Annotated in this window: 39 protein-coding genes (1 of these 39 running past the window's edge); 5 read left to right on the forward strand and 34 right to left on the reverse strand. The window is 46.8% G+C overall.

The window, feature by feature from the left end; genetic code table 11:
- Nucleotides 1-299: 299 nt before the first annotated feature.
- Nucleotides 300-1,241 (reverse strand): DMT family transporter, encoded by a 942-nt coding sequence (locus tag A8708_RS02900; protein WP_068662016.1) that lies wholly within the window; start codon nt 1,239-1,241, stop codon nt 300-302.
- A gap of 156 nt (nt 1,242-1,397) precedes the next feature.
- Here A8708_RS02900 and A8708_RS02905 point away from each other — a divergent pair, with 156 nt between their 5' ends.
- Complete coding sequence (locus A8708_RS02905; RefSeq protein ID WP_068662017.1) at nt 1,398-2,756, forward strand: aminotransferase-like domain-containing protein; 1,359 nt, start codon at nt 1,398-1,400, stop codon at nt 2,754-2,756.
- Nucleotides 2,757-2,828: 72 nt separating this feature from the next.
- Here the strand turns inward: A8708_RS02905 and A8708_RS02910 are convergent, their stop codons facing one another.
- From A8708_RS02910 to A8708_RS02940, 7 genes are all read right to left on the reverse strand, one after another.
- The gene (locus tag A8708_RS02910; protein WP_068662018.1) at nt 2,829-4,880 is read right to left on the reverse strand and encodes a CBM96 family carbohydrate-binding protein; all 2,052 of its coding nucleotides are present in this window, start codon (nt 4,878-4,880) and stop codon (nt 2,829-2,831) included.
- Nucleotides 4,881-4,896: 16 nt separating this feature from the next.
- Nucleotides 4,897-5,568 (reverse strand): hypothetical protein, encoded by a 672-nt coding sequence (locus A8708_RS02915; protein WP_068662019.1) that lies wholly within the window; start codon nt 5,566-5,568, stop codon nt 4,897-4,899.
- Nucleotides 5,565-7,457, reverse strand: coding sequence for a heparinase II/III domain-containing protein (locus A8708_RS02920; RefSeq protein WP_068662020.1), 1,893 nt, complete (start codon nt 7,455-7,457; stop codon nt 5,565-5,567). Before A8708_RS02920 ends, A8708_RS02915 begins: the two co-directional genes overlap by 4 nt.
- A 93-nt stretch (nt 7,458-7,550) precedes the next feature.
- Entirely contained in the window at nt 7,551-9,182 is a 1,632-nt protein-coding gene (locus A8708_RS02925; protein ID WP_068662021.1) for a type 2 periplasmic-binding domain-containing protein, read from the reverse strand.
- Between the two features lie 55 nt (nt 9,183-9,237).
- On the reverse strand, nt 9,238-10,125 hold the full coding sequence (locus tag A8708_RS02930; RefSeq protein WP_068662022.1) for a carbohydrate ABC transporter permease: 888 nt from the start codon (nt 10,123-10,125) through the stop codon (nt 9,238-9,240).
- A gap of 12 nt (nt 10,126-10,137) precedes the next feature.
- Entirely contained in the window at nt 10,138-11,106 is a 969-nt protein-coding gene (locus tag A8708_RS02935) for an ABC transporter permease (RefSeq protein WP_068662023.1), read from the reverse strand.
- Nucleotides 11,107-11,352: 246 nt separating this feature from the next.
- The gene (locus A8708_RS02940) at nt 11,353-13,641 is read right to left on the reverse strand and encodes a helix-turn-helix domain-containing protein (RefSeq protein ID WP_068662024.1); all 2,289 of its coding nucleotides are present in this window, start codon (nt 13,639-13,641) and stop codon (nt 11,353-11,355) included.
- 301 nt (nt 13,642-13,942) lie between these two features.
- On the opposite strand from A8708_RS02940, the gene A8708_RS02945 reads away from it, so the two are divergent.
- Complete coding sequence (locus tag A8708_RS02945) at nt 13,943-15,457, forward strand: FAD-dependent oxidoreductase (protein ID WP_239696509.1); 1,515 nt, start codon at nt 13,943-13,945, stop codon at nt 15,455-15,457.
- Nucleotides 15,458-15,482: 25 nt separating this feature from the next.
- Here A8708_RS02945 and A8708_RS02950 read toward each other — a convergent pair whose 3' ends face one another.
- The 10 genes from A8708_RS02950 to A8708_RS02995 all read right to left on the reverse strand — a co-directional run bounded on the left by A8708_RS02950 (nt 15,483) and on the right by A8708_RS02995 (nt 29,875).
- On the reverse strand, nt 15,483-16,313 hold the full coding sequence (locus A8708_RS02950) for an AraC family transcriptional regulator (protein WP_068662026.1): 831 nt from the start codon (nt 16,311-16,313) through the stop codon (nt 15,483-15,485).
- A 130-nt stretch (nt 16,314-16,443) separates the two neighbouring features.
- Complete coding sequence (locus tag A8708_RS02955; RefSeq protein ID WP_068662027.1) at nt 16,444-19,098, reverse strand: family 16 glycoside hydrolase; 2,655 nt, start codon at nt 19,096-19,098, stop codon at nt 16,444-16,446.
- Nucleotides 19,099-19,270: 172 nt separating this feature from the next.
- Nucleotides 19,271-20,830, reverse strand: coding sequence for an extracellular solute-binding protein (locus A8708_RS02960; RefSeq protein ID WP_068662028.1), 1,560 nt, complete (start codon nt 20,828-20,830; stop codon nt 19,271-19,273).
- Nucleotides 20,831-20,906: 76 nt separating this feature from the next.
- Nucleotides 20,907-21,782: a carbohydrate ABC transporter permease gene (locus A8708_RS02965; protein WP_068662029.1), complete on the reverse strand. Its 876-nt coding sequence runs from the start codon at nt 21,780-21,782 to the stop codon at nt 20,907-20,909.
- Between the two features lie 11 nt (nt 21,783-21,793).
- A complete protein-coding gene (locus A8708_RS02970) occupies nt 21,794-22,750 on the reverse strand; it encodes an ABC transporter permease (RefSeq protein ID WP_068662030.1) in 957 nt (318 codons plus the stop codon).
- 159 nt (nt 22,751-22,909) lie between these two features.
- Nucleotides 22,910-24,187, reverse strand: a complete 1,278-nt coding sequence (locus A8708_RS02975; protein ID WP_068662031.1) for an FAD-dependent oxidoreductase — start codon at nt 24,185-24,187, stop codon at nt 22,910-22,912.
- Nucleotides 24,188-24,320: 133 nt separating this feature from the next.
- A complete protein-coding gene (locus A8708_RS02980; RefSeq protein WP_068662032.1) occupies nt 24,321-25,190 on the reverse strand; it encodes an AraC family transcriptional regulator in 870 nt (289 codons plus the stop codon).
- Nucleotides 25,191-25,255: 65 nt separating this feature from the next.
- Nucleotides 25,256-27,106 (reverse strand): sensor histidine kinase, encoded by a 1,851-nt coding sequence (locus tag A8708_RS02985; protein ID WP_068662033.1) that lies wholly within the window; start codon nt 27,104-27,106, stop codon nt 25,256-25,258.
- A gap of 17 nt (nt 27,107-27,123) precedes the next feature.
- Nucleotides 27,124-28,740 (reverse strand): response regulator, encoded by a 1,617-nt coding sequence (locus A8708_RS02990; RefSeq protein WP_068662034.1) that lies wholly within the window; start codon nt 28,738-28,740, stop codon nt 27,124-27,126.
- Between the two features lie 91 nt (nt 28,741-28,831).
- Nucleotides 28,832-29,875 (reverse strand): LacI family DNA-binding transcriptional regulator, encoded by a 1,044-nt coding sequence (locus A8708_RS02995; protein ID WP_068662035.1) that lies wholly within the window; start codon nt 29,873-29,875, stop codon nt 28,832-28,834.
- Between the two features lie 192 nt (nt 29,876-30,067).
- Here A8708_RS02995 and A8708_RS03000 point away from each other — a divergent pair, with 192 nt between their 5' ends.
- Nucleotides 30,068-31,483: an FAD-dependent oxidoreductase gene (locus tag A8708_RS03000; RefSeq protein ID WP_068662036.1), complete on the forward strand. Its 1,416-nt coding sequence runs from the start codon at nt 30,068-30,070 to the stop codon at nt 31,481-31,483.
- A 17-nt stretch (nt 31,484-31,500) separates the two neighbouring features.
- Entirely contained in the window at nt 31,501-32,112 is a 612-nt protein-coding gene (locus A8708_RS03005; RefSeq protein WP_068662037.1) for an SGNH/GDSL hydrolase family protein, read from the forward strand.
- Nucleotides 32,113-32,493: 381 nt separating this feature from the next.
- Here the strand turns inward: A8708_RS03005 and A8708_RS03010 are convergent, their stop codons facing one another.
- The 11 genes from A8708_RS03010 to A8708_RS03065 form a co-directional block, all read right to left on the reverse strand.
- Nucleotides 32,494-33,168, reverse strand: coding sequence for a PDDEXK family nuclease (locus A8708_RS03010; RefSeq protein ID WP_068662038.1), 675 nt, complete (start codon nt 33,166-33,168; stop codon nt 32,494-32,496).
- 147 nt (nt 33,169-33,315) lie between these two features.
- Nucleotides 33,316-34,197 carry a TolB family protein gene (locus A8708_RS03015; protein WP_068662039.1) on the reverse strand — a complete coding sequence of 294 codons (882 nt, stop codon included), beginning with the start codon at nt 34,195-34,197 and terminating at the stop codon, nt 33,316-33,318.
- Nucleotides 34,198-34,304: 107 nt separating this feature from the next.
- Nucleotides 34,305-36,119, reverse strand: a complete 1,815-nt coding sequence (locus A8708_RS03020; protein ID WP_239696511.1) for a heparinase II/III domain-containing protein — start codon at nt 36,117-36,119, stop codon at nt 34,305-34,307.
- A gap of 239 nt (nt 36,120-36,358) precedes the next feature.
- Nucleotides 36,359-37,129, reverse strand: coding sequence for an SDR family NAD(P)-dependent oxidoreductase (locus A8708_RS03025; protein WP_068662041.1), 771 nt, complete (start codon nt 37,127-37,129; stop codon nt 36,359-36,361).
- A gap of 38 nt (nt 37,130-37,167) precedes the next feature.
- Nucleotides 37,168-38,193 carry an SGNH/GDSL hydrolase family protein gene (locus A8708_RS03030; RefSeq protein ID WP_239696512.1) on the reverse strand — a complete coding sequence of 342 codons (1,026 nt, stop codon included), beginning with the start codon at nt 38,191-38,193 and terminating at the stop codon, nt 37,168-37,170.
- 45 nt (nt 38,194-38,238) lie between these two features.
- Complete coding sequence (locus A8708_RS03035) at nt 38,239-42,558, reverse strand: chondroitinase-B domain-containing protein (protein ID WP_204787457.1); 4,320 nt, start codon at nt 42,556-42,558, stop codon at nt 38,239-38,241.
- An 804-nt stretch (nt 42,559-43,362) separates the two neighbouring features.
- Nucleotides 43,363-45,168 (reverse strand): sensor histidine kinase, encoded by a 1,806-nt coding sequence (locus A8708_RS03045; RefSeq protein ID WP_068662045.1) that lies wholly within the window; start codon nt 45,166-45,168, stop codon nt 43,363-43,365.
- Nucleotides 45,168-46,181 carry a response regulator transcription factor gene (locus tag A8708_RS03050; RefSeq protein WP_068662046.1) on the reverse strand — a complete coding sequence of 338 codons (1,014 nt, stop codon included), beginning with the start codon at nt 46,179-46,181 and terminating at the stop codon, nt 45,168-45,170. The genes A8708_RS03045 and A8708_RS03050 overlap by 1 nt, the downstream gene beginning before the upstream one ends.
- Before the next feature lie 82 nt (nt 46,182-46,263).
- Nucleotides 46,264-47,862, reverse strand: a complete 1,599-nt coding sequence (locus A8708_RS03055) for an extracellular solute-binding protein (protein WP_068662047.1) — start codon at nt 47,860-47,862, stop codon at nt 46,264-46,266.
- Between the two features lie 108 nt (nt 47,863-47,970).
- Entirely contained in the window at nt 47,971-48,849 is an 879-nt protein-coding gene (locus A8708_RS03060; protein ID WP_068662048.1) for a carbohydrate ABC transporter permease, read from the reverse strand.
- 28 nt (nt 48,850-48,877) lie between these two features.
- Nucleotides 48,878-49,792 carry an ABC transporter permease gene (locus A8708_RS03065; RefSeq protein WP_239696514.1) on the reverse strand — a complete coding sequence of 305 codons (915 nt, stop codon included), beginning with the start codon at nt 49,790-49,792 and terminating at the stop codon, nt 48,878-48,880.
- A 591-nt stretch (nt 49,793-50,383) separates the two neighbouring features.
- Here A8708_RS03065 and A8708_RS03070 point away from each other — a divergent pair.
- A complete protein-coding gene (locus A8708_RS03070) occupies nt 50,384-51,358 on the forward strand; it encodes an aldo/keto reductase family protein (protein WP_068662050.1) in 975 nt (324 codons plus the stop codon).
- Nucleotides 51,359-51,445: 87 nt separating this feature from the next.
- On the opposite strand, the gene A8708_RS03075 is transcribed toward A8708_RS03070, so the two are convergent.
- The 5 genes from A8708_RS03075 to A8708_RS03095 all read right to left on the reverse strand — a co-directional run.
- Nucleotides 51,446-52,969 (reverse strand): sulfatase family protein, encoded by a 1,524-nt coding sequence (locus tag A8708_RS03075; protein WP_068662051.1) that lies wholly within the window; start codon nt 52,967-52,969, stop codon nt 51,446-51,448.
- A gap of 130 nt (nt 52,970-53,099) precedes the next feature.
- Nucleotides 53,100-53,996: a carbohydrate ABC transporter permease gene (locus tag A8708_RS03080; protein ID WP_068662052.1), complete on the reverse strand. Its 897-nt coding sequence runs from the start codon at nt 53,994-53,996 to the stop codon at nt 53,100-53,102.
- A gap of 13 nt (nt 53,997-54,009) precedes the next feature.
- Complete coding sequence (locus tag A8708_RS03085) at nt 54,010-54,969, reverse strand: ABC transporter permease (RefSeq protein ID WP_068662053.1); 960 nt, start codon at nt 54,967-54,969, stop codon at nt 54,010-54,012.
- 75 nt (nt 54,970-55,044) lie between these two features.
- Nucleotides 55,045-56,646 carry an extracellular solute-binding protein gene (locus tag A8708_RS03090; protein ID WP_068662054.1) on the reverse strand — a complete coding sequence of 534 codons (1,602 nt, stop codon included), beginning with the start codon at nt 56,644-56,646 and terminating at the stop codon, nt 55,045-55,047.
- A gap of 148 nt (nt 56,647-56,794) precedes the next feature.
- Nucleotides 56,795-57,671, reverse strand: partial view of a response regulator transcription factor gene (locus A8708_RS03095; RefSeq protein ID WP_068662055.1) — the 3' portion only. Its footprint extends 713 nt past the window's final position; only the last 877 of its 1,590 coding nucleotides appear in the window; its start codon lies beyond the right edge, outside the window — the gene reads right to left on this strand; the stop codon is at nt 56,795-56,797.

Below are 57,671 nucleotides of genomic sequence, written 5' to 3' on the forward strand. Positions count from 1 at the left end.
CAATCTCTTTTATAGTCGATTACTCGACTGTGCTTACTCACTCGTTGTTCAGTTTTCAAAGATCAATTTCTTTCGTTCACTGCCGTGTTACCGAAGCAGCGAAAAGTAATATACCATGCTGAATTTCTAATTGCAAGCTTTATTTTTAATTTCTTTTTTTCGTTACCAGCCTGTCTGTCTTGCGGCCGGAGTGATAATATAGCATGGATGGCAAATACATAGCAATGTTTTATTTTTCCAATTTCAAAACAATGTATTCGCCTCTCCCGCTTCTGGTTAAAGCCCTTACTATCTAACAATTAAACAGATCTGTTCAACTTGGGAACTTTCTTGGTTCGTCCACTATAATACTGGGTACCCAATACGCCAACAATGATTAATACGGACCCAATAATATGATATCGAGTTACTTCCTCACCTAGAAACAACGCACCTGCGGCAATTGTGATGAGTGTGGAAAGATTCGAGAAGACGCTCATTTGAGAAGCTTCAATTTTGGACAAAACATACGTTGACACCAGCGCTGTTACTAACGATGACATTATACCCATGAATATAATCGACATGAGAAAGAGTGGATGAGACAATGGCGCTATCAAGTTCTCGAAAGACCCCCACTTCCATTGCGTAAACAACGAGGAGATTGTAAACACCACAAATCCGGTGCCCAGCATCAAGTAACTCATTTCAAATGGACTAAATTGTTTGGATAGGGAACGCGCCATTACACTGTACCCCGCAAATGAAATGCTCGTAAGAACTAACAATGAAATACCGGTAATATTGGAGATGTCGAATGTACTCCCCTTCATTAGAAAGATAAATACAACACCGAACACAGAGCAAAATATAGCGAGCTTCTGAGCCCTATTCGTGGATTCTTTCAAAAAGAGCGATGCGCACAACATGGTAACGATAGGCGTAAATGCGTAGAGGATCCCCGCCTCAGCGGCGGTTGCGTGCTGTAAGCCATATGCTTGTAAGGTGAAGAAGCCCAAAGGATACATAGATGAGAGTAAAAGTGCTTTGCCAATAGGCTTGCCGCGATAACGCAATTTAACAAATCCCAAAGCAACTAGAAGTGATAATACAATAAACGATATGGCAAAACGATACATCAGTGTATCGAGGGGGGGCGCGTAGTCCAGTACGATTTTGGCAAATAAAAAAGAGACACCGATAATGACTGCATTAAGTACAGCAAGTAAATAAGCAAGTTTTCGATCATTGTGAGCTATCATTTCATCCACTCCTTACTAATATTGAATACGTTTAGTCATCCGGCTGACTGAAACATTCTCTGATATCAGCATAAGTCCATGCACCATGCACAACAATCCTTTTACACGACAACTGTACCGGTACAATTCTGAGATGAAGATTGGAGACTCCACGTCATGTATAAATATTTGCTGATTGTGAATGACATTGAACAGCAACTCGAACAGGGGACATTCAAAGCTGGACAGAAGCTTCCTTCTATTAGAGACCTCTCCCTTCGGTATGCATGCAACAAGAGCACTGTGATTCGTGCTTTTACCCTACTGGAAAGCCGCCATCTCATTTATTCAATTCCACAAAGCGGTTATTATGCCGTGCAACAAAGAGGAGCAAGTCATGAGCTACTTGAGAACAAGGTCTTTGACTTCTCTTCTGCGGCACCAGATCCCGAGCTGTTTCCTTATTTGGATTTTAAACATTGTGTGGATAAAGCCTTTGATATGTACAAAAATGAACTGTTCATGTACGGGACACCGCAAGGTTTGCCCTCGTTATTACGGCTGCTATCTAAGCATTTGGCTAACTACCAAGTATTCACGAAGCCCGATCACATTCATATCACGTCTGGTGTGCAGCAGGCCCTCGCTATCTTGGCTTTGATGCCTTTTCCGAACAAAAAGCGCGGAATTCTGATGGAGCAGCCTAGTTATCATTTGTTTGTTCGATTAGTCGAAAGCTACCAGTTGCCAGTACACGGTATTCGTCGTTCTCCCCAGGGTGATATCGACTTAGATGAGTTAGAACACCTCTTCCGTACCGAGGACATAAAGTTTTTCTATACGATGCCGCGTTTCCAAAATCCACTTGGGTGCTCCTACTCTGAGCCCACAAAGAAAGCCATTGCCAAGCTGGCCAAACGATACGATGTGTATATTGTTGAAGATGATTATTTGGCAGACCTCGAGCATGATTTGAAATCAGATCCGATCTATACCTATGATTCTTCTCACGTCATTTATTTAAAAAGCTACGCTAAAATCCTGTTCCCCGGGTTGAGAGTCGGCGTTGCCGTTCTTCCGCCAGTTCTAGATGACGTATTCCGCACATTTAAAAAGGTAGCCGACATCGACAGCCCTATGCTCTCACAAGCAGCTTTGGAAATTTATATTCAGAGCGGCATGTTTGAACGTCGTAAACATGCGATTAGAGATGCCTATTCGAAACGATTACAGCAGTTGCACGAATCTCTGCATGCCCATAAGGAGGATAGCTATCAAGTTACTCCCCTAGGTCAATCTGGCGTATACACACATATCGTGCTTCCTCCTCATTTGTCGATGCCACTATTGTTGGAAAGATTGCATAAGAAACAGGTATGGATTCAAAACCTAACGCTTAATTACCTGCCGAGTTTTGAACCGCTGCCGCTTATGAATCTGAGCATTACACGGGTATCTGAAGAACATATTGATAGGGGGATACGGATTATAGCGAATGAGATCAAGCATATGATCAAACAGGGAAGACGCAAATAAGATAAAAGCTGAGCACCGGACACCGCGTCACTTCTTGTCGACACGTTCCCACGCACTCAGCTCTTATGGCATTTATGGTGTTATCGTTAATTTAGGTCGATCCGTACTCGTGATGCTCTCGCTTGATGCAAAACCGACATTCCCATTGGAATTGACTGCTGACGTACTGTATACGCGGATGGAGAGATTTTTGCCCGTAGACATGGCTGCTTGCACCTGAGAAGTTACATTGATCGTAATCGGCGTGCCTGCAACGATCGTATACGTGCCAAGCACCGTACTCGAAGAAGGCTTCGTATTCCACGTAATCGCGCCTTCCGTCCATGTGTTGTCGCTAACAAGTGCAACCTCGTTTTGGATGCCGCTCATTGCAGCTACGGTTGGCTTCAGTGTAATCGTTGCTGAAGTAACGGACCCGCTATAGCTATTAAAATCAAACTTAAAATAACCGTCGCGTTTGTAGCTGGTTAAATCGTTTTTGGTATCTACGGTTGTGGCCGTTGTTCCTGCTTGGTTCGTTGCCGCGTAGGTGCCATCCCTTACGTTAGCATCGTCAACAGCTACAAAAGTATTTGGAGACAATAGCACGACACCCGCTCCATTATAAGCACCGCGATTCGGAGCTGCTGAAGACGAAACGGTGTTGCCCCAGTAATCTTTGCCCCCATTGTTGCTAATAAGAACTCCCGACGACAAAGCAGGAGAGCCTGTGCCAAGTTTATAGCCATCAACCGTATTCATGCCAATACCGCCGCTACCTGCCCCTGCAAGAAGGGGATCGCTCGTTAATTTATGCGCGTCACTCGGCTCACTTGCCGGATGATTACCGTAGAAGACATTATAATCATAGACATCATTTGCTTTGACCAGGTATCCACCGCTGCCCGCGTTGTAGATGATGTTGTTTTTAACAGAGAGCGGATTGCTTCCTCCAATCCCTGTGGTGAAATTCGTGCTCAAACCAGTACCTATATAGAACGTATTATTATAAATTTGGGCATTTAACGGGGTGTAGCTGCTATCGAATTGGAAAATACGTGCCCGGTCATTCTGACTGATATTATAACGGACAATCATATTGTCGTTTCGTTTGGCCCCACTTCCCATGACCAATAGGAAACCGCCCTCATTATCATGGCTGTAATTGTACTGAACTGTACAACCGGTCAAATTGAAATCGCAGTCGAAGCCTTGGCCGTCATTGGTTGTTTTCGTATTATACGCTTCGTTATATTGCATAACAGGACTCGTGCTGTTAATCGCCCAGATCGCTACATTATAATGCGTATCCCGTGCATGAGCTTTGTTCACAACATTATATTGGATCAATCCATTAATAGAAGCTCGCATAACAATACCGTCTCCACCGATATCATTCAGCGTGTTATTGCTAATCACGAGATTCGTGAAAGGCTCGAAATTGCCTGCCCCATCATTATTTCCCCATGAACTGCCGTTGCTAATCCCTGTGCGATCCGTTCGTTCGACGGTATTGCCATCAATCAGCACATCGTTCCATTTGGTTCTTACCGTGGTCCCCGACACGGTCACAAAGATACCACCGGTCACTTTCAACGCGTCGGTATTCGTTCCCGTGACATCATGGATGTACATATTGCGGATATAAAAATGGTTATACGTCCCCACATCTTGCGCCTCGACTTTGACCCCATATCGATCGCCAGCCGAAGCAGCTGTGTTCGTGACCTCCAAATTGTTTAATTCCCAATACTGCTGATTATAAAAATACACTGTAGCTCCGGTTAATCCATTGCCATTAATGATTGGTTTATTGCCTGTGCCGTATTTATCTATAATGATCGGCGAGCCCGAGGCTCCAGATCCTAGCGGGTGCAATTGCCCCGTCCAGACGGAGCCTGATTTGAATAAGATTTTATCCCCTGGCAAAAAGGTCGTGCTATTGACTTTAGCCAACGATTGCCAAGCTGCCCCTGTGCTTAAGCCGTTATTTCTATCACTGCCTGCTGCCGAATCCACATAGTAGGTCGTATTATTTGCATAAGTCGTCGTTGTTAGCCCTGGCATGGATACAGCGACGGTTAGCAGAAGTGTGAAAATTAGCCCAACTGACAGGCATAAACGGAATGCTTTTGAAACTCTCATCAATCATTCTCCTCTCTTACTGTACACTCATTTGTTGAAATACGTGGTCCACAATCCTCACTTGTGCAGTTTCCACCAATTGCTTGACTTGCTCTGCGTAACTAGCATCCAGCGCGCGTTGCTGTTGATCTTCCGTTAGACCGCCACTGGCGCTATCACCTCCCTTCGGTACAGTCTTTTCTTTAAAAACAGCTTTCACTTTCAGGACTAAGTTAGAAAAAAGATACGTGTAATAGCCGCGTTCCTCATATTGCTTGGGACCGTAGATGACTTGGTGATTTTTGACCGCTTGCTCCCTGCGTTCATTTTCCCTGAGCCAATTATCTCTGAAGGTTGAATAGCTATAATCCGTCAGAAGGCCATATTGCTGGGCTAAAATCTGTTGGACTTTGACCTCCTTCAATCGGTCTAGTGCCAATTGCTTGGCTTTCTCCATCGGCACTTCTCCCTGAAAGCTCGTTGTCCAGAAGGAGGCTGAGTCGTCCGCGTTATAGGTTTGTTTGAAATAACCCGCTGTCTGAGCCTTCACGTCGTTCAAGAAAAGTTGAAACTCACGCTCATCGACGGGTACATCATTGATATAGGCGACTGTGGCAACCTCGGAGCTTGCGGGCGTATGTTCATGCGGTGCTGAGCAGCCTGTGCATCCGAAGATCGACAGTAAGAAGATCATCATGAGATGCTTCATGATTTCCCCTCCGTCATCCGAAACACCCAGATTCCTTGCTGCACAGCATGGAGGAGCTTGAGATGAATACGGTAAAGGCTATCGCCCCACACGCGGGTCAAGCTTTCGTCTGTCACGGTGATATGTTCGGATTCAACCTTCCATTGCTCAGCGTCATAATGAATCAATAGTTTATTCCCTAAACCATCATGCAAATGTATGATCCCATTTGTTGTAAACTGTGGCATCTGACTAGATATCAGATGCAGCAGTACTTGATCGGTGGGTTCTGCAAGCGAGCAAGATTCCCGCAGCTCAATCGCAGCAGGGTGCCTGCCTCTGTGCAGCGTTAAGCTGCGATGCCAACTCCGCACACCCGCTTCAGCGGGGTAGGCGCCCGCCAGCTCAACGCCATAACGAACAGTGTCGGCGCTGTTCGCATAGGTGACGGCCTCCGCGCGGAAGGAACGGCCCTCCTTTTGCTCAAAACCGCTGATGACCGGAACACTGTGATAACCAGATTGCATCGTCCAAATCTCATATCGCTGGGGGCTGAATGTCTTCTGGGTATACGTCTCCACTCCGATATCTATTAAGAATGGCTTTCCATTCACATAAACCACGAAATGTCCGATGTCATTATGATTATGGCTTTCATCGTTGTGACCGCCTTTGATCGCTACAAATAGGCCATTCGTTGTGCCTTCCGACTCCCTTGCGGCCATCACTTGCAGATTCGGAAGCCATACGTCTTGGACACAAGGTGGCGCTATTTCAGCTACCATGTGAATACTTGCAAAGCTAAACAGGCTAATCATTTCTTGAAAAAACGAGATACCCGTCTTACTGCGATCAGGTACTTGATAGTCACGGAAGCCAATCTGCCCCAATGCGCGAAGCTGATCATCCTGTATGCGCAGACCATACAAGTGGATCATGCTGTAGTCTTGCGAGGCAAGAGCTGAACCATCTGCGAAATTCACAAAGTAATGTCCATCGATGTTCATGTTGTACACGAACTGCCCCAGCTTTTGAATCAACGGTTGATCGTACACCTGCAGCGCGCCATCCGATGCTCGGTACAATAGCTCCAGATTGACCAACAGCATCCCAGCCGCTCTGGCCCAATAGGTCGAACCTTCATCACAACCGCCATCTTCGAATTGCACCTCTAAGTACCGATCAAGGCTGCGCAGCACCTTATCGAGGAGCATTTCTTTCCGTTCTGGCTCCATCACCTGCAGCAGCAAGACGGTCAACAAATTGGCATTGCACCATGGGTTCCAGTTGTTTACTTCGCGTTCGCCAAAGCCCATCCACCAAAAATCATTCCGATCGGCATAGGGGGCAATAATGCGACGTTCCAGCTCCAATCGGATGCGGGCTCGGATCAACGGAGAGATCTCATCTAAAGGGACCTTGAGCAAATGAGACGTCCATGCTAGCAGCGCTGCGGTTTCCCCCGCCGACAGGTCAAACAACGGCTCCTCTATATTCGAAAGCAACTCCCCTGGTTGCAGGGATAAGTAATGATGGGCCGGAGCGCACCATGACGTCTGCTCACAGAGGAGCCAGATGACGTTCGTGATCTCCCGAAGGAATCGGCCCTTAGCTTCGATGCACTCTGCAATCAGGAGGGTGCACAGCGCACTGCGTCTTTCCGACTCAACGGAATCGTAAGGCTTACGGCTTCCCTCTTCGAAATAAGCCATGAATGCGGTGGCACGCAGCGATGGCCAATCGTAGTTCAGGTAGGACGCTGCTTGCGTCAGCCAAGATTGCTGCAATTCCTCGGGCACACTCGCCCAAGCTTCGCGATCATTGAAGGCAGGAAAGATACACCCCACCATGCTTTTGCCTAAAATATGTGCTTTCACATCGGATATGGTTATGAAATCTGTCAACTTCATAGCATTAGCTTCCCCCTTGTATGCAGAAAGAAAAGACTGCCTCATTTGCAGTTTGACTACGAATGTGACAGTCTTCGATTCAATGTTTACTCATTATTTAATGACTTCGGTATACTGCTTCTCAATCTCGTTAGCGCCAGCTGCTCTAGCTTTCTTCACATACTCATCGAAAGAATCAATGGATTGCTCACCTGTGATGATTTTGATGTAATTCTCCGTCGTCAGCTTCTGTAAATCAGCCGTGAATTTACCTGAAGCTTCTACGCTTGGCAAGTAGGATGGCGGTGTACCGGTTCCTTTAACTTTATCCGCAATAGCAAATTTGGCTTTGAACAGCTGCTTCACCACATCCGGATTGTTCGTAACCATCCCAAAGGTACCCACACCGCGTTGTGCTGTTTCAGTTGGATTTTTGAGTTTGGAAGCGACAGAGCCGTCTGCGTTAATGACATAATCCTTGTCTTTGACACCGTAGTTAGCCAACATGTAATAGTCCTTATCAGTGACCAGCGTATCCAGCATTTTTAAAATTGTGTCCAACTTTCTAGGATCCTTCACAGCATTCTTCGTAATCACAAGTGATTCATTGTTATAGCCCCAAATGTTCGCACCATACGCTTTGCCATCAGGCCCTTTGATGGCTTTGCCGAATGACCATGTTTCCTCATATTTGGCATCTGGCTTCACTTTCAAGAATTCTTGATATACCGGTCCACCTTTATCTCCTTCTGTAAGAGGGGGTGTCCAGTGGTAGTACATCACGTTACCCGTCACACCAACACGATTGTTAATAAAAGCATGAGAAGTCGCCCAGTACCCTCCCTTATTCTCACCAGTTACAAACTCAGGATCGATGACGCCGTCTTTGTACCATTTGGCCAGCAGCTTGAGGCCTTCTTTCATTTCTGGTTGAATGGCATCCATTGTCACTTTATTATCCTTCACGGTATACCAAAGGGCTGAGTAAGGTGTTGTGCCTTTGATGACATCCGTCGGGATCGGTCCGAAGGCACCAAGTACCGTTTGCATCGCCGTACTGGAGAGGCCGTACGTGTCTTTTTTGCCATTTTTATCCGGATCATTATTTGTAAACTTATAGATAGCATCCTCAAACTCAGCTAATGTTTCAGGCACTTTGGTAATGCCAACATTTTTGAGCCAATCCGTACGCCATACGAGGCTGGTCGGGTAGGTGCCATCTAAATTAAAAGCAGACAACCCATAGTTTTTGCCTTTATACGTGCTAGAACGGAAGGCAGATCCTGCGGTGTCATTGTCCATAATTAATTTGTAGTAGTTGGGTGCTTTCTGCTTGATCGTATCCACTGGAATTTCTGCTGCTACTCCGCTATCCACCAGTTTAGATAGTTCGAAGCCCTTCAGTCTCATAATGTCCGGAATTTCTCCCGACGCCATGCGGACGTTGAACACTTCAGCGTATTTCTGGGAGTCAGCGGTCCAGACGTTGATTTTGGCATTAAATCGCTTGAGCATCTCTTGCATCACTTCCGAGTTTGCATCTGGCGCTACATCGTTGATGTTGTAACCTGCCCATTCAATCGTAACCGGGGTGTCGTTCTTCGCTGTTGCTGTTGCACCTTGGGTTGCGGATGCTGGCGTATTGGTAGCCGTTGTACCTGTGGGGCTGCTGCAAGCTGCCAGCGATCCAACTAACAATGCTGCGCTCATTAAGCTGCCTACGTTACGAACCATTTGTCTCTTCATTGTTAAGACCCTCCTAGATTTATGTTTGTGAACCATCCCCGGGATGGGGCTGGGGCTAACCTTTTAACGAGCCAATCATAACGCCTTTAACGAAGTATTTTTGCAGGAACGGGTACACAACTAATAGGGGGATCAGAGATACCATGAGGGCCGCCATTTTCATCGTGTCCGTGTTGGCATAGATCGTATTGGCTGCCTCGATAGCCTGCGGCTCAGAGCCTTCGAACATGATTTTGCGTAAAACCAGCTGCAGAACCGCTTTTTTCGAATCCTTGAGATAGATCATCGCATTGAACCATTCATTCCAATGATAAACCAAGGTCCACAACCCTACTGTGGCTAAAATCGGGATCGAAATTGGCAATATGATGCGCATGAGAATGACGAATTCATTCGCCCCATCAATGCGGGCTGATTCTTGGATCTCCTCAGGAAGAGACATGAAGTAGTTGCGGATAATCAGCATCGTAAAAGTGTTGATTGCAACAGGCAGCACAAGCGCCCATACGCTGTTGTAGAGCCCGACGCCTTTGACGACGAGATACGTTGGAATCAAACCACCGCTGAAAAACATCGTAAATACCATGAAAATCGTCCAAAACTTGCGATGCACTAAATTCTTTTTGGACAAGGGATAAGCCGCTAGAATCATTAAAGTCATGGAGACCACAATACCAATAATGACGCGAACAATTGTATTCTGATAACCGATCCAAATTTGCTGATAATCCAAAATTTTGCGATAACCGTCCCAATTGAACTTGGTTGGAAATAGATGAATCCCATAACTGCTAACAACCTCTGGCGGACTCATCGACACCGTGACGACCTGCATGAAAGGGATAATGGTCAGCACACTGAGGAGGATTAGCGTCGTATAGACAATCGTGTCCACGAAGTTATCTTCAAAGGTTCGTTTCTTGTTCTTGCGTTGTGTTGTCATTGCGGCGTTCACCTACCATAGGGAATAGTCATTGGTTTTCTTAGCGACATAATTCGTTAATAAAATGAGGATAAAGGCAATGATATTTTTGAACAAACCGACTGTTGTTGCGAAGCTGTAATCGCCTTTCACAAGCCCAATCTGATACGTATAGGTTGAAATAACATCGCCTACCGAAAGAACAGAGGCATTCAGCAAGTTGTAGATTTGATCGAAATCATCGTTAATGATGCCGCCTACCGCGAAAATGAACATGATGGTTACGACTGGCATGATCGATGGCAACGTGATGTTCCATATTTTCCGAAGCCGCCCCGCTCCGTCCATATCGGCTGCATCGTACAACTCAGGATCCACACTTGTGATCGCCGCCAGGTAGATGATCGTGGACCAGCCGACTTCCTTCCATATGGAGGAAAGCACCAGGATTGATCGAAAGTATGTCTCACTCGTCACGAAAAGGATCGGCTTATGGCCAAATTCCATGATGGTCGCATTAATCAGCCCACGTGTTGGTGATAAAAATTCGATTACAATGCCGCCGAGAATTACCCAGGAAATGAAATGCGGTAAATAGGTAATCGTCTGCACCGCTTTTTTGAAGAATACCAGGCGCACTTCATTCAGGATGAGGCAGAGAATGATTGGCGCTGGGAAGCCGAAAATCAATTTGTACGTGGAGATGATCAGCGTATTCTTTAGTACAGGCAAGAAATAAAGTCCTGTGAACAGCTCCTTAAAATGATCCAGCCCTACCCATTCACTGCCTGCAACGCCTTTCAATGGATAGTAATTCTGAAAGGCAATCACAATGCCATATAAGGGGGCATAGTGGAAAATAAGGTAATACGCGATAACGGGTATTAACATGAAGAAATAGTATTTCTGCTTCCAATACAACTTGATTGCACGCTCTTTCGTTAGTTGCGGCTCTATATGCGCCTTGACTTCTCGTGCTGCGATAATGGCGTTACCTTCCATTCCTTGCCTCCTGTTCCGAAAACTTGTGTGCGATTTGATGCCCTTATCGTACGGCCTATTCGGGGAAATCGACAACGGCTAATCTCTTTACGGAGGTGCTGTTTTTTTTACGTCTTGTTGGGAAATCAGGATTTGTGGCGTGTTTCTGCTGTGGGATGACAGATATTTTTACCTGTGCTTTTTTTTTGCTTTTCCGGCGTACATGACAAAGCTGCCATGCATATGCGCATAGCAGCTTTAGTGGGGTTAGCTATCGAGGCTGTCTCGATAGCTTTTTGGGGTACAGCCGAAGTTCTCTTTGAACACATTCGCAAAATAACGAGGGCTCGAGTAACCAAGCTTCGCTGCTATTTCTTTGATCGATAAGTCTGTCTCTCGGAGAAGACTTTCAGCGTGTTTCATTTTGATGCCAGCCAAATGCTCGGAGAAATTCGACCCCATGACCGATTTGTAGATCCGGCTCACATAGCTGGAATTCATATGAATGCCCTCGCTTAAGGATGATAGGGAAATTTCGTTATAAATATTTTGCTCAATGTAGGCGAGGATTTGACGTTCCAGCGCGGTACCCGGATCATCGTCGGTGGCATCGGTGGTGTGGTACTCCATGATTTGCACAGCTACGCCGGTGAGCCAGTCCGTTAAATCAGCAACATTGTCCAATTTCCGGCCATAATCCCGAATATCGTAACCAAGGAACCGCTCCAAATCGATTTCCATCGAAATGGCGGTTGTACGGATAATTGAGATCGCGTCAAACACCGTATTACGGCAATAATCAATGTGGTACCTGCCTGAAACGAGTGCTTTGCGCAAGATATCCAGTATCGAGGAAACCATCTCCTGGTTCCGATTGCGCAGGGCAACAGAGAGCTGTTCGATGATCTGTAAGCCACTTCCATGCTCTTTGCGCTGCGCGATGGCCAGATTTTCGTAAGCAATACAGGATTCATTCGGCATAATGAAGGCGTAGTTTAGGCATTCGCATGCTTCCGTATAGGATTGCGCAATATGCGTGTAAGCATGGGGGTATTCGGAGCCGAAGCCAAGCACAAACGTCCCTTTCATCTGCTGGCTGACGCTGCTATGAATCTTCGCTTTATCTAGCGTGTCCGAATAATTGAAGATGACAATGATATGTCCTGCGTTATCCATCGTCGAACACACCCTGTAGTTACCGAGCTCTTCCACATGCTGCAGCATGCTGTACTGAATCATCATCTCATTCTTCAGGCCAATGCCTTCTGTGCCAAAAACCTTAAGCGCCATACAAGCTGTTTTCTCCCGGTCAAAACGAAGCTCCAGCGTCGACTCCATGTTTGCGACTTGCGGATCAGCCTGATCGAGGTCGCCTTGCAGCAGGCGCATAATAAATTTATCGCGAATGATTGGCTTATTCGTCTCCATTTGATGATTCAGATCGGTGATGGTATCGGATACACGATCGATGACCTGATGGAGCATCGTATACTCATTCTTCGCATGCTTCTCATGACCATCCGATGAGCTTCCCAGATTACGAATCGTTTGAATGATGCTGCGCAGCGGTTTATTGGCCCAGTGAGTCATATAGATAGAGAAGAGCAAGCTTACCGTGAGCAGCACGATTGTGGTAATCAGCAAATAATGCTTGAGCTGCTTCGATTTCTGATACAGCGTGTCGATTGAAATGACAGATACGTATTTCCAGTTGTTATATTTGGACTTGGAGAAAGAAACCACACTTTGAATACCGTCAACAGAAGCTTCGAAGGTGCCTGCGTCTGATTGCTGCAGCAGCGAATTGATATAATCCTTCTGTATCCAGTTCTGACCGACGAGTTGGTTATCGCTGTGCACGAGCACTTGTCCTGTCTCATCTACAATAAATAACACTTCGCCATCTGTGGGAGAGGATTGAATGAGATTGTGAATCGCACTTTCTTTGATATTGATGGCGACAACGGCCTGCCGATTAGCCAAACTGTCGATCAGCGGAATATTCGAGATGTAGGTGATCACCGACGTATTCATCGGCATGGTTATGCGAGGCGGCAGCCACCGATTAGGCGTATTCATGGTGCGTAAGACATTAATCCATGTTTCATCGACACCTTTAATGGAGCCGGCGGAATCCAGATACGAATTATATTTATCATTGATGTACACATTGCCAGCCGTATACCAGACTTCCACGGATTGCAGGAAATTCAGTTTAAAGGGGATATCGGTCAAAAAGTTGCTGACCTCGGCGATCTTAAAACCATTGCCGCTAATATCGTGCGTAAGTGGATAGGCGAGTACTTCATTGCTTGGGATATCCGAAAAATAAATATTCACTAATCGGATGACGCGATCCAGAATCGTTTCATCCACGGCATATTTTAACTTGCTGACATCTTGAGTACTCTGCCTGTTAATCTCTTGGTTGTAGGCATTCGAAAAATAGTGAATATAGATGAGCTGAGGGACCAATGAAAGGACGATCACCAGCAAAATGTTAAAGATGAGGATACGGGAGTAGATGGTGCTCATCCTGGCTCGGATGTTGAACATGGAACACCTCTTTGCAAGATAGGGTGGGTGAAGGTTGATAGATGGATGAAGGGACAGATGGACATTGACAGAAAGATGGATAGACCAACGGATAAAGCGTTTTCACAAATCGCTCCTTCTACTATAGCATAAATTTGTGGCATGAAGAATATGTGCAATGAATGCCCTAGCGTTACCATTCCTTATGACACAGCATCCCTTAAAACAGTAAGATTCATCAAGTATAAGAGGAAGATCTATCATTCTCTGCAAACGAGTAACGGCTTTATAATAATACTTGTAAGCCACATCGTGATGGAGGATGAGTACAGTGAACCAAGAGAAACAGTATGATATTGTAATCTACGGAGGAACAGCAGCAGGCATTATCGCAGCCGTTCAAGCGAAATTAATGGGCAAGAGCACAGTAGTGATCGAACCAAGTCAACGAATCGGCGGCTTGACCAGCGGAGGATTGGGAGATACGGATGTGGGAATGAAGCAAGCTATCGGTGGCTTATCCTTGGAGTTCTACAAACGCGTAGCTCGCAAATATTCGCAAGACGGGGCTTGTTGGCTTTTCGAACCCAAAGTAGCGCTCGAAGTCCTGCAGGATATGGTGGCCGAAAACAACATTGAAGTCGTTTACGGGGAAAGGCTCGAACTAAAGGATGGCGTGACAAAGCAAGGATCAGAAATCGTCTCCATTCGGATGGAATCCGGGATTTTATATACAGCCAAAGTGTTTATTGACGCTTCGTATGAAGGAGATCTGATGGGCAAAGCAGGCGTATCGTATGTTGTTGGCCGGGAGTCGAACGCACAATACGGGGAGACATTAAACGGCATTCATCCTGGGGATGAACTTAATGAACTTCCCAGCGGAATCGACCCGTATGTAATTAAAGGAGTGCCCTCGAGTGGCTTGCTTTTGCGTGTCAATCCAGACCCCGGCGGAAAACCTGGCGATGGTGACAACAAGCTTCAAGCCTATAATTTTCGCATGTGTTTGACCAACAATCCGGACAACCGCTTGGAGATCGAAAAGCCTGAGGGATATAACGAAGCCGATTATGAGATTTTGTTCCGTGCCATCGAGCAAGGGCAAAACACAAAATTCTTTAAATTAAATATGGTTTCGCCGGATAAGACGGATTCCAATAACAACAGTGGCATTTCCACAGATTACAACGGTATGAACCATAACTATGCAGAGACAGATTATCGTACACGGGAAGAATTATTCAAGGCCCATCGACGCTATCAACAAGGCTATGTCTGGACCATCCAGAATCATCCCCGTGTGCCAGAAGAAATTCGGGCCGTCTACAAACCGTGGGGCTTGCCGCTCGATGAATTTATCGAGAACAGTCACTGGACGCCACAACTCTACGTCAGAGAATCCCGCCGATTAATTGGCGATTATGTGGTAACAGAGCATGTCGTCAGACTAGAAGATGAGGTGCCGGATTCCATAGGAATGGGTTCCTTTGCGATGGACTCCCACCATACTCAATACTATGTAAACGAAGACGGGCATGTAAGCACGGAAGGCGGTTTCTATGTAAAATTAAAAGCGCCTTATCCGATCAGCTATAGGGCAATTGTACCGAAACGAGACCAATGCACGAATCTCATCGTACCGATATGCGTTTCTGCTACCCATGCCGCCTACGGTTCTATCCGAATGGAGCCTGTATTTATGATCCTAGGGCAATCGGCTGCTATGGCAGCTGCACTGGCGCTGGATGCGGACGGCATCGTTCAAAATGTGAAATATGAGCAACTTCGTGCCCTGCTTGATCAAGGAAATCAGGTCTTGTATACAGACATGTAATACCTGCATCACTACTCACTACTCACTACTCATGATTAAACTGGAATCCAAATTTACGCCGATATTCTCCTGGGGGATGGCCAAAGCGTTCGCGGAACACCCGGCTGAAATGGGGGTAGTTCTGGAAGCCAGTCTTCTCGGAAACCTGCTCCAATGACAGATTGCTATACAGCACCTGCTGCTGTGCAAGCTTTAACCTAACATCAATACAATAGGCGAACAGGGATTGGCCAAAAGCAGCTTTGAACAGATATGAGCAGCGAGAGACGCTTAATCCGACGGAGGCTGATATCGTATCCAAACTGAGTGACTCATGGGCATGATTTTCTATGAATAACTTAATCTTGTACGCGGTGTCCGCTCCCTTCGTGCGCTGCTTGATCTGAATCACTTGCTCCAGTGTCAAACATAGTGCCCTTAATAGATAGTCCATTATCTCTTCATGGTTCTGCATGACTTTTTTCTTTTCGCTAATTATATGCTTCCATAAGGTAATGACTGTATCGTCGAAACCGATATTGGTTTTGGTTGGCAAGCCTTTGTTAGTCCACCATGCGTCTAGCCATTCCCCGTTGCCAGCTAGGAAATAGTCTCCAACGGGTTGGACCGCACCCGATTCCGGTGCGCTTCGGGGCTGCACGTTGAGTTCGTATGGCTGATCCGGCGGATAAATGAGCAGGTCTCCGGGAATAATAGTCTCATATTTCCCATCCACTAGCGCGCGACATGTTCCTTCAACCTGCAACCGAAATAGATAGAAGGTCAGTCCATCTCCATACTTAACGGAGTGAGGCTTCGTGTGTGTGGAATAATTCGCATAAATGACGCCGGATCGGTGTAAATCTGACTTCGTCATAAATAAGGTTCCTCCTGGCAATAACGATTCTTCTCCGATTATATAGTTGTCTATAAGACAGTACAAGGAGCTGTCCCTTGCAGCCGTTACATGGCTTAAGGGGCAGCTCCTTTGTGACCTTAGACCGATACTAGTTGGAAAATACAACTAAAGCATCATCAAACGATACATTTACTGAGGTGGTTCTGAATCCGATTCTTCCTGTTGTTAATTCCGTTACAGGATTGGTCCATTCCGTCTTCAATGCGCCATCTACATAACCTTTTATCGTATTATCTTGGATGGAAGCCTTGATCGTATACCACTGGTTCGCTTGAGATGCGAAAGAAGTGCTGGATACTAAGGTCAGCTGTCCATTTACAGCTTTATGCAACTCCAGCTTTTGATTCGCTGCATTGATGCGATACATATAATAATTATCTGCATTCTGCACCCTGAAGACGATGCCTGCATTGGCATTGGTGATCGGCATTTTCACTTTGCCCTCATACGTATAGTCTGTCCATGAATCACCGGCTGTTATAAGTGCAGTGGCCGAAGCACTCTGTAGCAGGGTTTTCGTATCTGCTGTTACCACACTCCATGATCCTGAAGATGACGTCCAACCGGTCATATTTCCATCCTCGAAATTATCATTCAAGGGAACAATAGGGTAAACCATCGCATCATCAAAATGGACACCCATCGAGGTGGTGCGGAATCCGATCCCTCCTGTAGTCAATTCCGTTACGGGATTGGTCCACGTCATTTTTAACTCTCCATCCACATAACAAGAGATCTTGTTCCCCTCTATAACCGCCTTAACGGTATACGACTGCTTCTCTATAGCTGCGAAGGGGGTACTCGTTACGAGCGTCATTACTCCATTGATGGATTTATACAACTCCAACTTCTGATTGGATGCATTGATGCGATACATATAATAATTATTGGCATCCTGGACCCTGAAGACAACGCCTGCATTGGCATTGGTAATCCCCATTTCCACTCTGGCCTCATACGCATAATCGGTCCATGAACTTCCTGCATTGGCAGTAATCAGAGATGTTGATGTCTGACTGCCGCTAGACAGTACTTTACTCGTGTCGTCTGTTGGTACGGTCCAGCTGCCTGTAACGGATGTCCACCCTGCCATATCTCCGTCTTCAAAATTGTCGCTGAACAACGGCTTGGTATTAGCAAAGAGGATGCCACTTACATTGGCATTTATTACGCTAACCTTCAAGTCAGTCAGATTAGTTGCGAGCTTGCCTTTCACATAAACATCGGAGAACATGACACCATTTACCATTCCGCCTTTGGTAACATTCCCGGAAAGTCTGGATTGCTCAGATCCCACCTCGCGAAGATTAATGTTCTTTAACACAACATTGCTTACATTGCCGGAAGTACTAGTACTAACTGTAAGCCAATGATTCCCGAATTGATTGATCCCTACTCGTTCGATATCGATATTTTCAAACGTAATATTTTGCGCGTAACCTTCTTCTGGCAGTGTATTAAGTGTGTAGCCATGATCAATCAGCAATGCCCTTGCGCTTTGATACACATACGAATTGCGGACGGTCACCCCGATCTGCGCCTGGGCTACCCCTTGACCAATTTTGAAAGCTGCACATCTGGTCCATGCAAACGCATCATCAAAAACGACATTTTCCAAATGTTCAAGTGCGCCAGGCCATCCACTAGACATACCCGTCTGCAACCAGGTTTTCGTGGAATACGTGTCGTCGTCCGATATGGCAATCGAATGTTTAACAAGCACATTCTGACTCTCGTTGATATCGATAACATCATTCTCGATTTTGTATAGGTCTTGGAATCCCTTAAGATTATGGATGGTAACATTGTCGGAACGAACAACCATGAACGACCAGAAACCAGCATCCCGCAAGATAAGACCATCAAACTTGAAATTCGTGGTTGCGAGCGGGACTATCAAGTTATTTAAGAGTCCCTCATTTTTGTTCGGTGCTGGCATTTTACGTTCGCGCATCGCTATGCCTTTGCCATCAATGGTTCCCCGTCCCCGTATGGTGATATTACTGGAGTTTACGGCTGTACGAATAAAATACGTACCATCCGCATTTCGTGAATCCTTCCGAAAATCAATGACATAATCTTCGCCCATGCCGGTTCCGAGAATGACAGCGCCTCCGGCCAGATAAAAGGTCACATTGCTTTTCAGAGTCAGGTTCCCACTCTTATAGACCCCGGCAGGAACATATACAATGCCGCCACCATCTTGATACGCCGCATCAATCGCCTGCTGAATCGCGTTCGATGCCAGTGAAGTGCCCGTATTATCTGCATTGTACGGCGCATTGGTTACGTTATATATCCCGGAACCTGTTGACGGCGGAATATTCGTCTCCAAGGGATCGGCTGCGATAACAATCTTCTTCGTCTGGTCATTGATCGTTACGATCACATAGGTTGAAGAGGAAAGGGTAAACGTTAGTTTATTCCCATTGACTGTCCCCTGGATGTTCTTGGCCAATGGACTGATGGAATAAGAGGTAATCGGCACATTATAGGTAACCTCGATACTAACCGTGCCGTTAAAGGAAAATTGCGCGTAGTCATAGTCAGGCTTATAGCTAATTACAGGAACGGATTGGCTATCCGCTTTCAATGAAAATACGCTGGATGCGGTATAGATAGATGGCATTGGGTAATTTTGAATCGTAGCCGGTGCTGCTCCAGCCGTTCGGGGTAACAAACCTATGATTATGATGGCGAGCACTACCAACAAGCCGGCAAATTTTCTTGACATTGTAAACATTGAACTACCTCCTTAGTATGAAAGCGTTAACATTTATCGCAATAACAAATAAATTTATTTTGCGGCATTCTCCCCCTTTCACTTTGCTTTGCAGGAAAACACAGATAAGAGGAGAACCTACGCCAGTCGTTGCAAGCAAGTTCTCCTCTTATTGTCATATCATGATGGTGACTTACTTTTTCACAGTTGCATACCACTCATTAACTTCTTTGTAGCTAGCATCTCCGCCAGAGGATTTGAATTTGGCAATAAAGGCATCAAGCCCTGTTAACGGTTCAGCACCAAAGATCAACTTGGTTGTGTAATCGTTAGACTGCGTATTTAAATTCAGGAAGTTCTTGGAGAACTCTGTCATATACGGCGCATAACCTAGAAGGTCTGTTACTCTGGTTGCATCAGGCGCTAATCCATTCAGTAGATTCCAGCCATCGTACAGACGCATATCCTTACGTACACGTGCCTGCCAGTAAATCGGGTAATTGGTATCATCTGTTCCCGTCAAGAAGTTATTCGCTTGATTGCGCTCATCGGTAAAGATCGGTTGGATTGGTGTATAGGCACCATCTTTGAGCGTGTAATGTTTATTCTCTTCGCCAATTGCCATCGTTCTGAACGTATCTTTCTCCAGCTTCGCATTCATCCATTTAATGGCATCTTCCGGATGCTTGGATGCTTTGGGGATAAAGGTAATACGGTCAAAGCCTTTCGAAGCAGATAGACCTGCTTTACCATCTTTGCCTTTCATAGCAGGGATAAACGTTGCTTTCGCAGTTGGGATATTCTTCGTTAAAGCATCAGCAATCGTAGGGACATCGGACCAGTTCATCATCAGGATGCCCGCTTTACCGCTTGTGAATTTCTCTTTCGTCGTCGCTGCCTTATTGGCGGCAAATTCTTTATCAATTAAACCTTGTTTAAATAAATCAGCTACAAAGGTTGCATAATCCTTGAAGGCCGGGTCCAACACACGTGGTGTTAATTTCCCATTCACATCATTCCAGAAATTCGGCATACCGAAAGCGCCAACAATATTGGCAATAAAGGATGAATCACCACCGACGGTTAAAGGAATATTCGTATCGCCATTCCCGCCTGGATCTTTCTCTTTAAACGCTTTCAAAACGACTACAAATTCATCCAGTGTTGTCGGCATTTTCAGTCCGACTTTATCCAGCCAATCCTGGCGAATGTACAGGTCTGTGTTCACGGTCCGTGTGCTTTTCGTTGGAATCGCATACAGTTTGCCATCTACCTTGGCTGCCTCTAAAGCTTCAGGATCAATCACCGCTTTAATATTCGGTCCGTATTTATCAATGAGCGGTCCAAGATCAACTAATGCCCCTTTTTTCGCATAATCGGAATAAATCGCTTTAAAATCTGTCGTTCCTGCTGTCGTCACCACATCGTACGGTTCTCCTGAAGCAATCAGGATACTCAGTTTATCTTGGGGTTTATCCTGTGGAAGCATGTCATACTGGACTTTATAACCCGTAGCTTTTTCCAAATAGGTGGCAACAGGGTACGTGTTGTAATCATCTTTTTGCCAAATTTGCAGAGCCTTTAGTTGTGGTTTTACTGCCGCTGCCGTTGGTACTGCTGATGATGCTGCTGCTGATGTTGGTGAAGTGGTGCTGCTTGAGCTAGTCCCACCTGAGGAACAAGCAACGAGCGATGAAGCAGACAAGCAAGCTGTAAGCGAAACGAGCATCAGCTTTTTGTTTTTTATCAACATACAAAAACCTCCCTAGTTCATTGTGTAATCATATCATTAAGCCGGCGATGAATCATCTTAGGCATTAACGCAAATACTAGCCTTTCACTGAACCAATCAGAACACCTTTGACGAAATGCTTTTGGAGAAACGGGTAAACGAGCAGCATTGGAATAATAGAAGCAATAACCGTCGCCGATCGTATGCCTTCAGGTGAAATCTTCATCATATCGTCCACACTGCTATTCAAGGCAGTCGAGCTGTCTGCATCCATGACAATATCCCTTAGGTATAATTGCAATGGTTTCAAACTTGCTTTGGAAATATACAACATAGGATGAAAGTAGTCATTCCAGAAATACACCGCATAGAATAGCGCAATTGTAGCAATTACCGGTGTACTGAGCGGAAGAATGATACGGAATAGAATGGTGAAATTGCGAGCGCCATCCATTTTGGCTGACTCCTCTAACGCTTCAGGTAAAGATTCATAATAGCTCTTAATCACCAATAGATTAAACACGCTGATCAGAGCAGGCAGCATGATGGACCACAAACTGTTGATGAGATGGAGTTCTTTCATTAGTAAGTAATTCGGAATGATGCCGCCATTAAACAACATTGTAAAAATGAACAAGAGCAACACAAGTGGAATGCCTGGCAGATGTTTCTTCGATAAGGGATACGCTGTCAGAGCTGTCAACATAATGGCAAGCACTGTCCCGACAACCATGACAATCAGGGATACCGAGATCGATTGTAAAAACTGGCTTGAAGATACGACGTATTTCATCGTTTCTAGTTGAAAACCCACAGGCAGAATGCCAACCTTACCCGAGATGACTGCTGTTTCATCACTCAATGCTTTGGATAATACGTTGAGCATTGGCAATAGCGTAAGCACACTAGACAATAACAGTGCAACATATACGCAGATATCTAGGGACCAATCGCCGATTGTTTTCTTTTTCATAGCTGCACCTCCTACCAAATGCTTCGCTTGACCACTTTTTTGCTGAGCTCATTACCCAACACGATCAAGAGGAATCCAATTACGGAATTGAACAAACCTACTGCTGTACTAAAGCTATAATCTTGTTGTCCTAAACCTATTCGATACACATAAGTTCCAATGACATCACCGGTTTGATAAACAACGGAATTATACATGGTCAAAATTTGTTCCGTACCTGCTTCGAGTAAGTAGCCCAGACGCAAGACTAGAATTAGGATAATCGTTGGCACGATACCCGGTAGGGTAATGTGCATCATCTGGCGAATTCGCCCAGCTCCATCAATGGATGCTGCTTCGTATTGTTCTTGCTCAATGCCTGCAATCGCCGCTATAAAGATAATTGCGTTCCAACCGGATTCTTTCCAACCTGCGGTAAACACCAGTACGCTTCGGAAGTAGTGATTATCTAGGAAGAACGATATCGAGGTACCACCGAAAAATTGAATCACATTGTTGATCAACCCACCGCTGGGGGAAAGTATCGTAATGAATAATCCAGAAATAATAACCCATGATAAGAAATGCGGCAGAAAAATAATCGTTTGAATTGTACGCTTGAACCAGCTCTTACGAACTTCATTCAGCAACAGCGCGATGATAATCGGAACTGGGAAGAGCAGCACAAGCTTGTACAAACTAATTAAGAGCGTGTTGACAAATACTTGCATGAATTCTTCGGAATGGATTAATTTCTCGAATTGCGCCAATCCCACCCATTTACTTCCGGTAAACCCGTCGAAAATGTTAAAATCCATGAACGCAATGATAATCCCATACATGGGCGTATATTTGAATAGCAGTAAAAATAATAGTCCCGGAATAAGCAAAACATAGAGATCTAGGTTTGTTATAAACAGCTTCCACCTGTTCTTGCTAACCTTCGCCGTTCCGACACCTTGTTTCAATTCTGTTGTTGTAACACTCATCTCGCGTTCACCTCCAAGTTGTTATATTTGTATTATAGGGACTCTAGATAATCATCTGTAGATGGTGATCTTTGTGTTTCTGGTACTATTTTATGGTGTTTCGGACAAAACAAAGAGCATTTCTCACCAAGCGAGAAATGCTCTAGGATTTACTTCTTTTTAATGTGACAATAGCTCTTGCTTATAAAAGACAACATTCTGACTGCTCAGTCCGCTATGAAGCGTTTCAATCGAAACGTCCTGGACAGAGCAACTGTCGTCCGCAGCGATGGATGCCGCGATTCCTGCGGCTTGCCCTAGCGCGAAACATGTTGCCTGCACCCGCATGGAAGACATGGCTACATGCGTAGCTGATATGGATCGACCCGCGACCAGCAAGTTATCCAGTTGCGCTGTCATCATGCACCGGTAAGGAATGTCATAGCCATCGACCTTCCGCTCATCTGTTGTTTTTTGACCATCAGGACTATGGATATCGATTTCGTAGTTGGTTTGTGCAACCACATCCCCAAAACGTGTTCCGCGCACAACGTCTTGCTCCGTTAAGGTGTAGAGACCCTGAATTTGGTTAGTCTCTCGGACACCGACTTGATTCGCGATATGAGAAAGCACGTAAGTTTCAAATCCGTTGCGCTGCAAGTAATTGACGACGGAAAACACCTGTCTCAACGCTTCAGTCTCTGCATAATTAACATCTTCGATTATCGCGCCATTGCCTTTGACACGCGTCATATTTACAAGCAATGTGCCGTCATTGTTCCGCTCCCAATATAACCTGCGACCTTGAGGTAAGTCTGATATTTCTTCGTAATGGTAGCATCCTTCAGGCAAAATTTGCTGGACGGGCTTGCCCGTATTTTGCATCATAAACATCAGTGTCATAGGTTGGGTCATGCCGTCTTCTTCTCTTCCCGACGTATACGGCACGCCTGCTTCTAACGCAACTCTAGCGTCTCCCGTACAGTCGATGAACTGCTTGCCTTCGAAAGCTTTCAATCCCTCTCGCGTCGCTATGATGACAGCCTTCACGGTTCTATCTTCTTTCACAGTACCGATAAACTCGGCATGAAAGATGACCTTTACCCCTTCCTTCTTCATTTTCTCATTTAAATACTGTCTTAGTAAGAAAGGTGAATATTGTGGAGCGATGGATACGTCATGCTCCTTCGGCAAATGATCGGCTAATGCTTCCGCAATCATCTCTCTGTAAATACCAGTGACGTTACCAATCGGCATAAAAATACTGACGTTCCCGAGCGTCCCCATGCCGCCTAGTTGACCTGACTTTTCTAACAAAGTAACTTTCTTCCCTCGTCTAGCCGCGCTTATTGCTGCTGCTGTTCCAGCAGGTCCACCGCCAATGACAACGACATCCGCCGAATCATATGTTTCAATCCTTCTCTGAAAATCATAAGCATGAGTTGGTTGGTTGCTCATTGTCAGCCTTCTTTCACTCTATAATGAATTGCCGATTTCTTCTCATCAAACCCTTGGTGTATGGCAACATTATAAAGCGAAATCACTGCGTTGGCTTTGTCAAAAATCTTGAAATATGTATCAAAACGTCTTTTCATTGCTTAGATCTTATATGGCTTGGCGGGCATCCGAATCGAAGTTTATACATTTTTGAAAAATGGTGAACGCTCGAGAAGCCACAGCTGTCGGCGATGTTATGAAGCGGCATCGAGGTACCTCGCAACAGTTCTGTCGCATAATCAAGCCTTAGTTTAAGCAAATACTGATGGGGTCCCATGCCAAATTGGTTTCGGAATATCATCGAGAAATACGAACGAGACATAAACGCTTTACGAGCCATTTCCTCGACAGAAAGCGCTTCGGACAGTCGATACTGCATATAAGCTGGCACCCAATTTAAGGAGATTGCGCCTTTGTGTTCAGGGCTGTCTTGAGATGTATATTCGTTTAATACTTGCAGAATGATCTCTGCTGCGAATACATGGGCCTGAAGTTTAGCAAGTGCATGTTGTCGGTTCCAACTTTCAATAACTTGCAGGAAGACATCCACCATCCACTCATGCCTAGAGGACTCAAATACAACGGGCACAGCAATATCTGCAAAAGTGGTTAAATCTCGCTGCAAAAGGTCCAATTCCGGATGCGTACCACGATCCGTCGGCATAATCATCGGAGGGCGCTCCTTGCCTTCTGATGGAAATAGCTCGAAGTGGAGCGCCATGACCGTCACTGGCGACTCCGATTCGAGCTGATGAACGACTCCCGGTTGGATCAGACTGAACTGCCCAGGCTTCAATAGATACGTGTTCGTATCGATGGTTAGCTGGGCTGTCCCCTCTTGCATATAGATCAGCAAATAATCCGTTATCATTCTTGCATGCGTTTGCCACTGTTTGAAATACAATAGATCTGTATATCTAATATGCGGTCTTAATTCTTGGTTCAGAATGGACTCAGTAACCAAGCATACCCTTCCTTTCGATGATAGGCATAATGATTTCGGTGATGTTAGTTCCGTGATTCTATGATTTACCGCTGTACTTGAAATCTTGCTGTAATTGTCGTCCCTTCTCCAAGCTGTGATACGATACTTAGCCCATAGGCTTCCCCCGAGAACAAACGAATTCGTTCATTGACATTGTACAGGCCGTAAGAACTGCCAGAACCATCCGTTCGCATGGCGGGCCTAGGTTCTGTAAGCAGGGTTTGGGCAAAATCAGGATCCATTCCAATCCCATCATCGGATACGGATAGAAGCAGATCCTCCCCCTCTATGGAAGCGCGAATTGTGATTTTGCCTGTTTTCCCTTTTGATTTACGTATGCCGTGAAGAAGCGCATTCTCTACTATAGGCTGCAAAGTAAGCTTGGGAATCAGACATGATTCTATTGTCGGCCCTACTTTCTTGGCTTCGTCCGATTCATCATTTCCCGCCAGCTCGAACACGAATTCGAAGCTTTTGGGAAAACGTGACTGCTGAATTTCTAGGTATACTTTCGCCAGCTCCAGCTCATCCGTAACCGTTACGACATCTCTCCCTTTGTTCAAACTAAGCCTGAAATAACGAGCAAGCCCATCAATCATTTGACTAATATCGTGTGCCTTATGCCCAATGGCAATCCAATTAATTGTATCTAACGTATTGTAGAGGAAGTGGGGATTAATCTGCGCTTGCAGAGCGCGTAACTGAGCCTCACGTTCTTGAACCTTCGATTTATAGGTTTCCTCCATTAAATCTTTCACACGATGGATGAGATGGTCAACACTTTTTTCTAGAAGATTAAAATCCCCATCGGATGTGATAGACCTCTCTTCGAGGCCCGGCATACCTTCTCGTTTGATGGCCCTGATTACTGTTTGAACGCGGCGATTCATCCCACGAACAATAAAGGCTAGAAGGATGAACACAAGGATCAGGAATAACACGGTCACCCCAGTTAATGTAGCCACACTCGAGAATTGATTTAACGAAGCAGCGCGTGAGTTAATGCCTTTCTTGGGAACTTCGGCAACTAGCTTCCAACCTGTGGCGTCCACCGTTGTAAACACAACATACTGTTGATTACCGTCCTCCATAATGGGAGATACACCTTCATTTTTGCTCGCAACCGCCTGTAGAACAGCATCAGATTCAAGCTTTTGTCCCAGTAACGACTTATCGCTATGGTAAATAATTGTTCCATCAGGAGCTATCATGAACACGCGTTGATCTTTATTCAAGACGATACTGGAGACCATATTATCAAGCGTCTTCGCATCTACATCAATAGATAAGAAGCCAGATAAATCTCCATAATGGTCTGGATCGCGCAGCAGACGAATACCCGAGTAAATATAAGCATCATCTCGATCAATAAATTTCTCATTATACACGCCTGTCCAGACGAGGTGGCCACCTGCTTTCACGATAGCTTCATACCAAGGACGCGCCTTGAGTTCATCCATCGGGAAGAAGTTTACTCGTTCATGGGAGAACAGCTTATTTTCATCTACATATAGACGCACGCGGAACACATTCGTACTTGTCTGACCATTATCAATTAAATAGCGCAGTTCCTTCATGGCATCAATTTGTTCATTGTAGGGTGTCGAATTACTTAAATACTGCATCAGCTTAGGATTTAAAAATAACGTATTCGACGTATCCCGCAAGTTATCGAATTGGTGATCCAAATTAATTTCAGCCTGTTTCAACGTTTGAAGCATCGAGCGGGTTACTTCTTCTTCCAGAATGTGCGAGTATCGTTGTGAATACGCGTACAGAAAAATGGAAGCTGGTATTATGATTAACACCACATAGGCGATCAACCACAGCCTCGCGGCTAGAACGCTTTTGAAAATCATCGCAATAAATGCCCAGCCTCTGTTCTTCACATGCATGATGGAACCTACTCTCTTTACATGACTTGCTCGCGGTAGGAACTCGGTGTATACCCCGTATACTTCTTGAATATTTTGCTAAAATAACTAGGATCCGAATACCCCACCGCATAACACACTTCATAAAACTTATTAGCGGGATCTTTCAATAGCGCTTTCGCCCGCTCCACGCGAACCTTGGTCATATATTCGTTAATCGTTTCCCCAGTCTCTTGTTTAAAAAGCAAACATAAATACGTCGTAGACAAGAATACTTCTGACGCGATATCGCCTACTTGCAAATTCTCCGCATACCGTTTATCAATAATCGCCCGCGTTCGTTCGATCGCATTATTGGATTTGCCATTCCGTTTCTCGCCAATACGTTCACATACATGAAGCAAATGAGCTTCTACAAGGCTGCGTAAGGCACCTAATGTTTCTTGCTGAAACACTTTGGACAGCAGCTCGTTTTCTTTACTTTCGAGATCTTGCTTCTGTACGTGCAGTTCCAACAAGACTCGGCTGGCTAGAAGCAGCAGTTGGAGACTGATGTTGCGCCCATACGCCATGCCATCTGCTCGATTACGCGACAGCGCATTGTACATCTCGGCCAGTTCCTCCTGCACTTTCATGGAATCTGCCGACTTCAAGGAGGAGACGATACGCTCTTGCTGTGAAGCATCAAACCGATATACACTCTCCTCGGCTTGTTCCAAATTATCCATCGAAATGATCTGATTTTTGCCTAAAAACCATCGTTGATCGGCCGCTTCCCTTGCTTGTAAATAGGATTGCGGCAAGCTGGCAAGTTTGGAAATCCGTTCACCTACCCCGATGGTTACACTGATTTTCAAATAATTATGAAGGCTTTCGCGAACTTCCTCTGCCAGGGAGAACAGCAAGTTCTCCTGATCTTCCCCCTGAGGCATGCGAAGAATGCCTACGAATTCGCCAATCTGATTTTCAAAAACATAGCCATCTATATCTCGCTCAATCAGCTCTTGCACAATATTCAGAACCGAATAGGACAGCAGCTGTTGGTCTCTCTCTGATCGAGTTTGCGCAACCTCCCTAGCATCATCAATACGAATGGCGATCACCCAATAGGCTCCTTCCATTGGCAAATTCAAATGAAGGAAATCAATACGATCCTGCACACGTGATGGGTAAATAACACCTTCCCGAATGAGCGACATAAGAAATTTCTCTTGCAGCAAGGGCATGCTCTGGATGAGCTTTCCCTGCATATCTTCGATGAACTTGCGCTCTTGCTGCTCAGTATTGAGCGTGCTTACTAACCGTTCAATAACAATCTCCAGCTCGCTTAAATTGACAGGCTTAAACATATAGTCAACCGCTTTAACCTTCAGCGCAGATTTCAAATATTCAGCATCATCGTGACCGCTGACGAACACGATTTTGATATGAGGGAACCGTTCACTTAATTGGTTGGACATCTGAATCCCATCCATATTGGGCATACGCACATCGGTTAGGATGAGATCTGGCTTCTCACGCTCAATCACCTCAAGGGCAACATCACCATCATCAGCTTCACCTACAACTTCAATCCCATAAGCTTTCCAGTCAAAATAGTTACTTAACCCGTATCGAACTGTCGGTTCATCATCCACAATCACAAGTTTATACATCTCGTGTCGGCCCCCCTAGTAGCTGTTCACTCCATTATAACTTGGACAAAGCCAGGAGACATAGGAGGATCTTATGATTTCTGGTGCGATCTTATGGTGAGGTTCGGAAGGCTGTTGTACGACCGATATGGAATTCTCCTTGAATGCGAATATGTTCAAAAGGCAATGTCGGATTGGCAATCCGCCACAGCATTCGATCCGCTGCACGGTATCCCGTTTGCGAGATAGGGAGAAGCGGCCGTGTAAATTCCGGTAATACATCCGTTTGTTCATTGAGGAAACCGACTAAGGAAATATCTTCTGGGATTCGTAGCTGTAAGGCCTTGCAGGTGTCATAAACGACAGTCACCTCATGATCGATGCCGCAAATAATGGCAGTTGGCTGGTGTTGTTGAATTTGGGTTGAGAGATGCTTGACCCACTGCAAGTCGGTGTCACGGGCGCCGATGCATTGCTCAGACGGTGCAATCGTGTGGCCAGAAGCTTGCATCGCATAGTTGAATGCTTGCCAACGCAGAATAGATCCTCGCTGCATTTGAATGTCACCAACATACATAATGCGCTCATGACCCCCACTTCGCAGATAAGCTACAGCCTGGCAAGTCGCTTCATAGACATCCCAGATCACACTGTCAATTTTGACACCAGATGGTGGAAAACTTAGTAGAATCCGAGGAATAGGAAGATCGAACAGCGCGGCTTCCCACGCCTGAGGGAGAATGCTCGGCGCAATGAATATACCGTCTGCGTATAGGATTCCTGCCTCCTCCAGCCAAACGGCCATCTTGTCTTGTTTCACACGCTGCGGTAGCATGAGCAGCTCGATGCGATGACCGAAGGAGAAGAAGCGATCTTGCAACCCTTCCAGCAATAAGCGGTTATACGATACCGATTCCGCTGTCTGTACAAGCAGAAACCGCAGGCGCTCAGTCGGGTAAGGCGCAATATGATCCAGCCTTAAAGAGCGAATCTGGTCCATCGTGTAATAGCCAAGCTTCTCGGCTGTGTGAACAATGAGTTGGCGGGTCGCTTCTGACATGCCCTGCTTGCCCTTCAGCGCTTTATTGACGGTTTGTACCGTTAAGCCAAGCTCCATGGCGATTGTTTTCATCGTAACTGCTTTGCGCGTTGGCACGGATGTATTGCACCTCCATCATGTTGCTTACGCACACTATATCACGCTTACTTTTTAGATGAAACAAAAATTAAACTAGTTCCTTCGTTACAGCAATCTATAATGAAAACAAAGGCTTTCTGACTACGTGAATGCGAAAAATATTGCCGTGCTTAGACTCGCCTATGTCCACCCATTAGGAGGAAAATTCGAATGACTCACTCATCTACTACCAATTTATCCGTAACTATACCCGCTCAAAAGCTAACTGTCAGTCACACCCCCGATGTCGTCGTTGTTGGCGGTGGTGCCACAGGTATTGCCGCTGCCATTGCGGCTGCGCGAAATGGTGCCAGTACCCTCTTAATAGAGCAACGCGGCTATCTGGGCGGCATGGGAACTGCTGCACTTGTTCCTGCATTCTGCCCATATACCGATGGAGAAAAGCCTGTTATTCGAGGGATCGGCCTCGACTTACTAGAAAAGATGAAACGCGCGGCCGGAGAAGACTTTCTTAACCGGTATGAGAACTTGCTGGACTGGGTTCCAATCGATGTAGAAACGCTCAAACGCGTTTATGATGCCGAAGTGCTGGCCAGCGGTGCACAAGTGCTCTTCCATACCGTTGCTGATCAAGTGCTGCTCGATGGAGATCGCATCAGCGGTCTTGTCATTAGCAATAAATCAGGCCGTTCTGTCGTGCAAGCGAAGCTTTACATTGATGCTTCTGGAGATGCGGATCTTGCGGCATTGGCTGGGGTTCCTTTTCAAGTCGGCGGTGAAAATGGCGATCTTCAACCTGGTACGATGTGCTACGTCGTGACTGGCGCAGATAAAGATCGTTTCACTCAATTCCTCGCAGAAACGGGTCAGCATCCGCAACTTGAAGAACTCGTCACCCTAGCCCAGCAGAATGGGGAACTGCCTGAAGGTCGCAAACGCGTCTCAGGAATGGCTTGGGTATCGAACTCCGTAGTTGGTTTTAACTTCGGTCACGTCTTCAACATAGACGGAACCAAAGCAGAAGATTTAACTCGTGCCGCGATTGAAGGACGTCAGTTAATTGATACCCAAATCCGATTCTTGAAGAAATACGTGCCTGGCTTTGAGAATATTTTCCTTGTTCATTCTGGCGATCAAATCGGTATTCGCGAAACCCGCCGCATTCAAGGCGATTATACGCTTGTTGTGGATGATTTCCTCACGATGCGTACCTTCGAGGATGATATAGCCCGTAATTCCTACTTTATCGATATCCATTTGGCGAATGCCGGATCTTCTATGACAATTAAACATTTGCCAAAAGGAAAATCCCACGGCGTGCCTTATCGCTGTATGCTTCCGCAAGGCAAATCGAATCTGATCGTCGCAGGACGCTCCGTTTCGTCTGATCGTCCGGTGCAAGGTTCGCTTCGCGTTATGCCGAACTGCTTTGCGATGGGTGAAGCTGCAGGGATTGCTGCTTCAATGGCGAGTGTTAATGGCGTTGGCTTCCGTGAAGTGTCCATCCCTGAGTTACAAGCTAAACTGATCGAGCAAGGTGCCTATCTGGGAGACAATCCAGGGCTGGCGTATGCAGATCGTGAAGTCGCTGTCGGTTCTATACATTACGAAGCAGAGAATGAATAGAAAGGGGACGCACTCACTTGCTTAACAAATGGACGGGAAAAACCTGGGGTACCCTTGGCGATAGTATCACCGAAGCAGGTGGATATCAGTCGTTCGTGCAGGAAGCATTAGGCTTCGCGAGCGTGATCAACTATGGCAAAAGCGGCTGTCCCATGACAGCCGGCGGTGATCGTGACTATGGTGCGACGACGCATGTTGGTCGGACCATCGACTCCTCCTTGGATTGCGTCACCATCTTCGCTGGGGTGAATGATTACCGGCTAGATAAGCCGATCGGGGAGTTAGGGAGTAAGGACGTGTTTACGTTTCACGGAGCCTATGCTGCCTTGATCGAAGACATTTTGACGAAAAATCCGAGATGTCGCTTAAGCTTGTGGACGCCGCTGCAGCGGGATAAAGATCAATATGACATTTTCTATGTCAACGCTGCTGGCCATCGTCTCGTCGATTATGTGGAGGCGATTAGGCAGATTGGCTTGCTGTATGGACTGCCTGTGCTTAATCTATACGCAGAAAGCGGCTTAAACAAACTGACGCTGCCCCACTTCACTTCGGATGGCTTGCATCCGAACGAGGCTGGTCATCGACGGATTGCCGATATGGTTGTACCGTTTCTATTGGGTTTGTGATGGATACGGAAACAGATAGAAATAATTAGGAACAGCCAATCTCAGGCACTAGATGACTGGGGTGGCTGTTTTTTGCTTTTTTGTGGGGGCTGGGGTTGATGATTTGTGCGGGGGCTGTGGCGCGGGGGATTGTTGATTTGTGTGGGGACTGAGGGCGCGGGGGTGGTGAGAGTATAGCTACATGGAGCAAGGTTACCAAATAACTGGATTTTCTACAGCTATTTCAGCGAATTTAGACTGTTTATTGAGAATAGATGGAAAAACTCCATCTATTCTCAGCCATCTCGGCAATTTGGGTTGTTTCCGCTAAAATTAGTACATATTTTCCATCTAAATGAATAAATCGATGCGTTCTCGATGAATTAGCTGTATATTTTCCATTTAATCCATGTTAGTCAGCAAGCCACTTCCAGCTAATGCATACTTAACGATCCGCTGCCCGCTTCCGCTATATGCAGGTGTGAGCATTCCCTTCGAACAGAGCTTCTTAAGCATCATGACCGCCGTCCGATGATCAATATCAAAGTGCTCCTCCACATCCTTCGGCCGAATCGGCTCGGCACGCTGGACGGCGAGACGAAGGACTTCTTTTTCTGCCAGATGTGCCCGTAGAGTAGGTGTTGAACTGGCTTGATATCTTGCCATCACCATTCGCAGTAAGGCTATGCACAACTCTGGTCTCTGCTCAATATCATCATAAGCGAAGGAAATGACGTGATATCCCATCGCATGAAGAAATGTTTCGCGATTCAATTCGTTGCAGAATTTCTGCCTGTCCAGATCGCGAACATGGGAAGCATACCCTTTAATTTCAATGAGCAGCTTCACAAAGCCTGGCAACCATGCAAAATCCGCAAAGTAGGATCGGCCTCGCCAATCAAGCACCTCATACTCAGGATGGAGATTCTCGAAGTCACCACGTAAAGTCCACCAAATTTGTTTGGCAAAAAGCGCTTCCCCGTGCCCGTGTCCTCTCCCCAATCTACCGCGCCTCTCCCCACTACGATTGTCCAAATGCTTCTTAATAAACACTTCATGCTCTTCCACAACATTCATTATTCTCATCCCTCTCCAAATAAATAGAAAAACGCCCCGCATCCACTCTGGTAGAATGGAACGGGACGTTCTTCGTCACTTAATTGACATTATAAGGGAATTCCTGACAAATGACTAGCCCTGATCATCGAAATTCACTGTATTTATCTAACTCTTCAATTTATAGCTAACGAACGCTAATTTCTGACTATCTGGCGACCACGAATTGACGTTGATTGTTCCTTGACCGCCAAACAGTGATACTAGTGTCCGAGAGGGACCTCCCTCACTTGCCATCAGTCGGATTTCAACATCTTTGTTCGGAGGATGTGCATTAGGTTCGACATCTCCTTCTCGATAAACAATATAGGCAACCGTATTCCCATCTGGGGATACGTGAGGAAACCAATTATTACTAGGCTCATCTGTCATTTGTGTCTGCTCACTGCCGTCCACATTCATTCGCCATACCTGCATCAAGCCGGATCTTGTCGAATTAAACCAGATATGTTGACCATCTGGCGAATACTCAGGACCATCGTCAAGTCCAGGAACATCTGTGAGCTGACGCTCCACGCCACCTTGTACCGGAATTGTGTAAATATTGTACACGCCATTTCGTTCCGCACAATAGGATAATTCGCGACCATCCGGCGACCAGCCATGCAAATAACTTGGCGCCATCGGTGTAATCAGGGCAGGTTGTCCACCAGCTAGCGGAAGGACATAAATACGTGACTGCCCATCTTCCTCGGTGTGATGACTCACTGCAATCTGCGTATTATCCGGGGACAGCACATGGTCATTGTTACACCAATCCGCATAGCCAGAATCGATTACTTTGCTTTCACCTGTAGCAATCTCATAGGCATAAAGCAGGCCTCTCCGATTATAGATGAGACGTTCGCCATCACTTGTCCAGTTCGGTGCCTCAATCAAATCATCGACTTCAGCTAATACCTGACGCTCACTAGTAGCTACATCCACAATTTCAAGCATACTACTAACATACCGTTCTTCCCGCTTACGTGGCTTCTGCAGTGTATTCATGGGCTTCACCTACCTTTTTAGTCCCATCATACTCACTCCATAAAAGCAGTGTCAAATTTGACCAAAACGATACCGTAATGATCCTTTCCATAAGCAAAAAAGAGCTGCTAAACCATCAGCAGCCCTTGCTCTGGAGACATGTGAACGGATGTCGTACGACCCTCAAACGTAATACCTAATCGATCTTCGGCAGGATCATATTCGAACATTGCCCCTGTTCCAACATGATACAGATGAATGAATTTCGCCCGTTTCCCCATCTGGCGATGCAGTAGCGCCGTCAACGGTATGCTAGGATCGATGGAATGGCCTGTCGTTTGAACTGTTAGCAACTCCTGATTCGGTAACACCATTGCGGTTTGGGAAATCTCGGAACCTTCCTTAAGCCGATACTCCATGCTTACATGCAATGCCTCCGGGGCAAAGCGACCCACGATAGGCAAGTCCACCAAGTTCTCATGAATCGAAATAAGCGGGTACTGGAGTGTATCTGCAAAGGAACGCTCAGTCAGCTGCTTCGATTGTGGCGCAACTACAGGATGCATCCACCATTCGATAGAGAGGTCTTCCTCATTCGTTAGCGTGACCTCGAACCAATCCAACAACCAGTCACTTGTTAAAAGAAGATGACGATTCAACAGACCCCCTTCGTAGGCTGCATCACTTTGCAACCATGCGTAGGTGCTTGCTTCCGTTTGTTCAAAACGCACACAACGCCCCGTATGCTCAGCTTGCGATTTACCACCGAGTGAAACCGTGTTATGGCTGGTGGTCTCACCAAACCACGGGCGCAGCGTGGACCCATACGGAACTACGCCGAAATCTGGCGATAGTGTTCGATCTTTATGCATCAATGTGAGATGCAGCTTATCAAGGTGCCCATGGGCGCCCCCGTGTTCGCCGAAATCCACAAGAAAAGACAGTGGATTACTCGCATGCCTGCCGATCACAAAACCGGAGGCGGGCCAGAGTTTTGAGCCCCGCGGTTCCGCAGGGACGTTGGAGGGATTCGTGATAGCTGTTGTAGAGCCATACAACAGTGCTTCAAGGCCGCTGCGCGAGCCGTCGGCCGAGCCCATCTGCCGATAGGCCTCGCGCAGAATCGGCACGAGGCCCTCCACGGCATAGTGGCTCAGCCCCTGCTCGGCTACCTCCGCGATTTCGCGGGCATAGGGCAGCCGCTCCATCGGACCGTCGTGCAGCGCTGGCAGCACGCCATGGTCATCGGCGAGCTCCGCGAGCGCCTCCATCATGCCGCGCATGGATTGCCCTAGCGATCCCTCGCTCGCGTACAGATCCTTTCCACATCGCTTCGCCATCTCAGCGAAGATCAAATACGCCCGCAGCACGAAAACATGATAATACGTGCTGCCTTCGAACTCCAACTGATCGGGCTTCACGCCGATCGAGAGATGATGACAGAAGCCTCCCTCGGCTTCTACCAATGCCTCAAGCTCATGCCGCTCCCTGCGTGCGGCATATACACAAGCCAACGACGCATTCAACCATGCGGTATAATTGTTCTCCGCATTGTTCCGCTCGTGGATGAGTATCCCACGATACGCACGCATACTCTCTTCCAATAGATGAAGGAACACGTCTACCTTCTGCTGCTCATCTGAGCTGAATACAACGCCTTCATCCACCAACAACACATACGCCCGAATCAGCGTCGTGGACCAGATCGATTCCGTCAGCGCTTGATGAAACGCGCGTCCTTTCAGCATCCACGGCTGTGCCTCCGGATGCACAGGATACACCGGAAACTGCGCCGCATAGTCCACGATCAGCCGCTTGCTGAGCGCAGCATAGGCGTCGTCGCGCAGCGCCGCATACACCCCGGCAGCTCCCAGCGCGATCCGCGCGAGCTGCTGATGCTTATACACCAACCAGGCGCCTCGGTACTCGGCGCCCCTCACCACACAGCCGTGCGGACAATGAAATTGCGTCGCATCGGCTACGGAAGGATCGAACAGCAGCTCTGTGTGGTGCTGCGGACAGACATACTGGTGCCACCAGCCGCCTGGCTCCAGTGGAATGATCAGGCTGCCGCTAGCCAGCAGCCCATCCATCTCTTCCTTCAGCGAGTTCGCCACCTCGCTCGCCCAAGCTAAGCGCTGAACCTTCGCGCGAATCGTCTCCCCCACCCTAACGGCATCGCTCATCGCATCATCATCCCGCCGTTAACTTCAATCGTTTCCCCCGTCAGATAGCCAGCTAACTCTGATGCCAAGTACAGAACGGCACCAGCCACGTCCGCTGGTGTGCCTTCACGCCCAAGTGGAATGCCACCGATGGTAGCTTGACGTGCAGCGTCACTTGTAAAGGTGGCGTGGAACATCGTATTGCCAATGAAACCAGGCGATACATTATTTACAGTAATTCCGCTCGCCGCCACTTCCTTAGCAAGCCCCTTCGAATAGGCCATCACAGCAGCTTTGCTAGCCGCATAAATGCTAGAACCAGGCCCACCGCCGTTATAGGCAGCAACCGATGACATGTTAATAATGCGGCCGGCTCCTTTGGCTTTCATGCCGGGCAGCACTCTTTTGCACATAAATACCGCGCTTTTCAAATTCACATTCAGGATTCGTTCGTACATCTCCTCGGTCATCTCTGTGTTCGGCACGCGCTGCACCAAATGGCCTGCATTATTCACAAGAATATCGATAGAGCCGCCAAAAGCCTCCTCAACCTCGTTCACTAACCGATCAATCTGCTCGGAATCCGTCACATCCGCTTGCACAAGAATGGCTTCTCCGCCAGCCTCGCGAATGGCCGCCACGGTTTCTTCTCCCTGCGCTATGTTTGAAAGACAATTCACGCCAACCTTCGCTCCATTCGCAGCCAAAGCTTGAGCAATCGCTCGACCAATTCCCGCATTCGAACCTGTTACTAGTGCAATTTTTCCCGTTAATGTAATTTCATACATATGATTTCTGCCTCCTATTAAGTGCTTTTATATGTTGATCAACCTTGTGCAGCCCGCAACTTATCTACAAAAGGTCGTAAAAACCCAGCCAATTGCTCCCCCATCCGACTATGTCCATAATCCGAAGGATGAATTAAATCACTTGTCAAAGACGTAAAATCAATCATAATCCGCTCCCCATCTAACAGGGTCAAATTTGCATGTTGGCGACTCTCCACGTAGCGCTGCAGCACCTCATTAAATTGCTTTTCTGCCTGGCTAAATGAATGCGCCTTGTCGTTAAAATATGTTGCCCGATTGGGATATATCGTTGTTGCTAGGATCGGTTTAGTGGGGTGATTACGGATAATGCCATCCAATAAATAGGTTACGCGATGTTGAAATTCCTCCGTGCTCACAGTTCCCCTCATATTGACGCCCAACTCCAGATAGGCCAAGTCCCAGTCCTCCCGCTCCACCAAATGATCTGCCAGTTCTGGCTCACAGCAGCAGGACCCGCTGAGACCTAGATTCAACATATCCATACCAAGACGGCGTGCCGTCTGCTGGACATACCCGTTATAGTGACTCAACGCGCCGGCCCCTTGTGTAATAGAGGAACCATAAGCGAGTATTGTTAGTTGTGGTACCTCCCGACGTTCTGGAGGCCTAATCGCATACCCATATGCATCTATGTCATAAAAGATGGCCGTAAACCGGTCGCAATAGATACGCCACACCTTGGAAGAGAACGCGACATTATCTAGTAACGCTGCCGGTACTTCCAGGAATCTTTCTGGTGCTTCCAATTGTAAAGTGGTGACGACGCCAGCCTTTAACTCATAGGCAGCATGGAAAAAATCTCCCTTGAAGACGAGCACACGTCCATCCTTTTCTTGCGCAGCCATCGTCACCCTGATATTCGCGGCCTCTGTCACAAATCGAATTTCACACCCGCTGGACTCGGCAGCTTTGGTTCTGCCTTTCTCCGTTAGGGATTCACGAACCTGCTTCGGAAACCGCTGCAGTCTCACTCCTGGTAGATTCGTTCTTGACTCCAACTCCGCAGTATTATGAAACTTCACGTTCTCCAGCATCGCTTCTCTCCACGCTTTCTCTCTATGTTTGAATTACGGGGTAATGGTTGTAAAAATCAAGGTTGGTGCCTTGTTCATATCCGTATATTCTCGGGTATATACCGTAGCCGGATTATCGTCTGACACCATCGATAACCGGAAACTGAGTGTGCCATCGGTTTGGGTTTGAACATACTTCGTCACGTCAAAAGTCACGTAGGTGCCAGCGCTCACTGCGAGATTACCCCCATCCACATCCGTAAATGCTCGCACGGGCTGATTCGCCGCAGTAATCAGCGTTGGATCCCAGCTATCCGTGGCAATCCCATGCAGCAGCAGATCGGCCCCAGCTTGTGCAGTCGCCACATACAAGCGCAGCAGAACTGTATCGACAGTGCCTAATAAGGTCGGCACGGCTGCTTTCATGTACCCCGCTTGTTTCCCGCCATCTGTCTGAATCAGCATCGTTGTCGTTGTACTGTAGTTCGTATTGGCATTGGTCGATGTAACGCTGTCTACGTACGTATCTGCATCGACAACCTTCGTTGTTTGTGTCGGCGTTTTTACCGTAATGGTCTGTGCGGAAGACGTAAACCCGTTATACGATGCCGATACATTGGCACTTCCTAAACTAACACCAGTGATACCGCCAGTGCTCGATACCGAAACAACACTCCCCTGACTACTTGTAAAAGCAACTCCTGCCCCAGCTGCGTTTTCCGTTGAAGCGTCTGCGAAATGAGCGGTTACCTGAAGTTGCTTCACCCCACCGCCAAGTGCAATACTCGCGGGTACACCTGAGATCGTAATACCGGTCATAGCAGGCGTAGCCGCAGTGATCGTGTTGCTTACTGTTGTTCGACTCGCTTGATCCATCGCTTCAACTTTAAACGTGTACGAAGTACCTGGCAGAAGCTCACTTGCGGTATACGAAGTCCTATTGGCAAAAGTAGTATCGTACAGCACTCCGTTCCGGTAAATACGATAACCAACAATGTTCGTATCATCATTTGCTGAAGGCCAGTTCAACGTCACTTGGCGTGGCGTAATAGTTCCAAGGGATAACGGCGTGCCCGAGCTCCAGCTTGGCGCTGTGAGATCCGTCAGTAGATCTGCGGTGTACTCATCTGCTCCGACATCAGGAACACCCGCCCTTGTTTCGTGCTCGACATCTTCTGTCACGAACGAAAGTTCGCCGCCACTGCCATAATTGCCAACCGAGCTATTGATCGCGGGGCTGTTAGCTGCAAGCTTTTTATAAGAAATGAATCTGAGTCGGTCGTACTCACTTGAGGTCCAAAGCCATGCATAATCGGCCTGACTCAAATTCAGCACTGCTTCCTTCATCATTGGATAGGCAACTTTAACTTCCGTTTCCGTAAGTGCTGCCGAATTCCCAGTAATGAGTGGCACACCGTGCTGTGGGAACATCATATTGCCAGACCAGCTTAAGCCTGGGATTGGCGTCATGATTTTAATAAGTTCTTGCTGACCCCCCACCACCACATTATTGGCAAAAGTTATATTTTGCGGAGCCATGCCGTAACGCACAAACCCCAGCTCGATACCGCTTTTGTTGTCTACGAGTGTATTGTTGGCAATCATGATATTCTTGGCAATGTAGTGATTATTACTTGGAATCGGTTGCGTCAGATTATCGTTATCTCCAGTTGTTAAGGCAATCGTCGCATCCCATTCCGTACCTGTCAGCCCCTGAAAATAATTGTTATACACCTTGTGATTCTGACCGTAAACGCGCACACCGCCCGTACCTAACGTTCGGCTATCCGGGTTGGATGGAAGCACTTCACGTCCATTTCCAATAAACATGTTGCCATAGACACTGGAACCGTTCCCCGATCGAAGGGAGACTTCACCTAGGGATTCAATGAAATAGTTGTAGCGAATGACATTGCCGCCGCTTTTGACAGAAACATATTCAGGGTCGCTATCGACATGGTCGAAAATGTTATACTGAATCGTCGCATACGCATTCAGATGCACCAAATCCGTCACGCCGAGACGGATCCCTTCGGATTCATTTTCCTGGCGAGGCAGCGTATTGCGGAAAATATTGTATTCCACTACATCGTATTGGGTAATTTCGTAAGTACCCGCTACGGTGTCTCGATTGCCATCGAACAAGATAAATTTACCGCGATCCTTTTTATTTTCCATCAAATTGTGGTCGACTTGGTTGTGATGCGAACTCCAACCGTCGATGTACACCCAACTGGATTTGGTCGCATCTGTCGCTGAACTTGGCGAATGGAAATAATTATTCGTGATTCGCATGTGGTTACAACCCGTAATTCGAATCCAATTAGAGGCGGTGCTGTCCATAACGAACGTCATGTCTTGAATGGTGATGTAGGAGCTGTTGGTAAATTTGATTGGACCCGCGTTGAATACAGCCATTCCTTTATTCTTCGCTTTGATCACAATCGAATTGCTGGCATCGCCATGTTTGCCGTTAATGCTGAAGGTCGCGTAATTACCATTCTCTAGCTCGATCACCGTACCTGGGGCCGCTGCATTAATGGCTTGCACAAGCTGGGTCGAGTTGCTTACAGAAACAGGCGGATTCGAAATGGTTTGCGGTATTGCTGATATAGCTGGTGTGCTGTTGGACCCTTCACCTGCTGTATTCAGAGCACTTACGACAAAATAGTAAGTCTGACCTATCGATAAACCAGTCACCGTATAATTCGTTGCAGAGATCGGCGTGCTGTTCACTGTCGTGAAAGGTCCACTCCCACTGGACGCCATCTTCACGTTGTAACCCGTTGCAGTGGCTGATGCTGTCCATGCGATGCTCACGGCACCTGTGCTAGGCAGCGAAGACGTTACGCCAGTCGGAGCACTCGGTGCTGTCGGTGTTGATGTTGATCCACTTGCAGCTGTTGCCGTTATATCGTCAAAAGCTGTCGTACCCGCATAACTGTAGAGACCAACTTGACCTGATGTATAAGGCGATGTATCTGTTCCTGAAAGGACAAGCGTGCTGCCGTAATAGCCTTGGAGGGTCAGGCTGCCATCCGTGTTCAAGGTTGATTGGAGCTTCATCGGCAAGTAGCCAAGACTGTCGAAGGAAGTACTCAGCGTTGCATTGGCGACGGAGACACCGCTTGCGTTTGGCGTTCCTGCCGTTTGCGGCACACTGATCTTCGTGTTGCCGGTTACTTTTTCGAGATAAAATTGATAACTAGACGAGTTTTTCTTCATTGTAAAACGGTAATACGTAGCTGTTGATCCGCTGCCTGAGTATCTGGCGACAAGACCAGCATAGGTGCTGTTCGCACCCGTTATTTTCAGCTTACCCGTTAATGTGAGATCACCTGTCTGGATGGATGGCGTCACTGCTCCCCACTGGTCGTTCGTTAGGACATACGTGACACCTGTTGTGGTGTCTGTTTGTTTGAGGAAGTGATTGAGTCCGACTGCGACGGTCTCTTCTCCCATCTGCCAGCTTGTGCTTCCGCCGACGGCAGTTTTCCAAGGCTGCGCGCTCGTGGAAGCGCTACCAACTGGAGATGTGTAGCCGCTTGCCGCATTGCCATAGCTCTCGAATTCTTCATTGACTGTTTTGAGATCCACTCGGATATCGTCAAAAGCTGTCGCCCCCGCATAACTATACACGCCGACTTGACCGGATGTGTATGGGGTCGTATCCGTGCCTGAGAGGATAAGCGTGCTGCCGTAGTAAGCTTGGAGGGTTAGGCTGCCATCCGCGTTTTGGTTGATTTGCAGCTTAACAGGCAAGTAACCAAGACTATCAAATGACGTGCTAAGCGTCGTGTTCGCAACAGATACACCGCTTGCGTTTGGCGTTCCTGCCGTTTGGGGCACACTGATCTTCGTGTTGCCAGTTACTTTTTCGAGATAAAACTGATAGCTTGATGAGTTCTTCTTCATCGTAAAACGGTAATACGTAGCGGTCGTTCCGCTACCTGAGTATCGGGCGACTAGGCCCGCATAGGTGCTGTTCGCCCCAGTCACCTTGAGTTTGCCGGATAATGTAAGGTCGTTTGTCTGAATGGCTGGTGTCGCTGCGCCCCACTGATCATTCGTTACTACATACGTCACGCCTGTAGTCGCATCCGTCTGTCTTAGATAGTGATTTTGGGTCGCTCCTTCCTCGTCCATGGACCAACTCGTGCCTCCGCCGACGACTGATTTCCATGGCTGAGTGCTGGTCGAAGTGCTGCCCACTGGTGAGGTATAACCGGTTGTTGCGTTGCCGTAACTTTCGAAATCCTCCGTTAACTGGAGGCCTGCTGCTTGAGCTGCAGGTGTAGGCATGATGGAAAGACTCAGGGATAACAGCAATAATACGGATAACAGGCCACTCCATAACTTCCTTTTCCTAACCATCATTAAGCTCATAAATATAAATTCACCATCCTTTTCGTTGAACTAAGACTCATTATAGTGAGGTGTGGCGCTGAAACATATGATCGAATTTAAGCAGTATTGTGCTTTTTTAAACAGAGGGGGGTTACGTACGGAAGTTGCGGAACGTGTTTCTGCTATCTTCGCTCAATGGGTTGTTTTGGGAGAGAAACGGAACGTGGTTCCTCTATCTCTCCGTTTGAGCCCGTTTACCGTCGGATTTCACGGCATTAGCGGAACCACGTTCCGTAATTCTGTGAAATCCCAGGAATTCGGCCAAATAACGGAACGTGGTTCCGTTACAGTTTGGTCGCCGTACATTTAGCTACTGGTGCATTCGTGGATGGTGTTCATGTCGTTCATTGCTGCAAGGTTTGTGTGAATAATCTACTTAGGATGGGATTGTGTCTTGGAGTAACCCATGGTTGCAGTCTTTGAGCTTAGTTGCGGAACGTGGTTCCGCTATCTTCGCTCAATGGGCGGTTTCGGGAGAGAAACGGAACGTCGTTCCTCTATCTCTCCGTTTGAGCCCGTTTACCGTCGGATTTCACGGCATTAGCGGAACGACGTTCCGTAAGTCTGTGAAATCCCGGGAATTTGATCAAATAGCGGAATCACGTTCCGTTACGATTTGGTCGCACCAAAAAGCCCCGCCCCAGAGTGGGGTGGAGCTTTGGGTGTGCTATCGATTTGGCAGGCCTCAGTTGGGCTTCATGTGGGGGCCTTCATTGAGGTTTCAGCATGGGTTTTTCATAGAAGGGCTACGGCTCACCCTCCCGCACCCCCTCACGTCCCTATATTCGGAAACCGAATATAGATCCGTGTACCGACGCCGAGCTCGCTTGCTATGCTCAGTCCGTACTGCTCGCCGAATACTAGCTGGATGCGGCGGTGCACGTTCATCATGCCGATGCCGCCACTGTTGCCGGCGCCCTTATGCAGCTTCGCCTCCGCCAATTGATTGGCGCTCAGCTGCTTGTTCAGCGAAGCAAGATGCTCCGGCGTCATCCCGACACCGTTGTCCTCAAGGACGATGATCAGATCATCGTCCTGCGCCCAAGCATCCAGCCGAATGTAGTGATGCTCCTCGATCCCATCGGCGAAGCCGTGCTGGAAAATATTCTCGATCAACGGCTGCAAGGTTAAACGAGCCGTCTTCTTTAAGAAGAATTCCGGTGGAATTCTGACATCCAGCTCGAATTCCCGCCCCACCCTGTGCTTCATGATTGTCATGTAGTTCAGCACATGCTTGAGCTCGTTGACGATTGCCGTCTCTTCGATATGTGTCTGTACCGAGTAACGGAACATCGTCGCAATCGCATCCACAATTTCCGTAATTTCAGTAGATTGTTGAATAACGGCGTAGACGATAATATTTTCCAGCGTATTATATAGAAAATGCGGATTGATTTGCAGCTGCAGCGATTGCAGCTCCGCCTTCTGTCGCTCCAATTCAGCGTCTTTCTTGCTGAGCTCCGTTCGGTACAAGGTATCCATTAATTCTGACAGGGAGACGACCATCAAATTATAGCGCTGAATCAACTCATCCAGCTCATTGTTCGTTTGGAGCTGGGGGATTTTCACCCAGTTTCCCTTTTCGGTTTGGCGCATGCCATTTTTCAAAATTTGAATCGGCTTCGTAATATTTCGTCCAAATCGGTAGGATAGAAACAAGGCCAGCAGCAAGGTAATGCCCCCTACCCAGAAGGCGGAGTAACGAATGCTCGATAGTGGGCGATTAATGTCAGCTGTCGGAATTGACACCATAAGGTTCCAACCGGTATACCCCGACTTAGAGCTTACGACCATTCGTTCTTCCCCAAACGAGGAATCCTTGAAAGATTTCAAGTCATTCCCTTCTATTTTGGCCATCAGCGCCTGGTTCACGGTCGTACCAATTCGCTGCTTGTCCGGATGATACACGATGCGCCCTTCATTATCGACAATGGCAAAAAATCCACTTGGACCCAAATTGATCCCCTTCCACAGGGTCGCAAATTCGTCCGCTTTAATCTCAATCGCCAGAATACCCTTGAACTCATTGAACACTTCGCCATGAATTTTGCGCGCCAAGGTAATGAATTGATTGTTGCTCTCCGAGAACACACTATTGCTAATAATGGTCATGTTGCCTTGCGGATCCGTCTCTTTGTCCAGCTCTTTCATCGTAAAAGCAGGTACGGGATCTACAATCGGCTTCAACGCCGGATTCTCGTAGTACACCAAGTGATCGAAATAATCAGCCAAATAGACCGTCATAATCTCCGGCGACTTAATAAAAAGCGGATTAATGACGTTATCAATCAAACTATCCGTGAACTGATAATACTCGTAATCGCCCGTTGGCGGGTCGTCGACGAACTTTTTGACAGAACTATTGGTAAAAAGAGAGAGATGCGCGCGCTCATAATTTTTCAAATATAAGTCCGTATGATTGACCGCGTTCGATACAATTTCCGTCAAATGCTGCTCCGTCTGCTCCTTCAGCTTGTTCGAGGAAATATAGTAGGAAGAGAAGCCGATGGACATGACGGTAATCAGGACAATGGCGGCCACATACGCGAAAATACTGCGAGCTAACGAAGGCTTCATCATTTGATCCCCATCATATGCCGGTATTCAAGCGGTGAGAGGCCTGTGACTTTTTTGAACATTCGGGAAAAATGCGGGTAGTTCTCATAACCGATCTCATACGCGATATCGTTCGTCTTATAATGCGGCATTTCGAGCATCCGCTTGGCCAGCTCAATTCTTTTGGTAATGCGATATTGTACAAAAGTTTCCTTGAACACTTTCTTGAATAGCAAACTCAAGTATGGCGGCGTAATGCCGAGATATTCGGCAACGTCCTCTAGGGAGAGACTGTTCGTGATATTGGCATCCATGTAAATCTTCGCCTTCTGCATAAGATCCTGACCCCCCCGCTGCAGCGCCAGCTCATCAATGACCTTCATGATTTGTTCCTGAAGCTGCAAGAAGTAAGCCATCATATCTGTTGTATCTGTCACTTCTTCCATTCTCGGTTGAAAGCTGCGAAGGGATAATCGCTTTTTGATCATAGGCAAGCAATCCTGCAGAAGCTGGATGAACTCGGAATCCGAGGTAGACGCCGACATGCAATATAACCGCAATTCCTCCAAATGCGCTTCTACCTCATCAATTCGCAGTGTCCAGATGGCTTCTACAATTTTCTCAATCCAATCCTCATACTTGGAAATGGACAAAATTGCATGACCACTCTGTGAAATAAGTTTCGTCAGCAGATCATGAATTTTGACCGGCGTAAACGGTTTCAATAAATATTCTTTCACCCCGTAAGACATCCCGGCCTGGGCATATTCGAAGTCACCATAGCCCGAAATAATCACCTTTTGAATCAACGGATACTTCTCATTCACCTGTTTGCACAACTCTAACCCATCCATCTTCGGCATTCGAATATCGGTAAATAGCAGCTGCGGCATCGATTCCTCGATCATTTGCAGCGCCTTCACACCATTGCTAGCCGTGCGTATCGAATCAAATGTATGCGAATGCTGTTTCAGCATGATAACCATACCTTTTAGAATAAGCGGTTCGTCGTCGACAATCAGAATTTGCTTCATCCAGCCGCCCTCCTTTTATGGCAAAAAACATTTATCCTCAACCCGAGAATAAATGCTTTCCACCTAATGCACAAGCTATTTTTTAGTCACCCATCACGATGCCTTCTTTTTTGTTGTAACGCTCAGTAGCTTCCTTGATGATTTCATTACCGCCCTTGGCTTTCCAATCTTCCAGCGCTTTCGGCCAATCGGAGATCGGCTCCTTGCCGTACACCATTTTCAGCATATGATCTAGAATAACTGGCGGCATATCAGAGAATTTCAGACCTGCATCTGTAAATTTCGCCGTGGTTGTAAGCTCCGGTGCGAAGGAGATCCCGTTTCTACCTTCTTTGGTCACGATCGTATCAAATTGTGTAATTAGCTTTTTACCATCTTCGGTGGTGTTCAAAAGTGTTCTGTTCAGTGCCGTATCTTCTACAAGTCGCAGCATGACGGAACGGAACTGCTCTTCCAGAGAGCCTTCTGGCGTTGTCGGTTGTTTGTAAACGACTTTGTTATCCTGCATCGTGTACGTATCGCCTTCAATCCCGAAGTTAAAGAATCGATCGCCCGCTTCGGTCACCATATAGTTCATCATTTTCACAATGGCGATGGCTTTCTCCTTGCTGACCTTGCTATTGATGTAGGATAATCCGCCTGTGTAGCTGTATTTCATCATGCCGCCCTTACCATCGTCGCCGACTGGGGACGGAATAATGACAACTTCGGATTTGGCATTGGCAGGCTTCGTTGTACTAATCCAGTTCATCAACAGGTTCGCATTGTGATTCCATACCCCGGATTTGCCTGCGTTAATATTGTTCGTCCATTTGTTACCGTCAAGACTTGCGAAATCTTTCGCCATCAAGCCTTCATCGTACATCGTTTTGTAGACGGTTAGTGCTTTCTGCATGGCTTCCACTTTGAAAAACTTCGGAACAACTTGATCGCCAATTTTCTCGAACATCGTGCTATACGGCATAACGTCATACGCTCCAAAAATCACGTCGGAATAGACAAAATCTTTACGGAACGCGTATGGTTCAGCTACACCATTCTTCTTCATGGCCCGCAGTACGTTGAGGAAATCGTCCACGGTCTTCGGTGCTGGCAGTCCTGTTTGATCTAGCAGATCTTTACGGATAAACGTGGCACGACGGCTTGCATTGGATAAATATTCAGGAATCGCATAGATCTTACCGTTATATTTCACTTCGTTCCAAGCTTGCTCAGGAATCGCTTTCAATAAATCTTGACCATATTCTTTGAGGAGATCATCTAGCGGCATAAACAATCCCCCCTTGATCGCTCCGCTCATATCTGGACCCGTGGGGAACATCCCTTGAATCGTATTCATGACATCCGGTAGATCCGTACTAGCGAACATCAAAGCTGTTTTCGGTTTGAACTCCGCATGGGGTACAAGGCGAAGATCGAGCTGTGTATTCGTTAATTCCCCTAGCTTTTTTACCCATTTATCATTGTTGATGTCGGTGCTGCCGAGCGCGTATTTATTTAAGGAGTCGCTTAAGGAAATCGAGATTTTCACTGGTGCTTGCGATTTAGCTGAACTTGCAGGGCTTGCTGGATTTGCTGGGCTTGCACTTGTGCCAGTCGTACTCGTTGAGGAATTAGAGCAACCCGCGATGACCGCCACCATTAACGTTGAGACGAGACCCGTTTTCAACCAAGCTTTCATTGTATTTCCCCCTAGTCGATATGTTGTTGATTCGTGATCATCTTATCGTGAAAGAAACCCTTGGAACATTGTGTTTTTTAAGCTCAGTTGATCTTTATTATACAGATTTTACGATTTTATCGAACCGATTAACATCCCTTTGATGAAATGCTTTTGCAGGAATGGGTACACCAGCATGATCGGAATCGTTGCAATAACGATAACGGCCATCTTCAATCCTTCAGGCGATAAATTGGCGATATCCCCAGCCGTATTGGCTAAATCCGAGGAGTCCGTTACGACAAACTCACGTAATTTCACTTGCAGGGGGAACAGCGCACGATTGTTGATGTAATAAAGCGCATTCGAATAGTTGTTCCACAACGCCACCGAATAAATGATACTCATGGTCGCCATCGCCGGCTTCGACAGCGGCAAAATAATGCTCCAAATCGTACGAACCTCACCAGCTCCATCTATACGTGCAGACTCGATCAGTTCATTGGGAATGGATAGAAAGAAAGAGCGCATCACGAACAAGTTGAAAGCACTGATCGCACCAGGCAGCATTAATGCCCACAAGCTATCGAGCAGACCAAGATTACGAACAAGCAAGTAATTCGGAATTAGCGGAGCATGAAAAATCATCGTAATGAGGACGAGCAGCAACACATATTTGCGTTCACGATATTCATTTCTCGAGAGTGGATACGCTAAGCTAGCCGTCATAATTAGAGCGATTAGCGTTCCACAAACAGTAATCATGACGCTTATGCTAAAAGCCCGCCATATCGCAATCTGTTTCAGAACCGTGATGTAGTTATCCACCGTAAATTGAACAGGCCATAGGACGACCTTCCCTGCACTGAGTGCAACAGGTCCACTGAAGGATTGGGCAATAATATTTAATATCGGCAGCACCATGATTAAGCTGATCACAATAAGTCCGATCGGATTCAACATGGAGATAGGACTTGGTTTATTCAGAGCTGACTTGTTGTTAGACATACGTAGGCATCTCCTTTCTTCGGGTAGGTTAGTATAAACCCTCTCCGGTTGCTTTTTTGCTGAACATGTTAGCAGTTACGATAAGAACGAACCCGATGACCGACTTAAATAGGCCAATAGCTGTGGTGTAACTGTATTCACGCTGAATCAGCCCCACACGATAAATATACGTATCCAGGATATCCCCCTGCGCATTATTCAAAGGATTCAAGAACACGAACACACGTTCAAACCCTAAATCCAAGAAATTACCTATTTGCAAAAGAAAGAGGATCGTAATCGTCGTTAAAATACTAGGAATCGTAATAGCCCATGTCTGTTTCCACCGTGTTGCCCCATCCATTTGTGCTGCTTCATACAGGTCTGGATTAATTCCGCTCATCGCCGCCAAATAAATAATGGTACTCCATCCGGCATCGCGCCAAACGCTTGAACTGACAATAATGGTCCGGATGAAAGAATCTTCACCCATGAAATAAATCGGCTCATGTCCGAACAGCGTCACGATATAGTTAACAACGCCGCTTGTCGGATTCAAGATTTCGATCACAATGCCTCCAACCACCACCCAGGACAGAAAGTGAGGCAGGTACACCGCCGTCTGGACGAAACGTTTGAAAATCTGATTGCGCAGCTCGTTCATCATAAGCGCCAATAGGATCGGGATCGGGAAGGCGAAGAACAAGGTGTAGAAGCCGATGGCCATTGTATTCTTTAAAATGCGCCAGAAATCCGCGTACTCGAACATGCGCCGGAAATTGTCCAAGCCCACCCAATCGCTTTTCCATATCCCGGTGAAAATACTGTAGTCCTGAAAGGCCATCACCGACCCCGTCAGCGGGATATATTTGAAGATTAAAAAGTAAATAATACCCGGAATCGACAGCAGGTATAGCACCTTGTAGCGATTGTAATAGGTTAATATCCCTGCTTTCTTGGCCATTTGCCCTTGAGTCTTGCTCACCGTCTGCTTGACCTCTGAATAGCTCATATTCTCCATCACCCTATCGTCGTTGTTATGTATGAAGTGTACCGTAGGCAAGCCGAAAGAGGGATACCGTGAATTAAGGGCACTTATCTTTTTTTAATATGTCAGATAACCCATCTGCATACCTATTGCTCGACCGAGCCTGCCGCCCTCGTCCTCGTCCCCATTGCCAAACCACCCCACCACCGCCCCTATTCGCAAATAACTGGATTTTCTCCAGTTAAATTCGCTCATCTCGCCGTGTAATGGGGATTAACTGTACAAAGTAAATCTAAATTCGGCCAAATGCGGGATTTCGAGCATAGTGAGGCGAATTAGCTGCATGTTTTACATCTAATTGGTAAGATGGGCGATTTCTGACAAGATTAGCTGGAGCTTTTCCAGTTATTTGATAATGGAGGGGGGGCGTAGCTGGGGAGTGTTACTGGGGAGTACCACCCAATACTTAACTCCACGTAACTAAGTGAACTAATAGTGCCTTCTTGTCGGCCAACCTTGCCTCCCTTATACTTACAACACACGGTAAATGAGAGGATGATTGTAGTCATGAAATATAGAAATATGGGACGCAGCGGGTTAAAAGTTAGTGAAATCGCCTTAGGAAGCTGGCTTACCTACGGCACTGCTGCCGAGCAAAAAGCTGCGGATGCCTGCATCGCGAAAGCTTTTGAAAGCGGCATTAATTTCTTCGATACCGCGAATGCTTATAATCGTGGCGAAGGCGAGAAAGCCATGGGCGCAGCGCTCAAAGGGTATGAACGATCGAGCTATGTGCTCTCGACGAAAGTCTATTTCCCGATGGGCGATGGCCCGAACGATCGCGGACTGTCTCGCAAGCACATTATGGAGCAATGTGATGCGAGTTTGAAGCGATTGGGTGTCGACTATATCGACATCTATTTCTGCCATCGGTATGACATCCACACACCGTTGGAGGAAACGCTTCGCGCGCTTGATGATTTGGTCGCGCAGGGCAAGATCCTCTACCCCGCGGTTAGCGAGTGGAACGGCGCACAAATTACCGAGGCCGCTAGCATCGCAGAGCGCCTTCGACTTCGTCCGCTGATTTCCAATCAGCCGATCTATAACATGTTCGAGCGCTATATTGAGCGCGAGGTACTACCCGTATCCGAGCACAAGGGGCTCGGTCAAGTCGTCTTTTCGCCGCTTGCGCAGGGTATTCTAACTGGCAAATATAAGCTGGGACAACCACTTCCAGCCGATAGCCGTGCTGCGAACGATTCCGTGAATGGGGTCATTAACAGCTATCTGAATGACCGCGTACTGCAGACCGTTCATGAGCTAGAACAAGTTGCTCAAGGACTCGATATCTCGATTGCACAGCTCGCAATCGCATGGGTGCTTCGTCAACCAGGTGTAAGTTCCGCATTGATTGGTGCTACTAAACCTGAACAGATCGAAGAAAACGTGAAGGCTGTGGATGTCACGCTGGATGCAGCATCATTAGAGCGCATCGAGACAGTTTTGAAAGGCATCGCGGACTTCTCTCCGGCACGGTAATTACTGGTGGATTAATATCTAACACAATACCAAAAGGACAGAGCTCACATCGCTCTGTCCTTTTGATATTCCATTAGCCTTAGTGTATCAGGCATGCTTTGCTTTAACGTCTGAGTAATTCAACTTAACTGTAGCATTTAGAGGAAGGCGGTCTTCCTTCTCCATCGTCCAATACAGCAGCTTGCGCTCGAGTTCTGAACGAATATTTGTAAAAGCGGAATTCTCGAAGTGATTATGCAGCTCATCGCAATCGTTCACGAGGTCGTAGAGCTCGCCCTCCCCGTTGGCGTAGATGTTCAGCTTCCATTCCAGCGTACGAATGCTCTTGCCTTTCCCCACCCATGCATCGCGGTAGGCACACCAAACGAAATAGCGGCCATCAAACGGATGTTCCGGACGAACTGTAATATCGGAGACACGCAATGGCTCACCTTCCTCACCACTCTCGATGACCACATATTCACGCGGTATGTAGTCCTGACCTCTTAGGTAGGGTGCAAAACTCTTGCCCTGAACACCCGGCGGAATCGATATGCCAGCCATGTCTAGGAAAGTTGGCATGATATCCACCAGCTCGACAAGATGATTCGTTCTCTTGGCTCCCTGATAGCCCGGGGCTGCGACAATGAACGGCACATGGGTAAAGGAGTCGTAAAACATGTTATGCTTCTGAATTAACCCGTGGGCACCCATCGAGTCGCCATGATCAGATGTAAAGACGACAACGGTATTATCCGTAATGCCCAGCTCGTCCATCTTTGCGAACACACGAGCAAGCGTATCATCGATAAAGCGAATCATGCCATAATGTATCGCTCGAACCTTGCGAATCAGCTCATCATCCGCTGTATCCATTGCATCCATTAGATAAGCCACATGCTGTCGTTCCGGTTTTCCTTCAAAATTATCTTTGGGTGGCAGCGGTACCTCGGCGGGATTTATCATACTCGCATAGGGCTCCGGAGCCTGATAAGGTGTATGTGGATCCGGGAATGACAGCCAGGTAAAGAAGGGTTTCTTCGGGTCCCGCTGATTCGCCAAGTAATCAATCATCGTATCCCCAAGAAGATAGGTACCGCATTTTTCCGGACGACCAGGATTAGTTCCATGACCCATAGGGCTCAACCAACAGGTCTGGGACCACTCATGCGCCGCTTTGGATTCGGGATCATCTCGGTAACCGTCAACCATGTGCCCATGATCAGCCAGCCGGACGAAATCAAATACTTGTCTGAGCACACTAGCCTTCTCACGATCCACGATTTCACCAGGATAGTACGTCTTCGTGTCCTCCATGAAAGCATGATTCTTCCCGATGATTGCCGTCTGATATCCGTGTTCCTTCAGCACTTGCGGCAGCGTGACCTCTGCAGGATTAATCATCATATGGTTCGCTTGGACTCCGATGGTAGATGCGTATCTTCCTGTAAACATCGATGATCTTGACGGAGAACAAGCCGGATAATTACAGAAAGCATATTCAAAGACAACACCGCGTTCGGCTAAGCACTCCAGTACAGGTGTCTTTAAGACAGGGTTTCCGTATAAACTGAGTGTTTCCGCCGTTTGCTGGTCAGTTTGGATAAGAAGTAAATTAGGTCTGTTATCCATCATGCTCCTCCATTCTCACGACTCCATCGCGATGGCACCAGTTGCTCGGTAATCGTGGTATTACCGTTCTTTTGAGTAAGAAAGAGATTGGTATAAGTGACAATCACAGTCATCACTCCTTTGAGATAAGTTAGCCTTTAATAGAACCGATCATGACACCTTTTACAAAATAACGTTGAATGAATGGATAAAGCAGCATAACAGGAACGCTCGATATGATGATGACGGAGTACTTGATGCTTTCAGCCATCATCACACGTTCTGACATGCCAGCGGAACCGCCTGCCATATCATCCTGATTGAGGATGAGAATTTCCCGCAGTATGAGTTGGAGCGGAAAGAGATCGCGATCCTTCAGATAGATTAAGGCATTAAAATAAGCGTTCCAATGCCCTACACCATAGAACAGCACCATAACGGCTAGAATTGGTTTGGATAGGGGTATGATAATACTCCATAACATTCGGAAATACGTGCAGCCGTCCATCCATGCAGACTCCTGCAGCTCATTAGGAATATTGTTCTGGAAGAAGCTCCGCATCACGATGAGATTATAGGTCGCAATAGCACCAGGAATCAGCATAGCCCACACAGTGTTATTGATACCTAGACTCTTTACCAGAAGATAGGTCGGAATTAATCCCCCACTGAAAAACATGGTGAACGTAACGAAAAACATGAGAAATTGTTGCCCTGGCAAGTCCTTCCGGGAGAGAGGGTACGCTGCCAATAGTGTCATCACAAGGTTGATGAAGGTACCAACTACCGCATAGAATATGGTGTTGGCATACCCGTGCCAAATACTACTATTCTCAAATACCTGCTTATAGGGTGCCAATGTGAACCCCTCAGGCAACAGCCATACCCTGCCTTCCATGACGTCAATTGGATTGCTGAACGAAGCACTAACCACGAACAGCAAGGGATACCCTACCATAATTAACAGCACAGCGGTGATGATATACACAGCGGCATCGAAGAGCTTGTCATCGCGTGATCGCAGCTTGTTTTCTATCGTTGTATGCATTCTCTTCTCTCCTCTACCATAGACTCGAATCGGTCTTTTTCCGTGCATACCAGTTCACCAGCAGCAGAAGGCTAAAGTCGATCACAGCATTGAACAAGCCCGCTGCAGCCGTATAACTGAACTGCCCTCCCTGAATACCGTTCTTGTATACGAAAGTCGGTAATATGTCGCTTTTGGTGGCGTTAAGCGGGTTCTGCATCAGCAGCGCCTTCTCAAAGCCGACATCCATCAACTGACCGATTTGCAGGATGAACAAAATAATGACTGTCGGCATTATCCCTGGAATCGATACATGCAGAACCCTTTTGAACCTTGTAGCTCCGTCAATTTTTGCTGCCTCGTACAAAGTAGGGTCAATACCGCTGAGCGCTGCAAGATAGATGATCGAACCCCAGCCCATATGCTGCCAAATTCCTGACGTTACGAAAATCGTTTGAAACCATTCTGCCTTTTTCATAAAGTTGATGGTATCTATGCCAAACATGGTTAAGATTTGATTCACCTTCCCTGTATCGGGATCGAGGAAGATGTTCAGCATCCCGACCAGCACAATAATCGAAAGAAAGTGCGGAATATACGTTGTATTTTGCAACAACTTCTGCAACCATCGGCTCCGAATCTCATTCACTAGCAGAGCCAGCAGTATGGGAATCGGGAACCCTATTAACAGCTGAAACAAACTTAACGAGATTGTATTCCACAGCAGATCCCAGAAATATACGGAGGAGAAGAAGCGTTCAAAATGTTTCAATCCTATCCAAGGACTCCCTAGAATCCCCTTAGTCGCAGAAAAGTCCTTAAAGGCAATGGTGATACCATACATCGGAACATATTTGAACACAATATACCAAATGACAGGGATCATAAGCATTAAGTAGAGCTCGTACCGGACTAGCATTCGTTTCCATAGAACATGCTTTGGCTTCCATCTAGCATCCGTTGGTGTTGTTGCTTTTGCAGCCTCCGCTTGCATGACTTCACACTCCTATTTACATCTTAAGAAGAGCCAGGAGCAGCATACGATCCGCCACTCCCCAGCAAACCTCCATTATTTCTTAGCATCATAGGCTTTCTGATACGCTTTCTCCAGATCATCAATCTTCATCTTCTTCAGAGTAGCTACATATTCATTCCACTTATCAAAACTCAACTCTCCGATGATGAATTTCGCAACTGATTCTTTCACATATTTATCAATATCAGCTTTGATCGGTATGATCTGTTCCGAGATTTCTCTATCGAAGATAGGAGCACCATATACGGTCTTAGGCAAGTAGCTTTCAATGAATTTGTTAACTTCAAGCACTTTATCATTCTCTACGATGTTGCCGAATTTGTCTGAGACCACACCCGGGAAACTTCCGCCCGGCACTAGATTCACTTGACCAAGTGCTGCCATAAAGCCACGGGTATCATTTTTAATCGAATCATTGATAACTGGCTTGCCGTCCTTCATGGTATACGTTTTGCCTTCTACACCATATTGAAAAAACTTCGATCCTTCATCGCTATAGAAGTAATCGACCCAACGAATAGCGGCTTCTGGATTTTTATTTTCTTTTGAGATCGCAAAAGTTCCAATTGGCGCTGCAATAGGTCCAGTAGCGGAATAAGTTTGATCTCCGTGAGGCCCCTTAATCGGCGACATCCCAGTAAACTGATTTTCAACCTGTAGAAATGGATCGGATGCCTGAATAAAGAACATGCCAATTAGCGCTTGGGACAAATTACTTCTCCATTTCGGTAGATCGCCAGAGTAGAAATCCTGCCACAACAGCTTCTCGCTATACAACTTATTTAGGAATTGCAGCAATTCCTTAAACCGATCATCTGCCAACCATATTTTTGCCTTATCATCTTTAATGTTAATCTGGTACCCCATCTGTTGCTCCAAGCCGAAGGATCCTGAGAATGCGGAATACACCATCCCAATCTCCCGTAAACCTAGCGGAATTTCATCCTTCTTGCCGTTGCCGTTAGGATCGCTATCACGGAATGCTCGGAGCAATGTGAATAGTTCATCTACATTCGTAGGCGCTTTCATATTGAGTTTGGCGAGCCATTCTTTGTTGATCCAAATTTTATCTGATCGGCCAGAGCTTTGTAGACGCACGCTAGGCAACGAGTAAATGTGACCGTCCGCAGCCGTCACCGTTCGCTTAACCTCAGGGTATTGCTCGAAAATCCCCTTCAGATTCGGAGCATATTTATCAATTAAACCCTCCAGCGGAATCAGCATTTTCTCCTGTTGGCCGTAACGTGCGATGTCCGTATTGGTTAGGTTGGCCCTAAGGAAAATATCTGGCAGCTCATTAGCTGCAAAGAGCAGATTTCTCTTCTCATCGCATCCCTGCGCATTGGACGGAAGTTGGTCGAATTGCAGCTTCACGTTGGTCATTTTCTCGTATTCCTGGAATATAAGGACATCCTTCCAATCGGCATGATTCGGGTCTTTGCAACCGAATACTTTCTGGGTGACGGGCTCCTTCACAATTGGAAAGCCAGTTTGCGTAAGGTTCGTCGCTACTTCTGCACTCTCCTTAGTTGCCTCCGCTTCCTCTTTCGAATTGCTGCATGCAGTAGTTAGCGCCGAAACAGCTAAGGCAGCTGCGAGCATCATCGTCATTCGCTTTCTTGTCTTTACTTTCATCAATGTTTCATCCCCTTTGTTTCTTGTATAGGTTCCCCTAGCCTTTATTGAAAAGGCTTACATGTCGGAATCTGATCTGATTATAATCCGTATATGAAAGTGAAGGCATTTCAGATTTATGTACTTTCGTATCAAATTTATGCAGAGGTTACGAATCGGAACGTTCCTTTGTACGTTGCATGTAGACATACGGCGTTTCCCCAGTAACTTCTTTGAACACCCGGATAAAATAGCTATAGCTGCTGAATCCCAGTTTGGCATGGAGCTCCTTGAGCGGTGTATCTCCTTCAAGCAGCAGCAACTTGCCCCTCTCGATACGCTGCCCTGTCAGCAGTTCCGTAAACGTACGGCCACTTTCTTCCTTTACAAGCCGGCTTAAGTACGAAGATGTAATTCCCAACAATTCTGCTGTCTCTTCCAAGGTAATTCCTTCCCGATATCGAGCTGCTATAATCTGTAGTGCTTGCCTGACATGGCGAGAATGATCTGTAGAGAGATTCAGTCTTTGAAGTTCCTGAGCTAACCTTCTATAAATACCGCATACCGCAGTTTGCGCCTGCTCGTTCGTCAGCCCCGGACGCTGGAAGATTGAAAGCTCCTCCACCATCCAATCGGCTGATATGTCAGCTTTCCGGGCAATTTTGGCAGCAATCTGTACCAGTTCTGCTGACACTTTCTCCTGAAGTACTGTTTTCTCTTGCCCCTGCAGCTCAACTCCCATAATCCCCTTGATGATTTCGACTGCTTCTTGGGCGTCGGCTGCCTCCATGGCGGCGAGCAACCGCTTCTCGTGTCCAATGGTTACATAGGGTCCTTTCACTGAAAGTCCAGCACGGGCAGATTCCCGAGCCTGTCCTTCTACTTGTTTGACCAAATGTTGATACGCTTCTAGACTATGATCAAGTGAAGAAATAATCGGACTAATAAGAATCGTGGCCGCCAAATTCATGTACAACTTCAGTGATGATTCTAAGCGTGCGCTCTTGGCGGCGATCCATTGAGCCACTGCGTTCTCGCTGCGCTCC

The sequence above is a fragment of the Paenibacillus oryzisoli genome, from assembly GCF_001653565.1.
GTDB classification, from domain to species: Bacteria; Bacillota; Bacilli; order Paenibacillales; family NBRC-103111; genus Paenibacillus_E; species Paenibacillus_E oryzisoli.

Bases quoted from the DNA above. Each gene is read 5' to 3' on its own strand.
- A8708_RS02900 (WP_068662016.1), bottom strand. From the start codon at position 1,241: ATGATAGCTCACAATGATCGAAAACTTGCTTATTTACTTGCTGTACTT.
- A8708_RS02905 (WP_068662017.1), top strand. From the start codon at position 1,398: ATGTATAAATATTTGCTGATTGTGAATGACATTGAACAGCAACTCGAA.
- A8708_RS02910 (WP_068662018.1), bottom strand. From the start codon at position 4,880: ATGAGAGTTTCAAAAGCATTCCGTTTATGCCTGTCAGTTGGGCTAATT.
- A8708_RS02915 (WP_068662019.1), bottom strand. From the start codon at position 5,568: ATGAAGCATCTCATGATGATCTTCTTACTGTCGATCTTCGGATGCACA.
- A8708_RS02920 (WP_068662020.1), bottom strand. From the start codon at position 7,457: ATGAAGTTGACAGATTTCATAACCATATCCGATGTGAAAGCACATATT.
- A8708_RS02925 (WP_068662021.1), bottom strand. From the start codon at position 9,182: ATGAAGAGACAAATGGTTCGTAACGTAGGCAGCTTAATGAGCGCAGCA.
- A8708_RS02930 (WP_068662022.1), bottom strand. From the start codon at position 10,125: ATGACAACACAACGCAAGAACAAGAAACGAACCTTTGAAGATAACTTC.
- A8708_RS02935 (WP_068662023.1), bottom strand. From the start codon at position 11,106: ATGGAAGGTAACGCCATTATCGCAGCACGAGAAGTCAAGGCGCATATA.
- A8708_RS02940 (WP_068662024.1), bottom strand. From the start codon at position 13,641: ATGTTCAACATCCGAGCCAGGATGAGCACCATCTACTCCCGTATCCTC.
- A8708_RS02945 (WP_239696509.1), top strand. From the start codon at position 13,943: ATGAGTACAGTGAACCAAGAGAAACAGTATGATATTGTAATCTACGGA.
- A8708_RS02950 (WP_068662026.1), bottom strand. From the start codon at position 16,313: ATGACGAAGTCAGATTTACACCGATCCGGCGTCATTTATGCGAATTAT.
- A8708_RS02955 (WP_068662027.1), bottom strand. From the start codon at position 19,098: ATGTTTACAATGTCAAGAAAATTTGCCGGCTTGTTGGTAGTGCTCGCC.
- A8708_RS02960 (WP_068662028.1), bottom strand. From the start codon at position 20,830: ATGTTGATAAAAAACAAAAAGCTGATGCTCGTTTCGCTTACAGCTTGC.
- A8708_RS02965 (WP_068662029.1), bottom strand. From the start codon at position 21,782: ATGAAAAAGAAAACAATCGGCGATTGGTCCCTAGATATCTGCGTATAT.
- A8708_RS02970 (WP_068662030.1), bottom strand. From the start codon at position 22,750: ATGAGTGTTACAACAACAGAATTGAAACAAGGTGTCGGAACGGCGAAG.
- A8708_RS02975 (WP_068662031.1), bottom strand. From the start codon at position 24,187: ATGAGCAACCAACCAACTCATGCTTATGATTTTCAGAGAAGGATTGAA.
- A8708_RS02985 (WP_068662033.1), bottom strand. From the start codon at position 27,106: ATGCATGTGAAGAACAGAGGCTGGGCATTTATTGCGATGATTTTCAAA.
- A8708_RS02990 (WP_068662034.1), bottom strand. From the start codon at position 28,740: ATGTATAAACTTGTGATTGTGGATGATGAACCGACAGTTCGATACGGG.
- A8708_RS03000 (WP_068662036.1), top strand. From the start codon at position 30,068: ATGACTCACTCATCTACTACCAATTTATCCGTAACTATACCCGCTCAA.
- A8708_RS03010 (WP_068662038.1), bottom strand. From the start codon at position 33,168: ATGAATGTTGTGGAAGAGCATGAAGTGTTTATTAAGAAGCATTTGGAC.
- A8708_RS03015 (WP_068662039.1), bottom strand. From the start codon at position 34,197: ATGAATACACTGCAGAAGCCACGTAAGCGGGAAGAACGGTATGTTAGT.
- A8708_RS03025 (WP_068662041.1), bottom strand. From the start codon at position 37,129: ATGTATGAAATTACATTAACGGGAAAAATTGCACTAGTAACAGGTTCG.
- A8708_RS03035 (WP_204787457.1), bottom strand. From the start codon at position 42,558: ATGGTTAGGAAAAGGAAGTTATGGAGTGGCCTGTTATCCGTATTATTG.
- A8708_RS03045 (WP_068662045.1), bottom strand. From the start codon at position 45,168: ATGAAGCCTTCGTTAGCTCGCAGTATTTTCGCGTATGTGGCCGCCATT.
- A8708_RS03050 (WP_068662046.1), bottom strand. From the start codon at position 46,181: ATGAAGCAAATTCTGATTGTCGACGACGAACCGCTTATTCTAAAAGGT.
- A8708_RS03055 (WP_068662047.1), bottom strand. From the start codon at position 47,862: ATGAAAGCTTGGTTGAAAACGGGTCTCGTCTCAACGTTAATGGTGGCG.
- A8708_RS03060 (WP_068662048.1), bottom strand. From the start codon at position 48,849: ATGTCTAACAACAAGTCAGCTCTGAATAAACCAAGTCCTATCTCCATG.
- A8708_RS03065 (WP_239696514.1), bottom strand. From the start codon at position 49,792: ATGGCCAAGAAAGCAGGGATATTAACCTATTACAATCGCTACAAGGTG.
- A8708_RS03070 (WP_068662050.1), top strand. From the start codon at position 50,384: ATGAAATATAGAAATATGGGACGCAGCGGGTTAAAAGTTAGTGAAATC.
- A8708_RS03075 (WP_068662051.1), bottom strand. From the start codon at position 52,969: ATGGATAACAGACCTAATTTACTTCTTATCCAAACTGACCAGCAAACG.
- A8708_RS03080 (WP_068662052.1), bottom strand. From the start codon at position 53,996: ATGCATACAACGATAGAAAACAAGCTGCGATCACGCGATGACAAGCTC.
- A8708_RS03085 (WP_068662053.1), bottom strand. From the start codon at position 54,969: ATGCAAGCGGAGGCTGCAAAAGCAACAACACCAACGGATGCTAGATGG.
- A8708_RS03090 (WP_068662054.1), bottom strand. From the start codon at position 56,646: ATGAAAGTAAAGACAAGAAAGCGAATGACGATGATGCTCGCAGCTGCC.